Origin of the sequence: Bacteroides sp. L008 (assembly GCF_040812255.1) — a bacterium.
GTDB lineage: Bacteria > Bacteroidota > Bacteroidia > Bacteroidales > Bacteroidaceae > Bacteroides > Bacteroides vicugnae.
Genome location: NZ_JBFNXO010000001.1, coordinates 4,726,104 through 4,783,774, shown reverse-complemented (window position 1 = coordinate 4,783,774; position 57,671 = coordinate 4,726,104). Strand labels below are relative to the sequence as shown.

37 protein-coding genes (2 of these 37 cut by a window edge) are annotated in these 57,671 nt (G+C 40.9%); 19 read left to right on the top strand and 18 right to left on the bottom strand.

What is annotated here, in order from left to right; all coding sequences use genetic code 11:
- From AB3G73_RS18495 to AB3G73_RS18430, 14 genes are all read right to left on the bottom strand, one after another.
- Positions 1–1,364, bottom strand: partial view of a glycosyl hydrolase 115 family protein gene (locus AB3G73_RS18495; RefSeq protein WP_367745344.1) — the start only. The gene continues 1,543 nt to the left of window position 1, outside the view; 1,364 of the gene's 2,907 nt are visible here — the first part of the coding sequence; its start codon is at positions 1,362–1,364; its stop codon lies beyond the left edge, outside the window.
- A 128-nt stretch (positions 1,365–1,492) separates the two neighbouring features.
- The gene (locus AB3G73_RS18490; RefSeq protein WP_367745343.1) at positions 1,493–3,235 is read right to left on the bottom strand and encodes a RagB/SusD family nutrient uptake outer membrane protein; all 1,743 of its coding nucleotides are present in this window, start codon (positions 3,233–3,235) and stop codon (positions 1,493–1,495) included.
- Positions 3,236–3,250: 15 nt separating this feature from the next.
- Entirely contained in the window at positions 3,251–6,322 is a 3,072-nt protein-coding gene (locus tag AB3G73_RS18485) for a SusC/RagA family TonB-linked outer membrane protein (RefSeq protein ID WP_367745342.1), read from the bottom strand.
- A gap of 485 nt (positions 6,323–6,807) precedes the next feature.
- Positions 6,808–8,445 (bottom strand): ribulokinase, encoded by a 1,638-nt coding sequence (locus AB3G73_RS18480; protein WP_367745341.1) that lies wholly within the window; start codon positions 8,443–8,445, stop codon positions 6,808–6,810.
- A gap of 11 nt (positions 8,446–8,456) precedes the next feature.
- A complete protein-coding gene (gene fucP, locus AB3G73_RS18475) occupies positions 8,457–9,887 on the bottom strand; it encodes an L-fucose:H+ symporter permease (protein WP_367745340.1) in 1,431 nt (476 codons plus the stop codon).
- 23 nt (positions 9,888–9,910) lie between these two features.
- Positions 9,911–11,134: a DUF6786 family protein gene (locus AB3G73_RS18470; RefSeq protein WP_367745339.1), complete on the bottom strand. Its 1,224-nt coding sequence runs from the start codon at positions 11,132–11,134 to the stop codon at positions 9,911–9,913.
- A gap of 9 nt (positions 11,135–11,143) precedes the next feature.
- A complete protein-coding gene (locus AB3G73_RS18465) occupies positions 11,144–12,931 on the bottom strand; it encodes an L-fucose isomerase (RefSeq protein WP_367745338.1) in 1,788 nt (595 codons plus the stop codon).
- Between the two features lie 71 nt (positions 12,932–13,002).
- The gene (locus AB3G73_RS18460) at positions 13,003–14,007 is read right to left on the bottom strand and encodes a LacI family DNA-binding transcriptional regulator (RefSeq protein ID WP_367745337.1); all 1,005 of its coding nucleotides are present in this window, start codon (positions 14,005–14,007) and stop codon (positions 13,003–13,005) included.
- Positions 14,008–14,418: 411 nt separating this feature from the next.
- On the bottom strand, positions 14,419–16,227 hold the full coding sequence (locus tag AB3G73_RS18455; protein WP_367745336.1) for a glycoside hydrolase family 2 protein: 1,809 nt from the start codon (positions 16,225–16,227) through the stop codon (positions 14,419–14,421).
- A gap of 39 nt (positions 16,228–16,266) precedes the next feature.
- Positions 16,267–17,343: a metallophosphoesterase gene (locus AB3G73_RS18450; RefSeq protein ID WP_367745335.1), complete on the bottom strand. Its 1,077-nt coding sequence runs from the start codon at positions 17,341–17,343 to the stop codon at positions 16,267–16,269.
- A gap of 3 nt (positions 17,344–17,346) precedes the next feature.
- Positions 17,347–18,432 (bottom strand): family 43 glycosylhydrolase, encoded by a 1,086-nt coding sequence (locus AB3G73_RS18445; protein ID WP_367745334.1) that lies wholly within the window; start codon positions 18,430–18,432, stop codon positions 17,347–17,349.
- Between the two features lie 26 nt (positions 18,433–18,458).
- Positions 18,459–20,288 carry a RagB/SusD family nutrient uptake outer membrane protein gene (locus tag AB3G73_RS18440; protein ID WP_367745333.1) on the bottom strand — a complete coding sequence of 610 codons (1,830 nt, stop codon included), beginning with the start codon at positions 20,286–20,288 and terminating at the stop codon, positions 18,459–18,461.
- Between the two features lie 23 nt (positions 20,289–20,311).
- Complete coding sequence (locus AB3G73_RS18435; RefSeq protein ID WP_367745332.1) at positions 20,312–23,812, bottom strand: TonB-dependent receptor; 3,501 nt, start codon at positions 23,810–23,812, stop codon at positions 20,312–20,314.
- A gap of 57 nt (positions 23,813–23,869) precedes the next feature.
- Positions 23,870–25,594 (bottom strand): hypothetical protein, encoded by a 1,725-nt coding sequence (locus AB3G73_RS18430; protein ID WP_367745331.1) that lies wholly within the window; start codon positions 25,592–25,594, stop codon positions 23,870–23,872.
- 406 nt (positions 25,595–26,000) lie between these two features.
- Between AB3G73_RS18430 and AB3G73_RS18425 the strand changes: the two genes are divergently transcribed.
- The 3 genes from AB3G73_RS18425 (at position 26,001) to AB3G73_RS18415 (ending at position 28,134) form a co-directional block, all read left to right on the top strand.
- Positions 26,001–26,516, top strand: a complete 516-nt coding sequence (locus tag AB3G73_RS18425; protein ID WP_367745330.1) for an RNA polymerase sigma-70 factor — start codon at positions 26,001–26,003, stop codon at positions 26,514–26,516.
- Between the two features lie 182 nt (positions 26,517–26,698).
- Positions 26,699–27,691, top strand: coding sequence for a FecR family protein (locus AB3G73_RS18420; protein ID WP_367745329.1), 993 nt, complete (start codon positions 26,699–26,701; stop codon positions 27,689–27,691).
- Positions 27,692–27,723: 32 nt separating this feature from the next.
- Positions 27,724–28,134, top strand: a complete 411-nt coding sequence (locus AB3G73_RS18415) for a PaaI family thioesterase (protein ID WP_367745328.1) — start codon at positions 27,724–27,726, stop codon at positions 28,132–28,134.
- A 13-nt stretch (positions 28,135–28,147) separates the two neighbouring features.
- Here the strand turns inward: AB3G73_RS18415 and AB3G73_RS18410 are convergent, their stop codons facing one another.
- Both AB3G73_RS18410 and AB3G73_RS18405 read right to left on the bottom strand, forming a co-directional pair.
- Entirely contained in the window at positions 28,148–29,023 is an 876-nt protein-coding gene (locus tag AB3G73_RS18410; protein ID WP_195648954.1) for a DUF3108 domain-containing protein, read from the bottom strand.
- A complete protein-coding gene (locus tag AB3G73_RS18405; RefSeq protein WP_148364235.1) occupies positions 28,968–30,884 on the bottom strand; it encodes an Ig-like domain-containing protein in 1,917 nt (638 codons plus the stop codon). The genes AB3G73_RS18410 and AB3G73_RS18405 overlap by 56 nt, the downstream gene beginning before the upstream one ends.
- Positions 30,885–31,221: 337 nt before the next feature.
- Between AB3G73_RS18405 and AB3G73_RS18400 the strand changes: the two genes are divergently transcribed.
- The 3 genes from AB3G73_RS18400 to AB3G73_RS18390 all read left to right on the top strand — a co-directional run bounded on the left by AB3G73_RS18400 (position 31,222) and on the right by AB3G73_RS18390 (position 33,780).
- The gene (locus AB3G73_RS18400) at positions 31,222–31,833 is read left to right on the top strand and encodes a DNA-binding protein (RefSeq protein ID WP_367745327.1); all 612 of its coding nucleotides are present in this window, start codon (positions 31,222–31,224) and stop codon (positions 31,831–31,833) included.
- Positions 31,834–31,985: 152 nt separating this feature from the next.
- On the top strand, positions 31,986–32,618 hold the full coding sequence (locus AB3G73_RS18395) for an ApaLI family restriction endonuclease (protein ID WP_234131670.1): 633 nt from the start codon (positions 31,986–31,988) through the stop codon (positions 32,616–32,618).
- Complete coding sequence (locus tag AB3G73_RS18390) at positions 32,590–33,780, top strand: site-specific DNA-methyltransferase (protein ID WP_234131671.1); 1,191 nt, start codon at positions 32,590–32,592, stop codon at positions 33,778–33,780. Before AB3G73_RS18395 ends, AB3G73_RS18390 begins: the two co-directional genes overlap by 29 nt.
- A gap of 314 nt (positions 33,781–34,094) precedes the next feature.
- Here the strand turns inward: AB3G73_RS18390 and AB3G73_RS18385 are convergent, their stop codons facing one another.
- Entirely contained in the window at positions 34,095–35,168 is a 1,074-nt protein-coding gene (locus AB3G73_RS18385; protein ID WP_367745326.1) for an IS110 family transposase, read from the bottom strand.
- 357 nt (positions 35,169–35,525) lie between these two features.
- Here AB3G73_RS18385 and AB3G73_RS18380 point away from each other — a divergent pair, with 357 nt between their 5' ends.
- The 6 genes from AB3G73_RS18380 to lpxA all read left to right on the top strand — a co-directional run bounded on the left by AB3G73_RS18380 (position 35,526) and on the right by lpxA (position 46,309).
- Entirely contained in the window at positions 35,526–35,870 is a 345-nt protein-coding gene (locus tag AB3G73_RS18380; protein ID WP_234131672.1) for a hypothetical protein, read from the top strand.
- A gap of 337 nt (positions 35,871–36,207) precedes the next feature.
- The gene (locus AB3G73_RS18375) at positions 36,208–39,315 is read left to right on the top strand and encodes a glycoside hydrolase family 2 TIM barrel-domain containing protein (RefSeq protein ID WP_367745325.1); all 3,108 of its coding nucleotides are present in this window, start codon (positions 36,208–36,210) and stop codon (positions 39,313–39,315) included.
- A 181-nt stretch (positions 39,316–39,496) separates the two neighbouring features.
- Complete coding sequence (locus tag AB3G73_RS18370; protein ID WP_195648963.1) at positions 39,497–40,672, top strand: efflux RND transporter periplasmic adaptor subunit; 1,176 nt, start codon at positions 39,497–39,499, stop codon at positions 40,670–40,672.
- 16 nt (positions 40,673–40,688) lie between these two features.
- A complete protein-coding gene (locus AB3G73_RS18365) occupies positions 40,689–44,117 on the top strand; it encodes an efflux RND transporter permease subunit (RefSeq protein ID WP_074558191.1) in 3,429 nt (1,142 codons plus the stop codon).
- A gap of 11 nt (positions 44,118–44,128) precedes the next feature.
- Positions 44,129–45,520 carry an efflux transporter outer membrane subunit gene (locus AB3G73_RS18360; RefSeq protein ID WP_148365496.1) on the top strand — a complete coding sequence of 464 codons (1,392 nt, stop codon included), beginning with the start codon at positions 44,129–44,131 and terminating at the stop codon, positions 45,518–45,520.
- A gap of 18 nt (positions 45,521–45,538) precedes the next feature.
- Entirely contained in the window at positions 45,539–46,309 is a 771-nt protein-coding gene (lpxA, locus tag AB3G73_RS18355) for an acyl-ACP--UDP-N-acetylglucosamine O-acyltransferase (protein ID WP_148365495.1), read from the top strand.
- Positions 46,310–46,441: 132 nt separating this feature from the next.
- On the opposite strand, the gene AB3G73_RS18350 is transcribed toward lpxA, so the two are convergent.
- Complete coding sequence (locus AB3G73_RS18350) at positions 46,442–47,083, bottom strand: carbohydrate-binding family 9-like protein (RefSeq protein ID WP_148365494.1); 642 nt, start codon at positions 47,081–47,083, stop codon at positions 46,442–46,444.
- Positions 47,084–47,270: 187 nt separating this feature from the next.
- On the opposite strand from AB3G73_RS18350, the gene AB3G73_RS18345 reads away from it, so the two are divergent.
- The 7 genes from AB3G73_RS18345 to AB3G73_RS18315 all read left to right on the top strand — a co-directional run.
- Positions 47,271–48,281, top strand: coding sequence for a LacI family DNA-binding transcriptional regulator (locus AB3G73_RS18345; protein ID WP_148365493.1), 1,011 nt, complete (start codon positions 47,271–47,273; stop codon positions 48,279–48,281).
- A 125-nt stretch (positions 48,282–48,406) separates the two neighbouring features.
- Positions 48,407–51,043 (top strand): family 78 glycoside hydrolase catalytic domain, encoded by a 2,637-nt coding sequence (locus tag AB3G73_RS18340; protein ID WP_367745324.1) that lies wholly within the window; start codon positions 48,407–48,409, stop codon positions 51,041–51,043.
- Positions 51,044–51,168: 125 nt separating this feature from the next.
- Complete coding sequence (locus AB3G73_RS18335) at positions 51,169–53,571, top strand: sugar-binding domain-containing protein (protein WP_342989191.1); 2,403 nt, start codon at positions 51,169–51,171, stop codon at positions 53,569–53,571.
- A gap of 5 nt (positions 53,572–53,576) precedes the next feature.
- Entirely contained in the window at positions 53,577–54,545 is a 969-nt protein-coding gene (locus AB3G73_RS18330; protein ID WP_367745323.1) for an ROK family protein, read from the top strand.
- A gap of 5 nt (positions 54,546–54,550) precedes the next feature.
- On the top strand, positions 54,551–55,129 hold the full coding sequence (locus AB3G73_RS18325; protein ID WP_367745322.1) for an SIS domain-containing protein: 579 nt from the start codon (positions 54,551–54,553) through the stop codon (positions 55,127–55,129).
- Between the two features lie 22 nt (positions 55,130–55,151).
- On the top strand, positions 55,152–56,753 hold the full coding sequence (locus tag AB3G73_RS18320; RefSeq protein WP_367745321.1) for a hypothetical protein: 1,602 nt from the start codon (positions 55,152–55,154) through the stop codon (positions 56,751–56,753).
- Between the two features lie 48 nt (positions 56,754–56,801).
- A protein-coding gene (locus tag AB3G73_RS18315; RefSeq protein WP_148365487.1) for a sugar MFS transporter crosses the window boundary here: on the top strand, positions 56,802–57,671 show its 5' portion. The gene runs 285 nt beyond the window's last position; 870 of the gene's 1,155 nt are visible here — the first part of the coding sequence; its start codon is at positions 56,802–56,804; its stop codon lies beyond the right edge, outside the window.

Below are 57,671 nucleotides of genomic sequence, written 5' to 3'. Positions count from 1 at the left end.
CAATAACGATCAGCACCTGTATCATAGGCTTTACGCATTTCCTCAAAGATTAAGGTATTAGGAGTTGTATTAATCCACAAATAATCGTGAGGAGCACCGCAATAGGAGATATGATAGTAAACGCCTGCCCCTCCTTTTCGCGCACGTTCTTCTTTATTGCTTAATCTCTTTATATAACCGAAATTATCATCCGGCCATACCAAGGTCACATCTTCCGGGACTTTTAATCCTTTTTCATATATATCCAACACCTCCTTATAGGGCATAAATAATTGAGGAATAGAATCAATAGGCTTATCAATATGTTTTGCCAGAATATTACGTTGATCAGTAAGTACCTCCTCAATAAGTGAAACCTCCCTATCTTTAGGTACACCGACAAGACCGGAATCGTGAATTCCACGCATAGCAAGAGTGTAAAAATTTTCATAAGGTCCATTCTCTGAAATTCGTTTATCTAAGACCTTATTAATCATCCCCTTATTAGTCATATAGTTCCAATCCCCCATTGTCTTCTTATCCCACTCTGTCACATTATTAAACAACAATGGTTCACAATGAGCAGAAGTCATAACAATCGCATAATTATCTGCAACAATCTTATTTTCAGGATACTTATTGAATGCTCCTGAACTAGGGTGCATTGCCGGAGATAACATATTACCTTTCATTCGGAGAATGAGCTCACAGACTTTAGCATACGTCTTTGGACCTATATCACCAAGTTCTGGATCATAGGTTTTCTTTGCCCACGGAGTAATGCCCCATCCTTCATCATTAATAAATAATCCCCTATACTTCACACTTGGAGCCTTTGATATGTATTCCGAAGTCTGCAAGAATAAAGACTTGGATTTTTTAACAGGTATATCAGACCACCAATATAATGGAGAGACACCCATTGCCTCAGAAATCGCAAACACACCGTATGCAGTACCTCTACGATCACAACCTGCTATCACTAATGCACGGTCAATATTCGCTTCTGGTTTCTCAAGTACTTTAACCACATATTGCTCCCAACCATTTTTGATATCCTTCACATCAATCAGCCCTCTTTGGACAAAACCATCAATAGTTGCGTTTTTACCTAAAGTACCAATAATAATTACATTTTTACCTTTAACAGACTTGGATATATTAACTTTTCCTTTCCTACCTGTAACAAGGTGAATATCATCTGCAAATATGTTAGCCACTCGCTTTACGACCTCATGATCAGCATTTGAAACAAAAATATTACTAACCTTTCCATTGGTGCACAAAGGAAAATCTACTCCATCGGTAACCTTATCACAGACCTTTATCTGTGCATTTGCAATAGCAATACAAAAAATAAAAACAAATAGAAATACCTTTCTCATACAGTTTATTTACTTATTAAATAGTCATGAATCCACTTGAAAAAGTGTTTTAAGCTACACATCAGTCTAATTATCATCTCAGAATAAAATAAAATGTAGAGCCTCACTTTTCCAAGTGGATTATTTAATTAATTATATCCGGGGTTCTGTTCAAGAATAGCGTCAGTATTCGCCTCTATAGCAGATTGCGGAATAGGCCAAATATTATAATGTTTCTGCATTCCTACACCATCACCATTCGTCTTAGGATCCGCATAATATGGATTACATTTCATAACCCTATCATAAAGCGTCTGTGTTCGCATCAATGTAAGGCGACGCTTTTCTTCAATACCAAGCTCACGCATACGCTCATCAAGAATATAATCCATATCAATTTCTGATTCATCTGCCGATTTTGCATGCGCCCTATCTCTAACTTCATTTATATCTTTTGCTGCCAGATCTTTTTTATCCAAATTCATATATCCCTCAGCCCTCAACAAGTAAGTTTCAGCAAGACGGAACATATATTGGTCTGTATAAGTAACCCCCGCGTCGCCTTTCAAAGAGAGATTAGCTTTATTGGAATATAAGGCATCCGGATGATTACCAGGAGTAGTACATTTAGACTGATACGCATATAGATAACGTCCAGGAATAGTTGTGCTATTTCCTTGGCCAACGATGACCTCCACTCCTTCCGGCAAATGATCAACATCAAGTTCTGTTATCCCTAAATTAATAACCTCACTTCTGTGAACCGGAAACTTACGTACAAAATTATGATTTGCATTTCTCATATCGCCGTCAAAATCATCTTCCCAAACAGTATTAGAGAAATATTTAGTGGATATACCCCAACCGATACCACGACCTCCCGTGTAATCAGAAACAGGCCAATTGAACGGGGTATATGTTTTTCCATTCTTCTTAATTCGTACATCACGAACCATAGGAGCAATATTTCTCTCTAATCTATAGTTAAATTTCTCTTGCAATTTAGTAGAGCTACTACCCCCACCCGGAGTATCTATCTCAAACTGAATAACCCAAATTCCTTCAGTATTTCCAGCACCTCTATTTTGATTATTTCTACGAAACAAATCCCAATAAACATCTTTATCTGCTTCTGACTTTCTAGAGCCGAAACGATCTTTCATTAATCCCAATGCAGGATTCTCAATCACTAAAGTAGCAGCATCAACAGCATCCTGATCTCTACCAAGCGCAAGATAAAGTTCTGAAAGAAGATGATAAGCTGCTGGAGAAGAAACTTCACCATCTCTTACTTGAGTAATATCCGGTAACTTTTCAGCAGCAAATTTCACATCTTGCATAGCTTGTGTTAAGGTCTCTTCACGGGTAGAACGCACATAATCAGTCTTTGCCTGTTTGACTTCATGGAGTTCAAGAGGTACTCCACCATATAAATATCCTAAAGTTCTATAACCAAAACCACGGAAAAAACGAGCCTTAGCTTCAAACAAGGTCTTCTTGTCCTCAGGTAATGAAGATATCTCAAGCCTATCAATAATAGTATTCGCCCCAGCAATCATTTTATAAATTAAATTCCAATGAACACTAGGACTTACCGCTGTGGGATGATAAGCTCCAAGCATATTACTATGCCGGATTTGCGTACCAGGTTCTCCATCAAAAATCAGATCCGTTCCATATAAATAATCAAATGGGCGCCATTCATCATAACCATACATATCTTCCCGCACCAAACTATATAAATCATTTACAGACATATCAAAATCTGCTTCAGTCTCATAAGAGTTTTCAGCACTCATGAAGTCTTCGGGAACTTCTCGTAAGAATTTGCTCTCATTACAACCGAACAATATTCCACTTAACACACAACATAAAGCTATATATTTTTTCATAATTGTACTTCTAATTTATAGTGTAACATTTAAACCGAATGTAAAACTCTTAAGCACCGGACGGCCGTTATAATCTTGACCTGCTTCCGGATCCCATCCTTTCCAATTCGTAAAAGTCAAAAGATTCTTTCCCGTTACATAAAGATTCACATTCTCAATACCAACTGATTTTGTCCAGTTTTTAGGAAGATTATATCCTAAAGTAATATCTTGCAAACGAACAAAGTTACGCTGTTGATAACGAGTCGGATTGATAGTCGGTGCTTGACTGTATCGCGCATAAGTTGCATTAGGATTACTCGGTGACCAATAGTCTGCTCCCATTTCACTTATTCTGTTGTATAAACGATGATTAACATCTCCTCTGTTCAAAGAACCCGAGTTAGCCTGCATATATCCATCTTTACCTCCTTGTACTGAATTTATGAAGAAGCTAAAAGTAAGATCTTTATAACGGAATTTATTCATTATACCAAAACGGTAGGCAGGATCCTTTTTTCCAAGAATTATACGGTCATCAACTGTAATTCCTTCTTTACCATCAGTATCTACAATCCTATAATTTCCTGGGTGATAACCTGTAGGAATCTCGTCATTAAGCTGCCATATACCATCTATCTGATAGTTATAAATAGCAGAGATCGGTTCTCCTATAAAAAGGTTACTTGACGTTAAATCATCCTCTTTTCCGTCCCCATCAGCGTCTTTACCGAATAGAGTAATAATTTTATTTCTATTAGCAGATATATTAAATGTTGTACTCCATTCAAAATCTCGAGTAGTAAAATTATGAGAAGTAATGATAAATTCCACACCTTTATTCCTTATTTTACCAATATTCGAACTAACAGAGCCAAAACCGGTAATAGTAGGAATGGTCATATCATAAAGCAAATCACGGGTGGTAGTTTGATAGAGCTCCAATGAACCATTAATTCTGTTATTTAATATAGAAAAGTCAAGCCCCAAATTTATACCGGCTGTCTTTTCCCATTTCAAATCACCATTTCCCATGGTTGTTACTCTTTGAGCATTTTCAGTCTCCCCTCCATCACCAAATACATAACCGGGATCAACATTTGTTTTAGATAATGATTTATAACGAGATGTCTGGTTACCACTGATACCCCAACCTCCACGTAATTTCAAATTATTAATCCAACCAATCTTAAACCACTCTTCTTCTGACATTACCCAACCTAAAGCAACAGATGGGAATATTGCTGTTTTGTTATTCTCTCCAAAACCAGAAAAGCCATCCCGACGCACTGTAGCAGTTAACAAATAACGATCTTTAAATTTATAATTCACACGAGCCATTTGATACAACAAAGCTTCACTCCATGCATTCGACTCAACAAACTGATCTGTTCCTGACTCCAATGCATCAAAGCCAAGTGATAAACGCAAGAATTTTTTCGCTGAAGCAGAAGTATAACTTTCCTTACGTTCACTGGCACCATAAAGTAAAGTCGCTGCAATACTATGTTCACCAAACACAGCACTATAATTCAATATATTATCAAAAGTCCAGTCATAATAAGTGGTATGATGTTTATAAGCCTCTCCTTTCATACTTGCCCCATACTCATTTGACTGATGATGCTCGTCAATACGATAATTATTACCATAATTGAAACGGTAGGTCAACCCTTTTATCGGTAATTGAACCTCTGCATAGACATTAGCAAAGAAATAATTGTGTCTTTCTTTATCATTAACATCCGATTGCATAAAAGGATTAGTCGCCACAGTATTAAATGGATATAGAACAAGGTCACCTTCTTCATCATATGGTTCAATCATCGGACTCTGTTGTATTAAATTCAGCGGAGTCGGAGAAGCACCATCTTGTTTTACAAAAGAAGCAAATGACTGAACTCCCATTTTCAACCATTTATATGGTTTTACATCCAAATTTACACGGATACTATTTCTTGAAAAATCATCATTGATCAGATATCCCTGCTGTTCCGTATTAGAAAATGAGATTAAATAAGACATTGCATCAGAACCACCGGACACGCTTAAACGGTTCTCAAAAACCGAAGCCGTTTGTGTACCTTCATCCCACCAACTGTAATCTTTTGCAGAAATTCCATCAGGCTGAGAACTATCAAGCATTGTTGGAGCTGGAAGATAATCCGCAAGATTGAAATCAGGATTAGGTGTTGTATAATCCGGACCTATATAAGCTTTGTCATAATAGAATTCCCTTGTAAAGTCTAAAAATTCTTGACGGTTCATTGGCCGAAGATCTTTTGTCGGGCTAGAAATTGTATAAGACGAAGAAAAATCAACTTTTGTACCTCCCGTCTTTCCTCTCTTAGTAGTAATCAATAATACTCCGTTAGCAGCCTGAGCACCATAGACCGCAGTAGCACTTGCGTCTTTCAAGACATCAATAGACTCAATATCGTTTGGATTGATAGAAGATAAGGAATTATTATATATAATACCATCCAAAACAATTAATACACTCTCGCTTCCGGACAATGTATTCTTACCACGTATTTGTATACTAGGAGAAGAACCTGCCGCAGTCACCTGCCCGACATTCAGTCCAGGCACAGTACCTTGTAACGACTGTAATATATTCGTATTTGGAGATTTCTCAAAGTCTTTGATGTTAGCACTAATCACCGCCCCTGTTAAATCGGATTTCTTCATAGAACCATATCCGATAACGACAACCTCATCAAGCATTTCATTATCTGAATGCATACGTAAGTTTAAAAAATGTTGATCTTTAATGGTAATAACCTGCTTCTTATATCCCACATAAGATATTTCTAATATGGTTCCATTCGAAACAGATATAGTAAAATTTCCACTTACATCCGTTATTGTACCATCCTGAGTCCCCTTCGCTGCAATAGTAACCCCGATCAACTCTTCACCAGTAGCATCATCAACTACTTTTCCTGATATTTTTCGCTTATTCTGCTGAATACCCGATGAAGAACCTTTACCGACTTCCATCATTGAAGTAGCTTCTTCGTCAAGAAACCTCATCTCTGATTTTGCATCTGCCGGTATCATCCCCAAACACAAACAACAAACAAATAAAAATTTATATACTTTCATAGTAAAGAAGTAATTAAATTAAACAAACAAATATTAGCATATGTTACTATACTTAACATTACAAATAATCTTTGCAATTTTGCGTATAAATACATTCATACATTTTACAGATAAACAATATATTTACAATAATATTAAAATGAACTATTTTCAATACACTGAATTTCATGTAACGATTCCTCAACAAAATACTTATAGTACTTGTCGAAAGAAATAGAGAAAACAACTAAATATTGCCTACAAACATTGCAGCGACAAGAGGGCCCACTAATTAGCTACAAACGTTATCAATCTATTAAGGAAATGTAGATCATATCCGATTTAGAGTCGAAGACAATTATTCATATTGCCAAAGAACCACTGGAGTCATTGTTACATCAATCATAGCCTCCACATCAAATATAAATTTCGATAAACATATTAAAACATAAAGTTATATCAAACCTGAACTAGAACTCAGAAACAAAAATTGTCCGACTCATCATCTAGTAAGATTCAATAAATCCTGCCAATTCAATATATTTCCTGTAAAGTGCCTCATAAACGAGAGAATATCTCTCATTTGGTTTATATTCTACCTCAATATCCGAACCCATACATTTTACAGCTTCATTAATATCAGAGTATACTCCTGCCGCAACAGCAGCAAACATGGCTGCTCCTAAAGCACAAGCCTGTTCAGAACGAAGTACACGAATAGGCATATTCAACACGTCTGCCAATGTCTGCATCACGAATGGAGCCTTTTTGGTAATACCACCTATAGCATTGACAGAGTCGATATGTAATCCTTGCTCTTTCATATGTTCTACAATACGTCGAGAACCGAATGCAGTAGCCTCTACCAATGCACGAAACATTTCTGGAGCCGTACTACCTAGAGTTAATCCAGCGATGGCTCCTTTTACATTCTGATTCGCATCGGGAGTACGACGTCCATTCATCCAGTCCAAAGCGATAACACTATTTTCAGACGGTTTAATACTCTGAGCTTCTTTAGTCAATTCTACCAGCACATCATTCAATGCTTTCTGTTTCGTCTTTTCATCAGGAATATTTTTTAATGTCCATGACAACAGATTCTTAAACCAAGCATATATATCTCCAAATGCTGATTGTCCAGCCTCAAAACCTATAAATCCCGGAAGCACCGAACCGTCAACCTGTCCACAGATTCCCTTAATACAATGCCTCCCTATTTCAGTCTTTCTACCCACCATAATATCACAAGTAGATGTACCCATGATGCGGACCAGTACTCCCGGCGCTATTGATGCCCCAACAGCTCCCACATGGGCATCTAATGCCCCGACAGCCACAGAAATTCCTTCAGGCAATCCAAGTTTGTCTGCCCATTCCACAGTCAATGTACCTGCTTTCGTGTCACTAGTATAAGTCCTTGTAAACAAATGTGGCAGCATCTCTTTCAGTGCGGGACTCAGGTTTTCAAGAACCTCACCAGAAGGGAGTCCCCAACTCTCATGCCACATTGCTTTATGGCCTGCGGCACAACGACTACGAAGAATTTGTTCTGGAATAGTATTACCTGTTACTAATCCAGTCATCCAATCACAATGTTCTACCCAAGCATAAGCAGCATCTTTTATTACACTGTTTGTATTAATAATATGCAAAACCTTTGCCCATACCCATTCAGATGAATAGGTACCACCCTCATAAAGCAAATAATTAAGATTATGTTCTTTTATAAACGCATTGATCTGTGCAGCTTCATGGATAGCCGTATGATCTTTCCAAAGAATAAACATAGCATCCGGCTCTTCTTCGAACTCAGGTCGCAAAGCTAACGGCATTCCTGTGTTATCTGTTAAAGCAGGAGTACTACCAGTTGTATCAAAACATAACCCACAGATAGCAGCTACTTCTTCTTTATCCAGATTGGATAGAGCTATATGTACCGCTTCTATCATAGACTCAATATAATCCAATGGGTGCTGACGATAACGGCTATCGCGTGCATCACAATAAAGACCGGCCTTCCAACGTGTATAAAAGCTTACTCCAACAGCTACTTCGTGACCATTGAAGGCATCCACTATCAGTGCGCGGCAAGAATCAGTCCCAAAATCAAGACCAATAACATATTTCTTTTTAAATTCCATAGTCCAGACCTTTATTTAATAGCCGACTCTTGTTTTCTTGCAACAAAGAATCCATAATAAGCAATCACAGCAAAAGCAATACCTGGAACAACGTACGCTGCCATAATACTACCCGTCTGATCAGAAACAATACCCTGTATTTGAGTCAAAACGGCTGCACCAGCAATAGCCATTACCATAAACGAGCCGCCGATCTTCGTATCATTACCCAGTCCGGTAAGACCAAAACCATAAATAGTCGGGAACATCAATGACATACAACCGGAAATACCCATCAAACAATAGACCCCAAAACTACCCTTCCCTAACATAGTGCCCAAACAGAAGATAACAGCAAGAAGAGCAAGCCCAATCAACAGTTTATAAGCTCTCACATATTTCATCATTGCAGTACAAACAAATCTCATAATTACAAAGAGAATAAGTGACATGATATAGTAAGTAGCTCCAGCCTGCTCTGCTGTACGCGGTAATAGATCATCTAACCCAAGCCATTCACATCCGTCATAAAATGCTGCAGCCACAGGTTCAATACCACGCAACGCATTAACCACAGCATCAGCAGAAGCAGAATCCCCTAACGAAGCCAATACACCATCAAAATCCAGCTGTACCATAGCATAACGAATCACAAATGACCACACAGCTATTTGTGCACCTATATTAAAAAACTGTGCAACTACGCCCCATACATAATTCTTATTTTTTATCAAACGGCGAAGGGTAGCTCCAAACTCCACCTTTTCCCCTTTTTCACTAAGATTGGGCATTTTAGTGAATCGAATAACAAGCAGAAGTGCCAACATTAGCAAACCAAGCACCACATAAGCTGTAGTAACAGCATTCAACTCCTGCCCCTGAATGGCAGCTAATTCCTCCACCGGAAGCTGTGCCCGTTCGGTCGCTGTCATTCCATTCAATTGTGAAAGAATAAAAATCTGACTGATTACCACCCCTGTAATTGCCCCAAATGGATTGAATGCCTGTGACAAGTTCAAGCGCCTCGTTGCAGTACTTTCAGGACCAATTGATAATACATAAGAATTTGCAGATGTCTCCAAAACTGAAAGCCCCGCAAAAAGAACAAAGATTGCCAGCAAATACATAAAGAAGCTGAAATCAATATTTACTCCCGAACTAAGCATCGCCGGATAAAACAATAAAGCACCAAGCGCATATAAACCAAGTCCAAGCATTACACCAGATTTATAAGTATATTTCTTGATAAATAAAGCACCAGGAACAGCACAGCATCCATATCCCAATAAATAACATACGACCTGTATCCAAGCTGTTTTTGAGTCACTCATACTCATAATACGCTTGAAAGCTGCCAGCATAGTATCTGTAAGATTATTCGGCACAGCCCAGGCAAAGAAAAGCGTAGTTAGCAGAATGAATGGAAACAGGAGTCCTCTTGGTATTATTTTATTTGATTCCATACAAGTTATTTTATATAGTTATCCTATTGAAACTTTGTTTTTATTACATCTAAGTCCGCTCCAAATAAATTCTTTACAATAGGAGCTAGCTGTTTATCCTCACCTTGTATATGAACCACTTTCTGTATATGAACCAATGATGCACCTGGAACCAACTCTGCACCAGGAGAAGATGTTTCAATCTCATAGAAAGGTCCCATAATAGAGCCGTCTTCTACCGGGCCATCATTATAAGAATTGATTACATCACCAGCAAATGGATCCTCCTGATCTCCCCACTGTCCATTGACATAAGTTGAAGGAGTTTCCGGAAGATTACACCATAAGATAGTAAGCACCCCTTTCGATGAATCATAACTTCCACACAAACTCGTTGCACGTGAAGCAGGCAAACCTAATTTAGAACGATAAAGTCCGTCAATCTTAAAATAAATAATTCCATTCTCCTTTATCAACCTTTCTTCAGGAATTTTGCCAAAATACTCATCATTCACAATTACCCCTTCTGCATCTTGTTTATAAGGAATGAATACGGTAGTAGTTGACGTCGGATTAAAACAGCCAAGCATCCATACTGATATTAGCCCTTTTTCTTTTGTCCATGCCTTATTTCCTGTATTGGTAATCTTATTTTCACTTTTATAGGCCACAACTTTCATATCGTTCGTAAGTTGGATATTAAAATCTGCAGCTACTTCATCCATACTCATCAACGATACAGTACGATCAATATTTATGTCAAAAGTAGTACCTGAAGCATTTACTAAACGTGTATCTTTCACAAAACGAATACTGTTATTGTTTTGTGATTTAATATTGAAAGACTCTGTGTCAAGTACTGCAGGAACCACCCAATTATCATAAACCTGTTCTTGTCCTTCCTTAAAATAAAGTGAGAACGGACCGCCTTCAGGTCCGAGCCAGAAACGTTCTTCACCGCCTACCGGGTTAAACTGTGTACTCGGTTTTCCTTCACTTATAAAGCGGTAATTAATCCAGCCATAGCTATCCCCCTCATCGCCGGAAGCAGAAGTAGTCATAACACGACCTTGCCATGCCGGTATAACCATAACTTTAGCATTTCCGTCAGCAGATACTAATTCAGTATATTCAATGCCATATTTTTTTAAGAATTCAGCATCGTAAGCATAACTTCCCATCTTTATTTCATTTTGTCCGCTGCATGATACAAGTATTGTAGTTGTACCTATCAGCAAAGTTTTCTTTAGTTTGGTTGACTTCAACATAACACTCACTTATTTATAGAGAGGCCCATAATTCTTGCAAGCCCTATAATCACTTCCTTCCGTATCTTCACCAAAAGCAACCCATGCACTAGGACGGAAAATGTTTTCCTCAGAAACGTTATGCATACATACCGGAATACGAAGCATAGAAGCTAAAGTAATCAAATCAGCGCCGATATGCCCATAACTGATAGCACCATGATTGGCTCCCCAATTATTCATAACAGTATATACATCACGGAAATATCCTTTACCTGTCAGACGCGGAGCAAAAAAAGTAGAAGGCCAGGTACGATCAGTACGTTCATTAATCGCATTAAAGACATCCTCATCCAGATTTACAGCCCATCCTTCAGCAATCTGCAATACCGGCCCCTGTCCTTTCACCAAATTCAGACGGCACATGGTTACAGGCATTTCACCACGAGTCAAAAACTGAGAAGAGTAACCACCCCCACGCATATATTCACGACTTGCCGGATACCATTTAGTTGCTACAAGGCAAGCTTCCATTTCTTCTTCCGTTATCTCCCAGAAAGGTTTCATAACCGGCTTGCCTTCACGGGTTTGACAGCCTGTTCCATCAAGAGTACAAGAGCCTGAGTTTATAAGATGAATAAAACCATTCTCCGCTTTACCCTCCAGCTTCTTCCCCGTCACACGTTCTACAGCATTTGGACTCCAATACGTACGTACATCTGCAAATATTTGTGCAGTATTGGTTAATAGATGATTAAATAACATGGAAGCACAATTCAACGTATCGTTTTCTGTAGCAAAAGTAAATGCCTCACGAATACCATTCCAATCAAAAGAAGTATTCAGAATGGCTTCTGAAAAATCCCCATCAGGTTTATAATCTGTCCATTGGCGTTGTCCCTGAAAACCTGCTGCAATTGCATTATGTCCCATAGCCTCTTCCTTGAATCCCATTTCAGCTAGTTTAGGATTACCGATCATCATATCACGGAAGATAAGAGTCATTTTCACTACATATTCCCAACGTGCATCTTTTTCTTCACGCGAATACACCAAGTGATCCGGATTAAAGTCAATCCCCTCATTGCTCTTACAATATTTCTCTGTCCATGCCATAGCACGTTCAAATTCTTCATGATCATAGATACCCAACTGTACACGACGTTCAATCTCACTAGCATCCACATATTCATTACGCATACCCAAGTATTCTTGAAAAAAATCCGGATTAGGGATGGAACCTGCGATACCCATAGAAACACTACCTATTGAAAGATAAGACTTTCCTTTCATCGTAGCTACAGCTATACCTGCACGAGCAAAACGTAACAATTTTTCCTGCACATCTTCCGGTATCTCCGTATTCGTCACCTCCTGCACATCACGTCCATAAATACCAAAGGTTGGTAACCCTTTCTGTGTATGTCCAGCTAACGCAGAAGCCAAATAAACTGCTCCCGGACGTTCCGTACCATTAAAGCCCCAAATAGCCTTTGGCATTTCTCCATCCATATCAATAGTCTCAAATCCATAACACCAACAAGGAGTTACAGAAAGTACCACACCAACTCCATTATTACGGAATTTTTCCGCTGCCATAGCTGCTTCAGCTACTCCACCGATAGTAGTATCTGCTATAACACACTCTATTGGAGTACCATCACTATGACGAAGCACAGAAGAATAAAGCTCAGCTACTTTATGAGCCATAGCCATCGTCATATCTTCCAATGACTCACGAATACCGCCACGACGGCCGTCAATTATAGGCCGGATACCAATTTTCGGCTTTCCACCAATTAATCTTGAATTTCTCATGGTTTAACAAATTATCTCAGGTTAATATATCAAATTAACTAAATCGTTTAAGCAGTTTAAGTAAAAAAAAATCAAGCAAGCATTTCAACAAGCTCTCCTTCGGCAAGTACAGACTGCACAGTATTCCCATTATCCATACTATCTATTAATATTTCAAGTGATTTTTGTGCTAATATATCTATTGGTTGTCGAATATAAGAAATAGGTACATTGAAAAAATCAAATACCGGATTACCATCAAACCCAGCTAAACCTATTTTTTCAATCACATCCTTATCCATATCTTTTATCGTATACAAACAAGATAATGAAATCATGTTAGTAGCAAATAAGAAAGCGTCCGCACCACTATCAATCATTTTAGGAAGTAAACGATCCGCTGATTTCTTTGGCGTATTCTGTTTCAAGAAAGCCACATTTATCAAATTTCTCTTACCAACATCACTCATAGCCTTTTTATAACCACGAACACGCTCCTTCATATGAATAAGATCAACATCATAGGCTACCATACATGGGGCATTATATCCCACATCTAAAAGATGTTTGGTTAAAACATAGGAAGCATTAAAATTATTCAGGGCAACGTAACTTACATTGATTTCAGAAAAATAACGGTCGAATAAAACAAGAGGAATATTATTATGAACAAGAGAAGATATAATTTTCTCAGAGCCCTCACAAGGAACAATTATCAATCCGTCTACACCTTTATTAATAAGACTACCAACAACACGGTCCATTTTATCCTTGTTTTCATCCGAGCTTCCAAAAAGCACTGTATAATTTCGCTTAGCAGCCTCATCTTCGAGCACACGTGCCAATTGAGAAAAAAACGGGTTGGAAATATCAGAAACCACCAATCCAATCGTTTCTGTTTTGCCGCTCCGGAGACTCTTTGCGGCAAGATTAGGCTGATAGTTCATTTCATTAGCTATTTTCAATATCCGCTGAGCAGTTTCTTCCCCCACCCGGTATTCCTTCTTCTTACCATTCAGTACGAAGGAAACCAGTGCTGTTGAAACTCCAGCAGCTTCAGCAATATCTTTTAGCGATATTTTTTTTAGTGATGACATATATTTGCATTATGTTTTTGCTATAAAATAGCATTATACTTTCAGGTTATATCTTGAATTAGCAACACCTATCGTGTTCTCACGGTGCAAATATAAATATAAAAATTAGATTTACAAATTATTTTGCTAATTCGTTATAACATTAAAAGAAAAAAAAGAAGTCGGCACTTCTTACAGAATTAATTTCCTCCTTCTTTTATTCAATCAAGGCCTTTTATTACACTGATATCATCTATTTATATCGCTAAGATGAACAAAGTTCTATACTATATATATTCAAAACAGAATCCAGATACTTTCTTTGCATCTGGATTCTATATTCTTATCTATACAATATGGTGAACAGGGGTTATAATCCGAGCAACAACAGATGAGTTATCCATTTTTTAGCTAAGTAGTTAATCCGATTTCTTACTCTAAACTTTTGCAAATCTCCGCATTCACCCTCTTCAAATTCTGTTCATCCAACTTAATTACTTTACGATCGTATGTTATTAATCCGTTTACTTCTATTTCAACGTCCATAGTCTGCGTATAAACAGCAGCCGAAAATCCACGCGCAATCATTTCCTTCAGCATATCAGCATACTTCAGATACTCATCAGTAGCTTCTTTAGAAGTGCCAAACTGAATATATCCCCAATTACGATTTGGTTCCCAAAGATGATTCTTCAGCACCAAGCCAATCCCTCCATACTCTCCGAGTACAGTTGCACGCTGTGCGTCATATAAATACATCTCCGGACCGGGATAATTATGCAAATCAAGCATATCACCACAGGTATAATGATTACCTCCACTAGCAGGATTCACTAAACGGGAAGGATCATATTGCTTTGTCCATTCTGCTATTTCAGGGGTTTTAAATTGCCCCCAAGCCTCATTGAAAGGTACCCATGTGCCAATACAAGGATAAGAGTAAAGGCAGTCGATAATTTCTTTCCATTCTTTACGATAAATAGCCTCTGATTCAGCAGACCGTTTGAATTCTGTTCCCTCAAAATACTTCCGATTCTGCCACTCGGGATTCTTATCGCCACTCGGCATGTCCTGCCACACAATAACCCCTAAACGATCACAATGAGTATACCAACGGGCAGGTTCTACCTTTATATGCTTACGAATCATATTATACCCAAAATCCTTTGTCTTTTGAATATCATATACTAAGGCCTCATCCGAAGGAGCCGTATACAAGCCATCCGGCCACCAGCCTTGATCTAAAGGACCAAATTGAAACAAGTCCTTATTATTCAATTGCAGACGCACAATTCCATTCTTATCACGCTTCGTTGAATATTTACGCATGGCGGCATAGCTCTTAACCTGATCTATCAATTTATTTCCAGAATACAGGTTAATTTCCAGATCATATAAAAACGGAGAATCCGGAGACCACCACTTTACATCAGACGGCATAACAACCTCAACCGGGACACCATTTAGGGAACTTCCGGCAGCTACCATCTGTCCCCCTTCCAGCACCTTCACTTCTAATCTATCTGAAAATTTCTGCTGTTCTGTCATAATCTCTACCATCAGCTTATTCATATCAATATCAGGAGTAGTCTTGATATTGACAATCGACTGAATTGGTACAGGTTCCAGCCAAACGGTCTGCCAAATACCACTGACAGGAGTATACCAGATACCTCCCGGCTTACCAACTTGTTTCCCTCTCGGTTGAGGACCTTTATCAGTCGGATCCCACACTTTCACGACTAATTCATTTTCTCCATTCTGCAAAGCAGGAGTGATATCAAAAGAAAATGGAGTAAACCCTCCTGTATGTTGGCCTACCTTTACCTGATTCACCCAAACATCCGCTTTCCAGTCAACAGCCCCAAAATGCAATAAAATCTTATAGCCTTTCCATTTAGAGGGAAGCGAAAATTTACGTTGATACCAAAGTTCATTCTTCTCACCAAGACTTTTCCCTACTCCGGACAAGCTGGATTCTACAGCAAAAGGAACTAAAATCTGACCATCATAACCTTGCGGCATAGTTTGGCCTACCGGAGTAATAGCATAGTTCCATATCCCATTCAGGTTCATCCAGTCAGTACGTTCCATAATAGGACGGGGATATTCGGGCAATACCTTCTCAACATCCGTTTTCGCTGCCCATTCCGTCATAATTCGTCCGTCAACCGGTTTCCACTGTGCAAACGAATAAATACTATTAACAAGTATCACTAAAGCACATATAATTCTTTTCATCAATATTATCTCTATTAGGAGTTCTTCCACTAAGTTTAATTATTCCAATATAATATCAAACTGATCGTAAGGTGCAGTACGATGCGCCAAATGCCTGGTTAATTTTGAAATTCCAAACAAAGGAGAGTAAGTACGTACTTTGATCGTTTTACCATCCGGCATAAATTCCAGAATGCGAAGCCAGCCATCTCCTCCATTCCCTTCCGGGCCACCACCTACATATTGCACATTGAATGTCATTTGCGAGACATCTTTCCCGACACTATTCTTATCCACCCGATAAGCCACATTATTCTCATATTCACCAGTACCTCTTCCTACATGTCCGCAAAGTACCAGACGAATATTAGCAGAAGGATAAATAAGTTTTTCCCAGATAGACTGCCCCGAGTTTTGTGGAGAAATCTTATACCCATCTTTCGTAATACGCTTATTACCTATATCAAGATAAGAATGAGTGATAAAAATCACCTTATGATTCTTGTACTCCTGCTTATTTACCAAATCTTTCGCCCATTGGAGAACTTCGTCACGAGGTACAAACTCTACTGCTATGACTAAAATCTTCCCCCATCCCGGCTCATCAAACTCAAAAGCCGAGTTCTCTAAAGACGCCCTGCCTTCACGATTAGGGAATTCACTGATACAGATATTCCGCCAGGTAGAATTACGTTCAAAAGGAATATAATCTGGAAAATAAGTACGACCGTTTTCTGCAGCTTTGTATCCATAATCATGATTACCTGCGGCAATGATATAAGGTACCTTGTTATCCAATCTTTTCAAAGCATGAGATGCCGCCTCCCACATTTCACGACTGGTTTGGTTTAGCATCTTACGGTTTAATACATTATTGTCATTTTGTTCCACCAAATCGCCTGTACAAAGGACAGCTTTAATTTTAAGCGGCTCTATATTGTCTGCAATCCATGCGGTACAAAGATCAAAAAGCGGCTGGTTAATATCATACTTGGTATACCCCTGTGGATCACCAAGCAAAATCATAGAAAAGGATTCCGGATCGACCAACTTCTGGGGATCAGCCCGATGCTGCGCCGAGACAGCAGTAGCAGAAGCGCACAATATCCCGACCAATAAATAGTTGAATAGTTTCATAAGTTACTCTTTTTCTTCTTCGTTTTTAAATACAGGTGCACGAGATACGGATGCTGGTGTGCCATTAGTAATATAAGGCCAGCCATCACTGCTCCATTGTATGCGGTCACACATCAATTGACGCCCATTATCTATTTTCGCTTTCTGCCAGGCATGATAGAAGAACCAATCGTTGCCCTCGTCATCCGTGATAATTTCAGAATTGTGTCCGGTTCCGGCAAACAGGTTATTACCCTGCAAAATTACTTCATTATAACTACTATTTTCTTTCATTACAGTTCCGTTTTTACCCACATAAGGACCTTCGATATTTTTAGAACGTCCCACCACTACACGGTATGTACTTCTTTCCTCCTCACAACAGCTACCCGTAGAGCCAAACAAATAATAATAATTCCCGCGTTTATGAACCATGATACCCTCTATTGAAGGTCCCGCTATCTTTTCGGAAACAGCACCTTTAATGGATAGCCCGTCAGCGCTTAACTCTACATAACGGATACCTCCTTCATAACCTTTAGAAGTACTATTATAACTTCCCCAGAAAAGATACTTCTTACCATCATCTTCAAAATAACAAGGGTCGATACACTGCATAGTACCGGAATTGTAGTCAAGAAGTTTTCCGTGATCCGTAAAAGGCCCTACAGGAGAGTCGCTGACCGCTACCCCGATACAACTATTCTTAGGCAAATCCCAGTGCCCGAGAGTATAATAAAGCACATATTTGCCGTTGATATAGTTAATGTCCGGAGCCCACAAGCGAGTGTCCGGCTGCCAGTTCGGTTTTTGCAGAAAAGCTGCCCCAGCATAAGTCCACTGTGTCATATTAGTGGATTTGTAGATTGGAATATAGATATTATCCTGTTGGGTAACGTACAGATAAAAGTTCCCGTCTGCCGCATGGATTATAGTCGGATCAGGCAACTGTTTACCGACTATAGGATTGGAGAATGAAACAGGATTAGGGGTGCTTCCCCCACCCCCATTTCCGTTACCGTTACCCGGACCATCCGGTTGTTCGTCAGAACCACCGGAACATGCCATGATACACAATACTGTTGCAATTAAAAAAGATAATTTTTTCATATATACTTTATTTGTTAAAACTAGAATTAATTTATCCAACCTTCATTCTGTTCCAAATTCGAGTTCATTTCCATCTCCTTGGCAGGTATAGGCCAGCTCCAACACTGGTCGCCTAACCAATACCAAGTATAAGTCGTTTCACCCCACATTTGCATCAGGCCGTTACGATTATTATCAAACTTCTTATCCTTCCATGTTCCCCAACGCAATTCATGGAAATACATAGAATCTTCGCCACCGATTTCCCAATAATACTCATTCCGGATACGTTCACGCAAATCGCTCTGCCCATTGACTTTCGTAGCAGGATAAGCTGCATTATTCAATTCGACATGCCCTGCACGACGTCTTACTTCATTAACACATCTGATTGCTTCACTTTCATGGGTACTTCCCCATTCATTTAGCGCTTCGGCTTTCAGCAGCAATACTTCCGCATAACGTATTAATGGAATATCCAATCCATAAGTATCACGTTCAGTCTGTTCCAGTCCTTCAGGCACAAACTTTCTCCATAGATAGTAAAACTTATCGTTTGTATCAGTACGGATATCAAATGGCTCTGCACTGTCGGAGCCACGATAAGGCCAACGCAATGTATAAGTATGAGCTATTCCCGAAGAAGCGCCATTATATTGTGCGTAAGGGGTAATGATAGCCATTTGCAGACGTGGGTCACGACTTTCATACGCCTTTTTGATACGTGCTTCATTGCCACTATCCAGATATTTGTTCATATCTGCCCCATAGGCAGTCATACGTTCCTTTTCTGCCGCGGATAGCCCGTCACGTAGAAAAAACACCACACGCTCTTTTTCTTTCATCGTACTATACCCCGGCAAGTAATTATCCCAATTAAATTTTTCTCCGGTCGCCGTCTCAAAGGACTCCACAAAATGCGGATTAGGCAAATAGTTATTCCACATAGAACCTGCCGTACAACGGTTGCCGTAAGTGATGTTCCTTGTATTGGAGTAGCCGTATTGCTTGATGCATTGCACAGAGAATATCATTTCTTCACATTGCTCATTTGCTATCTTCAGCAACTGCTTATAACTGGTAGCACCGGACTTAGTATATAACCCAAAACCACAGTCCGCCACAGAACTAAAATCATTAACGGCCGCCTCCCAGTTCTTCTGCCACATATATACTTGTCCGCGTAATGCATAAGCAGCTCCTTTAGTTACCCGTCCATAGTTAGAATCACCCGAATTATATTTGTCCGGTAGACTGGACTCATTCACACAATCTGTCAGATCCTGGAGTACGGCTGCCCAAACATCCGCTTCTGAAGAACGGGCTTTGTTACCGTTTTCGGGACTCGTGATAGCATTCATATATAACGGCACTCCTTTATATAAGATGTTCAAGCGCATATAAGCAAATGCACGCAAGAATTTACATTCAGCGATAGCCCGTTGTTTCTCTTCGACCGACATATCAGGAACCTGACCAATATTATCTATCACATCATTAGCACGATAGATAAAAGTATAAAAACGTTTATAAATATCACTGAACAGACCACTTGAGGGAGTAGCCGCTCCTGTACAATTAGGCATTCGCTTGATCCAGTTCTTGTCCGTATCCATCACAGAGGAATAAGCATCCCATGGAATCCGGTGCGAATCCAGAATGCCGGAGTTAGGACAATATTGATCCAGAAAGACATTATATACGCCGATAACAGCCTGTTCGGCCAAAGTTGCTTTCGTCCAGATACTACTACCGCTTATGTTATTGGTAGGAGTAGTATCTAAAAAGTCCGCACCACATCCAGCCATAGAGAAAGACAGCAAGGCAATAGATGCACATCTTACTAATTTCCGAAATATTTTTATTTTGTTTTCCATCATAAAATCGTTTTAGAATAAGTTTAGAAAGTGATATTTACACCGAATGCATATTGTCTCATAGTAGAATATCCCACTGCGGTACGCATTTCCGGGTCCATTCCTTCATACTCGGTAATGGTAAATAGATTCTCACCGGAAGCAAAGAAACGGATATTCTGCGCATATACTCTTTTCGACAGAACAGCAGGCAATGTATATCCGATAGTCAGGTTCTTCAGTTTTATATAATCCCCTTTTTGCAAATGTACTGATGACTGTGTCATACCACTTTGGTCGTTACCGGAGTTATTTGTCAAGCGAGGATTCTTTGAACTCAAGTTCGTACGCGGATCATTGGGATTTTTGGGATCAAAGAAATAATGATCGTTTGCTATTGCCTCGCCGATAGCATACCCTTTGATAGTAGCACTACTATTCAATGCCAAGCGATAATAGTAAATCTTGAAACCTGCTGCACCTGACCAGTTCATAGAGAAATCGAAACCTTTCCAATTAACGCTTGCCTGCAGACCGAAGTTATACTTGGGCACATTAGAACAGCCTTGAAATTCATTATCGGCGTCATTTCCATATACACCGTCGCCATTTAAGTCTGCATAGATGTAATCGCCATACCAAATGCCACTCTTACTGACGTTCTGACGCGGATAGAACTTGTACCCTGCCCCTACCATGGCATTCAGCCATTTCATGTCGTCTACCGTACGGATCATTCCGTCTTTCGGACCACCGTTGATATTGACAGTTCCATCTGCATTAAAACTGTTTCCACTACCTTTATATGGTTGCAACATATAGTATTCATTAATCATTTTACCTTCTATTACACGAGTAGATCCTCCGGTAGAAACATCGCCGATATTGGTTTGATAAACGCGGTTCCCATTTTCATCTGTCACCCAGCCACGCTGCAATTCTCCTTTGTATTTACTGACTTTATTCTGGTTATAGGCAAAGTTACCGGATACACGGTATTCTACTTTACCGATACGGTCTTGCCAGTTCAGGGTCATCTCAATACCACGGTTAGTCACTTCCGCAATATTCTGACGAGGGCCACTGGCTGTCCCGAGAGACATATACATATCAGGGCGATATAAAATTCCATCCGTTACTTTATTATAAAATTCAGCCTCGAACGTCAGACGGTTTCTTAAAGTTGCAAAGTCAATACCAATATTGGTGATAGCAGTACTTTCCCATTCCAACAGATTATTGGAAATAGAGGTAACCGCCAATCCGTTATTCAGACTACCGCCAAATGCATATTTAGCAGAGTTGTACACAGCCTGCCATTCATAATTGCCAATCGCATTATTTCCTAATTTACCCCAAGAAGCACGTAGCTTCAAGTTATCGATAGGAAGTCCTTTCATAAATGTCTCCTCACTAATTCTCCATCCGGCAGAGAAAGAAGGAAAAAGTCCCCAACGATTATCCGGAGCAAAACGGGAAGAACCGTCATAACGCATATTTACCTCAAATAGATAACGACTGTCAAAAGCATAATTAATGCGACCGAAATAAGAACGGGATGTATATTCTTCCCCCGTACCGCTAATAGAAGAAGGAGTAGTAGCTGAACTTGGGTCACCCACAGACGAGTCTATTAATCCGAGTTTGGCGGTATCCGTAGTTCGTTTGACAAAACGCTCTTCTTCAAAGCCCAATAACATACCGATATCATGTTTATGGAAAGTCTGGTTATAGTTGAGCAAGTGCGTCAATTTCCAATGGTTCTCACGGACATACGCCATACGAGTATACAAATCAGCAGGATCTTTGGGGGCAGCTATCCACTGATCTGTACTAAAACTATATTTTCCATAATCCGTATTCACGGACATCGATTCATAACGGTAATCCTTATAGTTCAGATTAACATCGTATGAAAAGTGTTTCAAAAACTTTACGTTGGCATAAAAAGTAGTGAAGAACTGTGTGTTCTTGATATGCCCTTCCGTTTGTGCCATGTCCCACAGAGGATTGTGAGATTGCGGATCTTCCTCGTTTGCTTCCGGCGCGCCATATTTTCCGTCATAATATGGATATACGCCCGGTATCATCTTTTGAGTATTAATATTGGTGAGTGAACCGGTATCGCTTTTCTTCTGGTCAGTGTGATACCCCCATACGCGAGTGCCAATACGTAACCACTTAGTAATATCCGAATAAACATTGGCACGCAAAAAATAGCGTTGGTATCCGGTATCCTTGATTAATCCCGGATTGTCGGTATAAGATATAGAAAGATTATATCCGGTACGTCCCTCTTGCCCAGTGACGGAAAGCGAATGTTTCATCATCCAGTCGTTACTATATATCTCATCGTACCAATCCGTATTGGGATAAGCTACATAATTAGGATAGCCAGAAGCTGAAATGCCATTCGGATCTTTTTCCGCTTCGCGCCATTGATTGATAGTAATGTCGCTGAAAGGAGCAGATTCTCCGATATTAGTAGCGGCTTCGTTCATCAATTCCATATACTTGGCGTAGTTAGATACCGTTTTTATCAGTTTGGTAGGTTGATTCAGTGAAAAAGTAGCATTGTAGGACACGCTGACCTTTCCTTTTTGTCCGGTTTTGGTAGTAACCAAAATAACCCCATTTGCCCCCCGGTTACCATAAATAGCACATGAAGCCGCATCTTTCAGGATGGAAATAGAGGCAATATCATTGGGATCTACATTATTCAGGCTTTGCTCCATTCCGTCCACCAATACAAGTGGCGAAGAACTGTTCAGAGTACCCACCCCCCGAATATTGAAAGAAAAACCTTCATTATATGGAGTCCCGGAACTTTGCATCACCTGCAAACCGGCTGTCATACCGCTCAACGCCTGCGAAGCACTGACCAAAGGACGTGAAAGTGATTCCTTTTCCAAATTTACCGTAGCAACCGAACCGGTCAGGTTAACCTTCTTTTGCGTGCCATAACCAACCACTACTACTTCTGAAAGCATTTTCACATTCTCTCCCATTACAATATTGAATGTCGTCTTGCCGGCCGACAATGAGATTTCCTGTGTGTCAAAACCGATATAAGACACTTGCAATTTCTTAGCGTCTTCCGGTATTTCCAGTTCAAATTTCCCTTCCATATTACTCACCGTACCAATATTAGTACCAGGAATTGATACCGATACTCCAATTAACAATTCATCATTGACATCGCTGATGACACCATTGATACGCCGTTTCTTATCCGATTTCTGAACGACAGGCCGGGTGATGATAATATGATCATCTTTTATTTTATAAATCAACTCCTGTCCTTTCAGAATCTGATCCAGCGCTTTGCTTATTGGTTGATTATCTACCTTCACGGTTACCTTACGGGTCAGGTCCACATCATTTTTCTCATATACTAAGGATACATTTCCTTTGACCTCCAACTCCCGAAATGCTTTGCGCACCGTTACATCCTGCAAATGTAAGGTCACCTGCTGCGCATGAACCGACAGTGGAAGAACTGCAGCTAATAGCACGAAGAACATGCATTTGATGATTTTACTCATTGATTTAAGTTTTTATGTGTATATCTTTTGTTACTAACTCATTGTCTTACAATGTTCTTATTTAAACATTATCCAGGATTGCGAACTAGCTTCATTATCCGCATTTTTCACATTGCCGTTCGTTTCCCAGTCGTATCTACCGGCTACCTTTCCTAAAGGTACCCCTCTACTATCATCTCGAATGACAACAGGACTATGATAGTTCTCACCAAACACAATGGCATCTGTACAACCCACTTCCTGCAAGGCCACGGCCACTTCCCGTAAAGAAGAGCCATCACTAAAGACATTCCAAGCTGCTTTTACTGAGTTATAAGAATTCGTAAAACGATTACTTACAAAAATGACCAAGTCTCCTTCTTCCGTGATACCGACAGCCCGGCGTCCTACAGGCTTACCATCAAAAGTCCAAATGTTTACTGGATTAGCCGCCCATGAATTAGTTCCTGACAATGCTCCATCCATTCCTCTGTTACGGGTCGAAGTATTTCTTCCTTCATTGGTGGCAAATGTCTTATAAAGCTCTGCATTTTCTCCGGCAATCATGATCTGCCCTTTTTGCAATGGATAAGAATATCCGCTGACAGCACTGACTGGCGACCACTGTACTCCATTGGCGGCTTGTTTGCCGGCTCCACCGCTAGTGAACTTATACAAGTTATTATCTATCACTTCCGCATAGGAAATCTCCGCCTTTCCATCAGCCGTAATTCCTAAAGTTCCCGGACAATATTTCAAAGAAGTAGCTAAGTTATAGCCGAGACGCGGCGCGGATAACAGCCCACTATCATTCCATCCGAGACTATAAAATATCGGTACCCAGAATTGCCCGGACAATCCCGGAACAAACAGTGAATAATCCATATTATCATTCATGATAGCTGTTGTACGATGTTGAGCAGTGGGTTCAGCCCATGTTACATTGTCTTTATTCATATCCCAGCTAACCTTCATGTTTATTTTACCGGCAGGAATAGTAATCAGCCACCCCGTATTACCGCTCCTTCCATGCAAGTTTTTATTCTCATAGACAATCATAAAATCAGGAATACAAATACTGCTGTATTGATTCTTTAAATCAGCAGTAATATTTTCCCAGTTTACCCCTGCGTCAATAATTCCATTTACAGCACTCAACTGGTACTTTTTAGTCATGTTGTTTGTATTGTCTTTTACAGTAATAGTAAGTGTGCTGCTTAAGTCAACAATCAGGTTCCCATTTTCATCTTTTTGACTGGCGGGATCCGTAGAGATGACTTCTGCGTTATCTGCCAAAATAGGCATCAAGACTACGTTTGCAAATGTAGTGTTTTGTTTGAAACGTAACGAAGCGACACCATTCATAAAACTGCCACTAACCTGCTCTGTATTACAAGTAGCCGTTACACCTCGAAGTAACTGGGTAGAAGTGCTGAAAATGGTATATTCGATATCATCTGCTCCATCATTCACTTTAATACGGGTAATACCGCTGCTTAAATCCAGTACAGCGTCAGTAGTGAGCGGATCAATAGGTTTTGCCCATTCATCCGCCAGTTTGAGTTTCACATTCACCGCACTTTGGTCGTCCAAAATGCGAAAATCTAAGGCTATGACTCTACTGTTCTGGTCAATAAGACCATTTATCCAATTCCCTGTGCCATCTTCTGCCTGTATGGCTACCAATGGCTCTTTTACGTACCCCGGGTCTTCGGATAAGACAACACCTTTTAGTTCATCTTCTCCGCATGACGTGAATATAAACACAAGGAATGTGCTTAATAGAAAATGTAGTTTCTTCATACAATATTATTTAAATAAGAAATAGCTTATTTTCTGTTATTCCTGAAAGCAATCTTTATCCTGTATGACTAAACTAAAACAGCTGTTTGTATACCTTATAACTTCAAAAAAGAGTATCGCGCTATGCTCTTTTACAATTCTTCTTTTTACCATTCATAGAGATTCAGGTTAAAATATGCTTTATTGGCCTATTCATTAATATGACAGCCAGATTAATAAAAAGTATAGTGAGAAATGATTTTTTTATTCGTTCAGCCCTCCAACTCATCTTTTTATTAGTGAGTTTGGTCATCTTACATTTTTTCAATACCTTGCCCCCGAATTATCCATCGGAGAAACAAAACGTGTGAGTATTCACCTTAATATATTAACTAATAAATCAAATATACGATTTCTGAAAGACATAATGGAAAAGAACCTGGAAACAGAGATTATCGAGGCCCTGAAATCGGGTAAAGAGGAGGCATTCCGATACATCTATAAAACTTACTATATAGATCTTTGCCGGATAGCGAGAGGGTATTTGACAGACTCTTATCTATCAGAATCTATAGTAGAAGATTTGGTGTATAGCCTATGGGAAAACCGCTCTAAAATAGCAATTAACACCTCATTGAAGAACTACCTTTTCAGAAGTGTAGCCAACAAGTGTATCAATTATCTTCAGCTTGAATATGTGAGAAGGGAAACGGCCTGCTCGTCAGAAGACCTGGTCATTTACAGCGACTTATGGTCTTTGGGCGAAAATCCGGTTGAGCATTTAGAGGGTAAGGAGCTGCATGCTATTATCCAGAAAACGATTGATGGATTATCTCCGGAAACCCGAAAGGTGTTTTTATTGAGTCGTTTTGAAAACAAAAGACAAGAAGAGATTGCCGAAATCATGGGAATCACTATTCATACAGTGAAATATCACATGTGAAGTGCACTGGATAAGCTGAAAGAAACTGCAAAATCTTATCTTGCCCTAATTGTAATGTTTATTACGAATATATTTAATTAATATTAAAAAGCAAAGTTATTCACTATACTTCTCCTATTGACAGACTGTCCTGATGATAGCGCAGGTAGGTAATTTTCAATAGATATTAAGTTTAAGATGGTATGAAAGAAGAATTTGACAGACTGATATATGATTTCCTCTCGGGAAGTATTACCAAAGAGGAGTTGCATAAGTTGAACGAATGGGTATACTCCGATCCGGAGAATCAGGAATATTTTGAACAGCAGAAACGAATCTGGCTTCTGTCTGCCGAGTATGAAAATGCATCTGTACACGAAGAACGTGCCTATAACAGGTTTGCGGAACGAATCCGTAAACATAAGAGTGCTCCGGCAGGAAAGGTAAGAAGAGCCTTATTTGTGAAGTATGCAGGTTACGCAGCGGCAATCATTATATTACTGTTTACCACTCCTTTTATAATTTATAATTTTACAACACCTGATGATTCTTTGATTTCCGAAGTATACGCTCCAAGAAAATCGAAATTAAAAATGAAGCTTCCTGACGGTTCTATAGTATGGTTAAACGCAGATTCCAAGCTTTCTTACTCCGAGAGTTTTAGCCGAAAGAATCGCAATGTCCGGCTGGAAGGCGAAGGGTATTTTGAGGTAGAGTATGGAGAGCATCCATTTGTTGTACAAACAGACTCTGCACAGATCAAGGTACTGGGTACTAAGTTTAACGTAAAAAATTATGGTGATGAGAAGTATATAAAGGTATCACTCCTAGAAGGTGCCATTGCCTTATCGTGCATCAACCAAGAGTTTATAATGAAGCCTAATCAAACGATGACAGTTAATAAGTTTGACCAAACTTATAAGCTGACCGAGAGTGCTGATTATGCTGAACAGTGGATCAACTGCAAAGTTTTTTGGGATGAGATTCCTATGTCGATCATTTCTAAAGAGTTGGAGCGCCAGTTTGATGTGACATTCGCATTTGAGTCAGAGCAACTCAAGAATTTAATTTTCCATGGAAGTTTTATTATAGAAACAAATAAATTAGAGAAAATATTGGATATTATGTCTGAAACAAATAAATTTAGCTACTCAATTGAAAAAGATAAGGTATATATCCATTCATTGAAAAAATAAGAAACGATTAAAGAATCTTCAAAAATAATATCATGACCGCACAAGAGTTTTTTAAGAACGATCTGTTTGCCGAAAACGCAGGAGTAGTACTGCTGGAAGTACGCAAAGGATACAGTAAAGCCAAGTTAGAAATAAAACCCGAACATCTGAATGCAGGCGCCCGTACACAAGGAGGAGCCATTTTCACATTAGCGGACCTGGCACTGGCCGCAGCAGCCAACTCGCACGGTACACTAGCTTTCTCTCTCTCGTCCAGCATCACTTTTCTACGCGCAAGCGGACCTGGCGACATCCTTTTTGCCGAAGCACGCGAACGCTACATCGGTCGAAGTACAGGCTGCTATCAGGTAGATGTAACGAACCAGAACGGAGATTTGATTGCCACTTTTGAATCCAGCGTATTCCGGAAAGACCAGAAAGTGCTTTTCGAAGTTCAGGAATAAAAAATCTCTTTATCTATTTAACGACAGAAGTCAGCGGATGCCGGTTGCCGGTCACATTATTCAAGAATGCTTTTGCCGAACCGAAATTCAGGAATAAGTCCAGACGGACAGGAAGATGGTTCAAATCGTCCGTTACGAAGAAAGTAATCACTTCCTTCTCTTTCCCTTTCTTATCATATTCAACTAATGAGAAAATCAGGCAACGGTAAGTCACTCCATTTTCTGCTTTTACATTTTCTTTACCGCGATAAATAAGCGTCTGTTCTTCCACTTTACGTCCCGTAGCCATCGGAAATTTAATCTTGTCTCCCACCTTATAATCAGCAGGGTCGTAAGAACGTGCCTGTCCTAAGATGCTTAACATATCGTATATACAACGGCTATCGCTAGCTTCAGATTCATCAAACGCTCCATCCCGGTAAGTACGCTTCTGATTTACCAGACAAAGACCGTTCTTATAAGAAAACCAAGCCTCATCGACCGTGTAACGTTTTCCCTCTTCGGCACCTTTACGGAAATAGCGCGGCTCCAGTTTTTCTCCAATCACACAAGTCAGCGTATCGCGCATCTTGAAAAAGAAATCCGCCCGTTTACTGCCCAAAGCAAGCAGGTTAATCCGGTAGGCTGGTTGTGAATGATAAGTAGTCGCATTCGTCGTCAAACTGGCAAGTCCGGCTTTCACCCAGACAAACTTCCAGTTAAAATATAAATCATACATTACGTGTTCGCCGGATTGAAACGCATCATTCTTCGCTTCACATTGGGCACTGGCAGGGAGGGCGAAAGCTCCCATCAGTAAGGCCACTAATCCGATAATAAAATTGCGTCGAACACTAACGACGGCGGTTCTGACTATTTCGTTCCCGATCCTTTTTCTTCTTGTCTTCATCTGGTTTTTGTTTTTTAAGTTCATCCAGCTTTTGCTTATCCAGCGGAACTGCATGAATATCCCAACTTTGTTCTAGATCCCAGTTGGCTTTCGGCTCTAAAATCTGATTATAATAATACACCTCTTCGGGCTGCACCCCTTTTTCAAAATTACCGGTATCCCATTCACCGTTTCCATTCCGGTCGTTAATCAACCGGGCGGAGTACTTACCGGGATTTAAGTAATAAAAGTCGACATAACCTCCCTCCTCTACTCTTCTTCGGCGTACCACTTTATCCTGCGCATCCAACAGTTCAACGAAAGCATTAGGTTCCGCTCCCGTCACCACAAACGTGATTTTGGCATATTCTTCCAAACTACGCACCTTGAACCCTTGTTTTATTTTGTCTGTAAACAGTCCGTATATACCATGGAACGCAGTCGAATCTACCGAAAATTCATATTCCAGCGTCGGCTCCCAATCATAATACAGATTAAACCTCTTTAGATTCACAGAGTCCTGTTCAAAGTCGAATGGTATATCTTTCCAAAGCGTATCTACCTTTTGCCGCAGATGGATGGCCGCAGTATCAAAACTGGCTATCGGTTCTTCAAAACTCAAAGAGATAGAACCATATACATCCATTGACGAAGGAGCCCCGACATTTACCGGCAAGAATTTTGTCGGTTCGGGTTCATCCTCTTCACCTTTCTTTTTCTTCTTTTTCTTTTTGTCCTTATCCGGCTCCTCTTTCTTATATTTTTGCTTCGAAACGAGGTTGAGCGTATCTGTACGGGGCACTAACTGATTCAATGTATCCGTATAAAGATAAGTCAGGCTCATAGCCAGCGTATCTTGTTTAAAGAGCAGGGAGTCTTTTACCCAATAATGGATGGTGTCATTCCGCTGATTCTTTTCGATAACAAAAGCATCCTTTTCATCGAAGTTCAAGCCTTTCAATACAGGCAAAGTATCGGCTTTACCGGCAAAGTAGAACGTGAATTTCTGCGGAACCAATCTTTCCGACTTGATAAGATATTGCGAATAGTTGAGTTCTTTAAAGGCACGGAGGATGACATCATCCGGCAAATAATGCATATATTTCTTCTCAACAATCGTGTCGTAAGTCAATGAATCGACCCAAGCCGTATCCATGCGGACACGTTCTTCCATACGAGGGATAATCAACGAATCGTGGAAAGCAATCATCTCGCTCTTCTGATTAAAAGTAAAGTTCTGGTCGGCATCCATCAAACCGTAGATACGATACTTACCGGGAGCTATACCCCGGATAGAGAAACGGCCACGGCTGTCTGTACGTGCCACACGGTCGAAAGGCAATTTATTGAAAGCCGAATCGTTCAGGTTGGAATGCAGTCCGACGAGCATACCTTTAATCGGTTCCAGATTAGAAGCATCGAGCATTGTTCCCGACACCTCCATCGTATCGATCTCCGTACCGGTAGAGAACGTAAATGCAAAATTCCCTAGCGGATTACCTTCATTATTATCGACAATCGCATCCGAGAAGTCAATCGTGTAGGTAGTATTGGGCTTCAAAGAGTCGAGCAGGTTCACTTGTATTCTCTTGCCGGAAGCCTTTATCTCCGGTTGCTGTATCTGGGGAGGAGAAACAACGACTTTCTCGGTTGCTTTCTCCAACTTAATAAACTCATCAAATACCAAAGAAATTTTAGTCCTTTCATTATTCAGAGCACCCGCAGCAGGAGTACTACCGATGAAACGGGGTGGCGTCTCATCATAAGGGCCTCCGTCCGGCCGTCCAATACTGGCGCAGGAATATAACATAGCTCCCAGCGTTACTACCGGAAGCACCTTGCGAACTATTTGCTTTATCTTTTGATTCTCAAATTGTAACATGCTGCAAAAATAAGGGTTCTTATTCAATAAACACCACACTTTCTAGCTAATTTATTAAAAAAGGAAAGGGTGGCATAAGGTAATAAACAATATTTGCGACGTTTTTATTTCTTTCTTACTAATATAATTAGTTTTATTACCTAAAAAGATTACCTTTGTTGCCTGATATCTTTTCGTATAACTATAGTTATTCGAAAAGATAACTATAGTCTCCCTTGCGTATGACTATAGTTATACGAAAGAAAGACTATAGTCATACGAAGTAAGAATAGCTAATAAAACAAATCCTCACAGGCAATCGGATAAATAAAAGTACCGGTATAAAACAATTCTGATTATGAGTATACATTACGACCTTTACAACACGCCCGACATTCAGAAGAAAGGCGAAGAACAGCCACTTCATCCCCGTGTTGTTTTCAACGGAACAATCGATCAGGAAGAATTCCTGGATCGTGTTCACAAATTCACCGGAATAAGCCGTAGCTTATTGGTTGGTGCCATGCAGTCTTTTCAAAATGAATTAAGAGACCTGCTTGCAAATGGATGGATTGTGGAGCTAGGTGATATCGGATATTTTTCCGTCTCTCTGCAAGGACCTCCAGCGATGAAAAAGAAAGATGTGCACGCCCAATCCATCAGCCTGAAAAACATCAATTTCCGGGCAGGCAAACAGTTCAAAAAAGAAATAGGCCAGCAAATGAGACCAGAGCGCGGCAAATCGTTCACCCGTCCTACCGGAAAAGGGCACAGTGAAAAAGAGTGTCTGGCTATCATCAACGAACACCTCCAACGATTTCCCTGTTTGACCCGTGCAGATTATTGCCGATTGACAGGGCATGACAAGCAACGGGCACTCAATGAACTAAATACCTTTATCGAGCGCGGATTGTTGATACGCTACGGAGCTGGAAAACTGGTGGTTTATGCAAAAAAAACAGAAGGATGAATTACAATTATTCTGTTTATATACCCATGAAAAAAGAAAGTCTTAAATAACAAAAAAGTCTTTGCGGTTTGCTTTTTTTTGTACTTTTGCATATTGAGGGAGTATCAGCCAAACTTAGAAAGCTCCCTTATCTAATTTTTAATCGTATTTATATGGCAATAAAAGATAAAATTAAGAAGCTGGCAGACAAATATACTAAGACTCTTCATTCCCAAATCGCTCAGAGAAAAAAGGAAATGAAGGATGATGATACGTCACACTATTTGATTTATCGTGTTCTCGGTATTTCTAACGAAGAAGGCCAACTTATCGACGAATATCAAAATACAGGTCGTTTCTTGTACAAGTATGCCGGCTCTTTTTTGGAAGAAGCCACAACGCTTTGTTTTACCGAAGTTTATCCAGAAGGATGCAAGACTAAGATCCCTAATACTTTAGGCCAAAAGCCTAAAACTTTTGAGATAGATTTTCTTAATGGTACAGATGCCATTGAAATCAAGTGGAGAGACGCAACAACTGATGGCGACCATATAACAAAAGAACACACTAGAGTAAAGGTTATCACTGGAGCAGGTTTTACACCCATCCGTGTTATGTTCTACTATCCTCAAAGAGCCCAAGCTATTAAGATTCAAGAAACACTCGAGACTCTTTACAGTGGAGTTAACGGTGAATACTATGCAGGAGATTATGCATGGGAGTTTGTTAAACGATACACAGGAATCGACTTAAAACAAGTTTTAGAAGAAATTGCCTATGAGAGAACTGCAAGCAACAATGATTAATACAATTTTGCTTGGTGATTGCCGAGAAATACTAAAAGGAATCGCCACCCAAAGTATTAACATGGTTTATCTTGACCCTCCTTTTTTTACTCAAAAAAAGCATAAGCTTACTGATTCATCTCGCGATAAAATATACTCTTTTGACGATAAATACAAATCGTTGGATGAATACTTAAGCCTGATAAAAGAGGCTTTAATTGAGTGTAAGCGAGTTTTGCGAGATGATGGCTCATTGTTACTTCATTGTGACAAAACGGCTTCTCATCATCTACGTTTCGTTTTAGATGAAATTTTTGGCGAAGATAACTTTGTTAATGAAATTGTTTGGACTTACAAGAGATGGTCAAATTCTAAAAGCGGACTTCAAAACGCTCATCAAATAATTTTCTTTTACTCAAAATGTGAGAATTTTAAATTTAATAAGCTGTATACGGATTATTCTGCTACAACAAACATTGACCAAATTCTTCAAGAGAGAGAAAGAGACCTATTTGGGAAAGCCGTTTATAAGAGAAATGCAGATGGAGAAATCGTAAAACCAACAAGCAAGAAAGGTGTCCCTTTATCTGATGTATGGGAAATTCCGTTTCTCAATCCCAAAGCCAAAGAGCGCTGTGGATATCCTACCCAAAAGCCAGTTGCACTTCTTAAAAAGATTATTGAAGTCACAACTGATGAGAGTGATATTGTGTTGGATCCTTTTTGTGGAAGCGGAACGACTTGTGTAGCTGCGAAATCAATGGGACGAAACTACATCGGGATAGATATTTCCGAAGATGCTGTAAGTTTATCCAAGCAGCGTCTTTGTAAAATGATTATTACAGAGTCTCAGTTATTAAAAAAAGGTGAGAGAAGTTATATTGAGAAGACTGAATTTGAATTGGAGATATTAAAAAACATCAATGCGGTCCCTGTTCAGCGTAATTCAACTGTTGATGGTTTTTTAAAAGAAAGTCTGACTCCTATTATAATTCAAAGAGAGTTTGATTCTGCAAACTTTCTACTAGCAAAAATAAACAAACTATATAATAAACAAAAGTGTTTAGAGGTGATTATTGTTCAGACTGAAGCTGGTGATTTACTGGATAAGATAGAAAATAGCCCTTGCAAAATAAGAGTAATAAAAACACTGCAAGCACAGATGATTCAGAACTATCTATGAAATTATAAAACAAGATTACTTGCTTTATAGATATTTATTGCTACTTTTGTTGCGGTTTCCTTTCATACGTAGAGAGGAACATGTTATTGAGAACGGTTATTTATTGCATTCAACCATAAATTCGGCAAAAATTTACCGCGAATGGCAATAAGTGATGTCAGGTCTCGCGCACACTTCTGCATATAATTTGTTTATATACCCAATGGGCGTGGGACTATCACTTATGTCGCGGAGGGTCTTTGCCGAGCCTATGGTTGGCATACAGTGGTAGTTTTCCACGTATTCTATGCTAATATCCTAATATCTAATTCTGTTTAACAATAAATTAACTTCTCGTTCTTTTTCTCCTTCATTACTTCTCGTTCTTCATAATATTTATATGTATTTTGATCATATGGTACTTTCTTCCTGACTAGTGCGACTATGATCCGTATGAGTTTGTTCTTTACATTGTTTAAAGCCACTTGTGGTTTCTTCCCTTTGTTGATCAATCGTTGATAGTAATCTCTGATTTCAGGATTATATATCTTGGCTATATGCGCCGCTTGTCCCAATAATGATTTGATAAGTTTATTTGCAAAATGGCTTGTATGAGCAGGTGTATTTACGCTAGTTCCTGATTGTTTTCCGAAGGGTGCGACTCCATAATAGCATGCAATCTTTCTGGGGTCATATCCGAATTTCTTGAAGTTGTTTGTGTAGACCAACATGCAGGTTGCGTTTTGTCTGGCTACGCCTTTGATTGATGTTATAATCGCATAATTTTCTTTCAGTTCCTCATCAGCCTCTATAATGTTATCAATCATCTTATCGCATTCGGCAATTGCTTTGTTTATCTCGTCGATCAGGTGTTTACTCTTGCGGTTGATGAAGGATATTGCTTTTGATTTGTTTGATTGTGATTTGTCCTCTTTGCGTAATTCCATTGCCACTCTCTGCCCCACTAGCTTATGCCGGTACAGGAAGACCTCCCGTAGTTGTGCCAGGGATTCATTTAATGGTTCAAAGGGTACAGCCTTGTCCTGTTGTCTCCATGCATATTCAGCAATGATTGCAGAGTCCGCCTTATCGTTTTTCACACGTTGAATTCCACTGCTGTGTTTTATGTTATAAGCGTTCTCAATCCATATGTCATATCCTTTTACGTAAAGCCATTTGCTCAGTCCTATACTGCATGACCCCGTGTCTTCACCACAGAATAACCATTCACTGGAAATAGTATCCCAAGCGTTGGTTTTAACCCAATTACAGAGCTTGCGGTAGCCTGTATTGTTGTTTGGGAAACATCCGTACTCACGGGAACCTATTTCGTTCATGCCACACGCGAGAATTATCGTCGCGTCAAGTTTCTCTTTTGAAAAATCAATTCCAATAAATAATTTTTTCATATTTTTGCTGTGTTTATTTTAAGACTGGTAAAAGCTGTTTGAACTCTAAACTCTAAATAGGCTCGCAACCTTGATATTCTATCGGAGCTTTGCAGCTTGGCGGAGAGAGCCCGTTACGTGGGGTAGCCTCAAGTGCTTTCTCTTTTATGGTATCCTCTTCCCGCCTATCAGTCTTTATCTTAATACGACAAAGATAATAAGACTGATATTTTTCTGGTAAGATGCGGAGGTAATTATCCGTCGCGCTTGACTTTTTTAAAATAAATTTCCGACCTCTTATCTATTGACTGCAAACTTAGAGCTCTCTTTTTTTAACCGCGCACCACAGGGAAATGATGCGACAAACATAACAAAGATATGTACGACGACCTGAAAGAAAACATTATTCTATTAATGCAGCACCCTATCGCGCGCCGCCCCATCTCCAACTTATCAGATGAAGAACGAGAAAAAGCATCCGACCTGCTGAACTATCTTTCAACTTTATCCGTTGACGAAAACTATACCTTATTAGATTACATCCAAATGGCACGTCTTGAATATGCACTTGGAGAACTTGAGTATAGAACAACAAATGATGCCGAAAAAGTGATCCGCCATTTTAGAACCGCCCTCCAATACTTGGAGAAAGGAGGGTTCGACTTAAGTATCATTAAGTGGACAGAGTTAGTCAGTCTGCGAACCAAAGAAGATATGGAATAATCCAGATTCATAACCCTTACCTATATATAATAGGAGATAGCAAACAGAAAGATTGCTTGTGAAAGTAACCCTTCCGGCCTATCTTCGAAGAGAATGCCTTCCCTACCCCTGATACCCCAATATCTCAATCGGCATCCTCTTCTTTCATTTCACCATTCCATCTTTTCCACATATACAGACCTATACATTCGTCTTTTACACACCAGAGTCAGTAAAATACTCTATTTTCTAGCTAATTTATTAAAAACGAATCCTAATTGAATGATAATTAGCCCTACACTGAATAAAATATTCCCTATCTTTGACTCCCGAAATTCAAACCTAATACAAAAAACCCATGAAGAAACAACTACTCTCTTGCTGCTTGGCTGCATTGGGACTGACAGCAATTCAAGCACAAAGCTTCAATGAGTGGAAAGACCCGGAAGTGAATTCCGTAAACCGCTCCGCCATGCACGCTAATTACTTTGCTTACGCATCGGCTGATGAAGCTAAAGCCGGCATCAAAGAAAATTCAACGAATTTCATGACCCTGAACGGTCCTTGGAAATTCAACTGGGTGAGACATGCAGATGCACGCCCGACTGACTTCTATCAAACTAATTTCAACGACAAAGGTTGGGACGACCTTCAGGTGCCCGGCGTTTGGGAATTGAACGGTTACGGTGATCCTATCTACGTCAACGTAGGATATGCATGGAGAAGCCAATTCAAAAACAATCCTCCGCAGGTGCCGACAGAAAACAATCATGTAGGCTCTTACCGCAAAGAAATCATCCTTCCCGCCGACTGGAAAGGCAAAGAGATTTTTGCACATTTCGGCTCGGTAACTTCCAATATGTACCTTTGGGTGAACGGACGCTACGTAGGATATAGCGAAGACAGTAAACTGGAAGCTGAATTCAACCTGACCAACTATCTGAAACCGGGTAAAAACGTGATCGCTTTCCAAGTATTCCGCTGGTGCGACGGCAGTTATCTGGAAGATCAGGACTTCTTCCGCTACTCCGGCGTAGGACGTGACTGTTATCTCTACGCACGCGACAAAAAATACATTCAGGACATTCGTATCACTCCCGATCTGGACAGCCAATATAAAGACGGTATGCTGAATATAGCCGTTGACCTGAAAGGAAGCGGCACAGTAGCTTTAAACTTGACAGATACTCAAGGCAACAGTGTAGCGACTGCCAACTTGAAGGGTTCGGGCAAATTAAATACAACCTTGTCTGTCTCTAATCCGGCTAAATGGACTGCCGAGACACCTAACCTCTACACGCTGACCGCTACACTGAAAAACGGCAATAATGTAGTAGAAGTAATCCCCGTTAAAGTAGGTTTCCGCAAGATTGAGCTGAAAGGCGGACAGATACTCGTAAACGGACAACCGGTACTCTTCAAAGGAGCCGACCGTCACGAAATAGACCCGGACGGTGGTTATGTCGTTTCTCTCGAACGTATGCTACAGGATATCAAAGTGATGAAAGAACTGAACATCAACGCTGTGCGTACCTGCCATTATCCGGACGACAACCGTTGGTATGACCTTTGTGACCAATATGGTCTGTATGTAGTGGCCGAGGCCAATGTAGAATCTCACGGAATGGGTTACGGCGATCAGACACTGGCAAAGAACCCGAGTTATGCCAAAGCTCACATGGAACGTAACCAACGCAATGTACAACGCGGATACAACCATCCGTCTATCATCTTCTGGTCACTGGGTAACGAAGCCGGCATGGGACCGAACTTTGAGAAATGCTACACTTGGATCAAGAACGAAGACAAGACGCGTGCCGTACAATACGAACAGGCAGGAACCAGCGAATTCACCGATATTTTCTGCCCAATGTATTATGACTACAACGCTTGTATCAAATATAGTGAAGGTAATATCCAGAAACCGTTAATCCAATGCGAATATGCACACGCAATGGGTAATTCGGAAGGCGGATTCAAAGAATACTGGGACATCATCCGTAAATATCCGAAATATCAGGGTGGATTTATTTGGGACTTCGTAGATCAATCCTGCCACTGGAAAAATAAAGACGGAGTGAGTATCTATGGTTATGGCGGCGATTTCAACAAATACGACGCTTCGGACAACAACTTCAACGACAACGGCCTAATCAGCCCCGACCGCGTGCCTAATCCACATGCTTATGAAGTTGCTTATTTCTATCAGGATATATGGACTACTCCTGCGGATCTTGCCAAAGGTGAAATCAATATTTTCAATGAGAACTTCTTCCGCGACCTCTCTGCATACTATATGGAATGGCAATTACTGGCAAACGGGGAAGTAGTGCAAACAGGCATCGTGCCCGACCTGAAAGTTGCGCCCCAACAAACCGTCAAAGTGCAAATTCCGTTTGACGTGAAGAATATCTGCCCTTGCAAGGAATTATTGCTCAATATGAGCTACAAACTGAAAGCTGCCGAAACACTGCTGCCGGCAGGAACGACTATCGCTTACGACCAGTTAAGCATCCGCGACTACAAAGCACCGGAACTGAAACTGGAAAACCAACAGGCTTCCAACGTTCCGGTTATCGTACCCGATATTTTGGATAACGACCGCAATTACCTGATCGTGAAAGGTGAGAACTTCTCCATGGATTTCAACAAACAAGACGGTTACCTCTGCCGTTACGACGTCAACGGTATGCAAATGATGGAAGACGGCAGCGCACTGACTCCTAACTTCTGGCGTGCACCGACCGACAATGATTTCGGAGCCGGACTGCAACACAAATACGCTGCATGGAAGAATCCGGAACTGAAACTGACCTCTCTGAAACACGCGATTGAAAACGATCAGGCAGTGGTTCGTGCTGAATATGACATGAAGTCGATAGGTGGAACATTGTCGCTGACTTATACCATTAATAATAAAGGTGCAGTGAAGGTTACTCAAAAGATGGTGGCAGACAAGAGCAAGAAGGTTTCTGAAATGTTCCGCTTCGGTATGCAAATGCGTATGCCTGTCAACTTCAACGAGGTAGAATACTACGGCCGTGGTCCGGGAGAGAACTATGCCGACCGTAACCACGGAGCCATGTTGGGCAAATACCGCCAAACGGTAGAAGAACAATTCTATCCTTACATCCGCCCGCAGGAAACCGGAACAAAAACGGACATCCGTTGGTGGAGACTTCTGAATATCAGCGGCAACGGACTACAATTCGTATCGGATGCTCCTTTCTCTGCTTCTGCACTGAATTATACCATCGAATCATTGGATGACGGTGACGGTAAAGACCAGCGTCACTCACCGGAAGTAGAAAAGGCGGACTTCACCAATTTCTGTATCGACAAGGCGCAAGCTGGTCTTGCCTGTGTCAACAGTTGGGGAGCTATACCACTGGAAAAATACCGTCTTCCTTACCAAGATTATGAGTTAAGTTTTATTATGACTCCTGTATATCATAAACTAAAGTAAAAAACATAGTTAAAAAACACGGTATCAGAGAACAAGAATACCGAATTTAAAGTACTTTTGCAGCCGGAAACTAATTTGCCTAAATTAGTTTCCGGCTTTTCTTCCTTAAAACCCTTGACTATATGAATGAACAGCACACTGGGAACAAACGCATTAAATTAAAAAACAGATATTTATAAGTATGAAAAGTAGAATTGTTTTATTTGCATTTTGCGTAGCCCTCTTGTCTAGTTGTGGCAATAAGGGCAATGGAACAGGAAAGGTTCCTGAATATGCAGTACAAGAGTTACAAAAGACGACTGCCCATTTAACAACTGCCTATCCGGCTACAATCAAAGGTAAACAAGACGTAGAAATCCGTCCGCAGGTATCGGGTTTCATCACGAAACTATGCGTGGATGAAGGAGCAACTGTCCGTAAGGGACAAGTATTGTTCATTGTTGATCCTACACAATACGAAGCTGCAGTGCGCACAGCAAAAGCTGCCGTTGCTACAGCCGAAGCTGCTGTCAGCACTCAACAAATGACGGTAGACAATAAGCGTGAGCTTAACAAGAAGAACATCATCAGTGACTACGACTTGTCAATGGCAGAAAATACGCTGGCGCAATCACAGGCACAACTGGCACAAGCAAAAGCACAGCTTACCACTGCACAGCAGAATCTCTCTTTCACCCAAGTGAAGAGTCCTTCTGACGGTGTAATCAACGATATTCCGTATCGTCTGGGAGCATTGGTAAGCCCTTCCATCTCTACTCCGATGACTACTGTTTCTGAAATTGATGAAGTATATGTATATTTCTCCATGACAGAAAAAGAGCTGTTGGCCATGACTAAAACCGGAGGTACTATCAAAGAAGAAATCAGCAAAATTCCAGCTATCAAATTGCAGCTGATCGACGGTACAGAGTACAGCATCGAGGGTAAAGTAGACGCAATTACAGGAGTGATCGACCAGTCAACCGGTTCGGTAAGTATGCGTGCCCTTTTCCCGAACAAAGAACACATCTTACGCAGTGGCGGAACAGCAAACGTACTGATTCCTTACACGATGGAAAATGTGATTACGATACCGCAATCAGCAACAGTAGAAATTCAGGATAAGAAGTTCGTTTACGTTTTGCAACCGGATAACACGGTGAAATATACAGAAATCAAGATCTTCAATCTAGACAACGGAAAAGAATATCTCGTAACTTCAGGTCTGAATCCTGGAGATAAAATTGTAATCGAAGGCGTGCAGAGTCTGAAAGATGGCCAGAGCATACAGCCTATCACACCTGCTCAAAAAGAAGCGAACTATCAACAGCATTTGAAAGACCAGCACGATGGTAATTTAGCTACAGCTTTCAATTAATAATTTAGATAATCGTATGAAGTTAGATAAATTTATTAACCGTCCGGTACTATCAACGGTTATTTCTATTTTGATAGTCATTCTGGGTGCTATCGGACTGGCAACACTGCCAATCACCCAGTATCCGGACATTGCGCCTCCTACCGTATCGGTAAGGGCCACTTATACGGGTGCCAGCGCGTCGACCGTATTGAATTCCGTGATTGCCCCGCTAGAGGAACAAATCAATGGTGTGGAAAATATGATGTATATGACCTCCAACGCATCCAACACCGGTGCAGGTGATATATCCATCTATTTTAAACAGGGAACAGACCCGGATATGGCTGCCGTTAACGTGCAGAACCGTGTTTCTATGGCACAGGGATTACTGCCTGCCGAAGTAACCAAAGTCGGTGTGACAACTCAGAAACGCCAGACTTCCATGCTAGTGGTGTTCTCTCTTTACGACGAAAGTGATACATATACAGAATCATTTATCGAAAACTATGCTAAGATCAACCTGATTCCGCAAGTTCAGCGTGTACCGGGTGTGGGTGATGCCTCTGTGATGGGACAGGACTACTCTATGCGTATCTGGCTACGTCCGGACGTAATGGCGCAATACAAGCTGGTTCCGGGCGACGTATCCGCAGCCTTGGCAGAACAGAACGTGGAAGCTGCTCCGGGACAATTCGGTGAACGCAGCAACCAGACTTTCCAATATACCATCCGCTACAAAGGACGTCTGCAACAACCGGAGGAATTCGAAAATATCGTCATCAAATCTTTGCCCGACGGTGAAGTGCTTCGCCTGAACGATATTGCAGAAATCCAACTGGACCGTTTGGGATACAACTTTACCAACCGTGTAAACGGACATAAGGCTGTAACCTGTATCGTTTATCAGATGGCAGGAACAAATGCGACACAAACCATCAGCGACATTCAGGTGTTGCTGGATGAAGCGTCCAAATCACTGCCTGCCGGTTTGAAGATAAACGTATCCATGAATGCCAACGACTTCTTGTTCGCTTCTATCCATGAGGTATTGAAAACATTGATCGAGGCATTTATCCTGGTATTTATCGTAGTATATATCTTCCTGCAGGACTTACGTTCTACATTGATTCCGACCATCGCCATCCCGGTAGCTCTTATCGGTACATTCTTTATCCTGTCCTTAGTAGGATTCAGTTTGAACTTGCTGACGTTATGTGCGCTTGTACTCGCCATCGCCATTGTGGTCGATGACGCCATTGTGGTCGTCGAGGGTGTACACGCCAAGCTAGACCAAGGCTATACTTCCGCCCGTCTGGCTTCCATCGACGCAATGAACGAATTGGGCGGTGCTATCGTATCCATTACACTGGTCATGATGGCCGTATTTATCCCGGTAAGTTTCATGGGTGGAACGGCGGGAACATTCTATCGCCAATTTGGTATGACTATGGCCATCGCCATCGGTCTGTCCGCTCTGAACGCTTTGACATTAAGCCCCGCCTTGTGTGCCGTTCTTCTGAAACCGCACAAGCAGGAAGGTTCCGAAGAAGTTCCTCCATTGAAGGAGCGTATGAAAACAGCCTACAAGACGGCTCATACAACAATGATAAACAGATATACCGAAGCAATCGGAAAGATGTTGCATCCGGGAATCACACTCACATTCACACTTGTTGCCATTCTCGGTATGATTTTCGGATTCTTCAGTATCAATCCGGTGATTACCGCCATCCTCATACTTCTTAGTATTTTGGCACTAATCGGAATGAGCACGAATAAATTCAAGAACAGATTCAACGATACCTATGAATCTATCCTGAAACGATATAAAAAGCACGTACTGTTCTTCATCCAGAAGAAATGGTTGTCCATGGGGTTGGTCGTTGCTTCTATTGTATTGCTTATGTTCTTCATGAACACCACTCCGACAGGTATGGTGCCCAACGAAGATACCGGTACACTGATGGGAGCTGTGACTTTGCCGCCGGGCACGTCACAAGACCGCTCGGAAGAGATTCTGGCACGTGTAGACAGCCTGATTGCCGCTGATCCGGCCGTATCTTCGCGCACATTGATTTCCGGTTTCAGTTTCATCGGTGGACAGGGACCGTCCTACGGTTCTTTCATCATCAAACTGAAAGATTGGGATGAACGTTCGATGATACAAAACTCTGACGTTGTGGTGGGGTCCTTATATATGCGTGCACAGAAGATCATCAAGGAAGCACAGGTGTTGTTCTTTGCTCCGCCGATGATCCCGGGTTATTCAGCATCTACGGATATTGAGGTGAATATGCAGGATAAGACGGGCGGTGACTTGAACAAGTTCTTCGATGTAGTCAACGACTATACCGCCGCACTGGAAGCCCGCCCTGAAATCAATTCTGCCAAAACAACGTTCAACCCGAACTTCCCGCAATATATGATTGATATTGACGCGGCAGCTTGTAAGAAGGCAGGCATCAGCCCGAGCGACATCCTTACCACTATGCAAGGATATTATGGTGGTCTGTATGCATCCAACTTCAACCGTTTTGGTAAGATGTATCGTGTAATGATTCAGTCGGACCCGTTATCACGTAAGAATCTGGAATCTTTGAAGAATATCAAGGTTCGTAACAGTGCCGGTGAAATGGCTCCTATCTCTCAATTCATTACGATTGATAAAGTGTATGGCCCGGATATCATCAGCCGCTTCAACCTTTACACTTCCATGAAAGTGATGGTGGCTCCTGCCAGTGGTTATACATCCGGACAGGCATTGGCTGCGCTGGCAGAAGTAGCCAAGCAGAATCTTCCGACCGGTTACACCTACGAGTTGGGTGGTATGGCGCGTGAAGAAGCTCAGAGCAGTGGAAGCGCTACCGGATTGATTTTCATCCTCTGCTTCGTATTCGTTTATCTGTTGCTGAGTGCACAATACGAAAGTTACATACTTCCGTTAGCCGTATTATTGTCCGTTCCGTTCGGTCTGCTAGGCAGCTTCCTGTTTGTGAACGGAGTAAGTGCTATCGGTAATATCTCGATGTTGAAGATGATTCTGGGGACAATGTCCAACAATATCTATATGCAGATTGCGTTGATCATGTTGATGGGTCTGTTGGCGAAAAATGCCATCCTGATTGTAGAGTTCGCCCTTGACCGCCGCAAGATGGGTATGAGTATCACATGGGCAGCCGTATTGGGCGCCGGTGCCCGTCTCCGCCCGATCCTGATGACATCATTGGCAATGGTAGTCGGATTGCTTCCGTTGATGTTTGCCTTTGGTGTAGGTGCTCACGGTAACCGTACACTGGGTACTGCTTCTATCGGTGGTATGTTGATCGGTATGATTTGCCAGATTTTCATCGTTCCTGCCTTGTTCGTAATCTTCCAATATCTGCAAGAGAAAGTAAAACCGATGGAATGGGAAGATATTGACAATACAGATGCTGTAACAGAGATTGAACAATACGCTAAATAATGAAATTCGATATGAAGAAACAGATTCTATATATGTTGTGTGCAACTGCTCTCTTGAGCAGCTGCCACATCTATAAGTCGTATGACAGACCCGAAGATATCACCACTTCCGGCCTGTATCGCGATCCGGTAGCGAATAATGATACACTGGTTTCGGATACAGCCAACTTCGGTAATCTGCCGTGGAGAGAAGTCTTCACCGACCCGCAACTCCAGTCTCTCATCGAAGCGGGACTGAAACAAAACACTGACCTCTTGTCGGCCGCTCAGAATGTGAAAGCAGCAGAAGCATCCCTGATGTCTGCACGTCTGGCTTATGCTCCGTCACTGGGGTTATCACCGCAAGGAACAATCAGTAGTTTTGATAAAAACGCAGCAACAAAAACGTACTCATTGCCCGTTACAGCTAGCTGGCAGATCGACTTGTTCGGTCAGTTGCTCAACTCCAAACGAAATGCACAAGTTACTCTGAAGCAAGTGAAAGCTTACCGTCAGGCTGTGCAGACACAGGTTGTCTCCAACATCGCCAATATGTATTATACATTAATGATGTTAGACCGCCAGCTGGAAATAACCAAAGCCACAGCTGAAATTCTGAAACAGAATGCCGAAACAATGGAAGCGATGAAAAACTCTGCTATGTACAATATCAATTCGGCCGGTGTAGAACAGAGCAAGGCTGCTTACGCGCAGGTACTTGCCACTATTCCGGACATTGAACAAAGCATACGTGAGACGGAAAATGCCCTGTCTACTTTCTTGGGCGAAGCTCCGCACGCCATCAAACGTGGCGTATTGGAGGCACAAGTACTTCCGACGGAACTTTCCGCAGGTGTACCTATCCAGTTGCTATCCAACCGTCCGGACGTAAAAGCTGCTGAAATGTCATTGGCAAGCTGCTATTACAATACTAATTCGGCACGTGCCGCATTCTATCCGCAAATCACGCTTAGCGGCTCTGCCGGATGGACCAACAGTGCCGGTAGCGCAATTATCAATCCGGGAAAGCTGTTGGCTTCCGCCATTGGTTCACTTACGCAGCCTCTATTCTACCGGGGACAGAACATTGCCCGGCTGAAAGCAGCGAAAGCACAGGAGGAACAAGCTAAACTATCCTTCCAACAAACACTTCTGAATGCCGGAAGTGAGGTCAGCAATGCGCTAAGTTTATACCAAAAGACCAGTGAAAAAGTAGAATCACGCCAAATGCAGGTAGAATCTGCAAAGAAAGCTTCGGAAGATACAAAAGAATTGTTTAACTTAGGGACCTCAACCTATCTGGAAGTACTGTCAGCACAACAGTCTTACCTGAGTGCACAAATCTCTCAGGTTTCCGATTGCTTTGATCAGATGCAGGCCGTAGTAAGCCTTTACCAGGCATTGGGTGGTGGAAGAGAAGAATAACTTTAAACATATACTATTATGATTAGTCCGTTAGCTTATGTAGACCCTGAAGCAAAGTTAGGCAAGAACGTAACAGTCCAGCCTTTTGCCTACATTGAAAAGAATGTGGAAATCGGAGATGACTGTGTCATCATGTCCTACGCCAGTATCCTGAAAGGTACTAGAATGGGAAAAGGAAACAAGGTACATCAGAACGCTGTTTTGGGAGCGGAACCGCAAGATTTCCACTATACAGGAGAAGACAGTAGCCTGATTATCGGTGACAACAACGATATTCGTGAGAATGTAGTAATCAGCCGCGCTACGTTTGCCGGTAATGCTACCAAAATTGGAAACGGAAACTACCTGATGGATAAAGTACATCTCTGCCATGATGTACAAATCAGCAATAACTGTGTAGTAGGTATAGGTACTACCATCGCAGGAGAATGTACGTTAGATGACTGCGTTATTCTAAGCGGTAATGTAACCCTGCACCAATATTGTCACATAGGTAGCTGGACACTGGTACAAAGTGGGTGCCGTATATCCAAGGATGTACCTCCCTATGTTATTATGTCCGGAAATCCTGTAGCATATCACGGTGTGAACGCTGTAGTTCTTTCCCAACATCACAATACATCAGAAAGAATCCTCCGCCACATCGCCAATGCATACCGTTTGATTTATCAGGGTAATTTCAGTGTTCAGGATGCTGTACAAAAGATTGTCGATCAGGTTCCTATGAGTGAAGAGATTGAGAACATTGTAAATTTCGTAAAGAGCTCGGAAAGAGGGATTGTGAAATAGACAAAAGAACTTACTATAAAGAAAGGGTGATGCTCAAAGAAAAGCGTCACCCTTCTTATTTATAGATGGATGACGCTTTTATAGGTAGATGATGCTCTGGTGATTTATCTTTCAATCCAGAGATTCAATTCATTATTCAAATTCCAAAGTACCGAAGAAATCAGGACGGTGAAAATCCGGCTGTTGAATCTCTATCGGATTCCATGAAAGGAAATGAGGAGTCTGCAATTCATCTCCACACTTATAGAAATTAGCTTTTATCTCCTTTTCATCAAGCGAATCGATCTGATGCTTAAAGAACACAGAATACGGAATAATAAGAGCCACTTCCCAATCCGTTTCACCGATACGTTCTGCAAAAGGCTGATTACCCAAACTAGACCAGCGTTGTACAAGAGCAGTCACTTCTTTCGGTGCATGTTCCCGGTTGTTACGGACAGGACCTGCACCCACCAAGATCGTTCCGATGCAATTGCATTCTATATTATAATAGATCCCGTCACCTGCTGGTATAGAAAAGAATTCCACGCAGGAGTCAGTCCATACAGAACCATTATCCTCCCCGTACTTGGCACGCACACTCTCCTCTTTCACTTTAAAATGTAGTAAAATTGAGTTCTGTGTGTGAGCAATTCGAAAATTCACTTTAGGTTTGTAAGGATATTCAGCCCAATTGACACACTGGATCGGCTGAAAATCTATTTTCTCTTCATCGAATAATTTAGGAAGCGAACAAGCCTCCACGTTAGCCGCACTAATTTTCTTTACTTTCATATATCTTTCGTTTGAATGATACAAATATAGTTACTTTCTTTGGTTTACACCTTATTTCCATGTTATTTTTAAACTGCAAATTATCCTATCATATTGCAATTATTAGTTAAATATATATCAAATATTATATAATGAGATATTTTTTTATATATTTGCCGTCACTTAACCGATTAAACAAATACTATTTATGAAAACATCCCTTAAAGACATAGCAGAAACCTTAAAATTATCCAAGACTACAGTCTCTTGGGTACTTTCTGGTAAAGGGGATGAAAAAGGCATTAGTCTCGCTACACAGGAAAAAGTCTTTCAATGTGCCAAGCAACTGAATTACCAACCAAACTTATTGGCCAGAAGTCTGAATACAGGCATATCAGGCACTATCGGACTAATTATACCAGACATTACAGACTCCTTCTATTCCAAAGTTGCCCGTTCTATAGAAATGGAAGCAGAAGCACAAGGCTATTCATTAATGATTTGTAGTTCTGAATCAGAAATAGAAAGAGAAAACAGGATGATTCGATTGTTCAAAGCGAAACAAGTGGACGGGATTATAGTAGCCCCCACAAAAGTTTCCAAAATTGAAATACAGAATCTAGTCAAAGAAGGCTATCCTCTAGTCTTATTCGACCGCTACTTTCCCGAAATGCAGACAAACTATATCATTATTGACAACGAAGGAAGCAGCTACGAACTGGTTAAAAGAATGATTGACAATGGAGCATCCAAGATAGCTATTATCACGACTAATCCCCATCTCCGCACAATGAATATGAGGCGGGAAGGATATGCCAGAGCTTTAATCGAGGCCAATCTACCCGTTGATCCTGATTTATACGGAGAAGTGACTTTTGTGGATTATGAAGAGAATGTTTTCAAGGCACTGGATCAGATCTTCGGCAAAGTACCTGATGTAGATGGTTTCTTTTTCACAACACACATTCTAGCTTTGGAAGCATTCCGCTACTTTTATGAAAAAGGAATCAATATAAATAATGGATATGAACTAGCTTGTATTCATGGAGTATCCGCATTCCGTGTCTTAGCCCCCAATATGAACATTGCAAGGATGCCAATAGAAGAGATTGGGAAAAATGCAGTAAGGATTCTACTTGGCGATATTAAGTATCGCCTTGAAAATTCCAATGGCAAGAAAGAAGTAGAAACACTTGTCCTGCCGTGTTCATTACCTTAATCGTCATTTTATATTTTTTCCCTGATTACTTAACCGGTTTAGTGAAAATAAATAATGATATTAAATTAACAGATGTAACAAAAGAGAAAAACACTCCTTGATTATTAACAAAAAGAAACAGGATTATGAAGTTCCAAACTAAAAATGAAAAATACATGCTGGCTCTATTAGGACTACTAGTATGGGCATGTAACAGCAACAATATTGATATTGAAAATATGCGATGTGAATACCAAGTCGCTCCGCTCGGTATTGATTCACCAGCCCCGCGTTTTACCTGGAATTACACAACCAATAATAAAGATGGAAAAGAGTTTTCTCAAGACAGTTATCAGCTATATATAGCCACTCGGGAACAAGACTTGGGAAAACCATCCGATAATAGCTGGCAATCTGACACAATTTACTCTAATACTCCTCATGCGATCTATCAAGGATCAGAAAAACTAAAATCCAGAACTCGTTATTATTGGCAAGTAATAGCATGGGATAAAACAAAGAGACATAAGATTACCTCTCCGATATCCAGTTTTGAAACAGCTCAACTCAATCAAAGTGACTGGACAGGAGCATGGATTACTGATAATCATGATAAAGATTATATGCCAGCACCCATGTTGCGCAAGTCATTTATCGCTCAAGATGAGATACAGCAAGCAAGATTATATGTAAGTGCCGCTGCATACTATAAAATGACATTGAATGGTGAATCAGTAACATCTTCACATCTCAATCCGGGTTTCACTCATTATGATAAAAGAAATCTGTATAACACATACGATGTAACTCCCCTACTGCTTAAAGGAGAAAACGTACTATCTGCAGTGCTTGGAAACGGATTTTATAATGAAGCAGCTCCTGTAGCAACATGGAGCTATGAGCAAGCCCGCTGGCGTAACCGCTCAAGAATGATCTGCGAAATGGAGATATTATATAAAAATGGAGAAAAGCAAACTATCCACTCAGATTCTACTTGGAAAGCGACTACCGGTCCTTATATACAAAACAATATTTATAGTGGCGATACGTATGATGCGCGTCTTGCAATTGCCGGATGGAATAAACCGGGTTTTGATGACTCTAAATGGACAAATGCAATTCAGGTAGCTGCCCCTTCTCCCCTACTAGTATCACAAAACATGCCTGCCATTGAAACGGAACAATTTATCACTCCAATCAATATGCGTTCTTTTGGTGATACAGTCTATGTATACGATTTTGGAGTTAATATGTCAGGCGTCTGTACTCTTTCTGTTAATGGCGAGAAAGGCACTAAAGTCAGTATGCAACACGGCGAATTGCTAAAAAATAACGGACGCTTGGAAATGCGCAACTTAGATATTTACTACAAACCACTACCTGGCCTCGCTTTTCAAACAGACACTTATATATTGGACGGAGAACAAGGTACATTCATTCCAGATTTTACATATCATGGATTTCAATATGTAGAAGTTCGTTCAGACCGTCCTGTGAAACTTACCAAAGAGAGCTTAACCGCACAATTCATACATACGGCTGTTCCTCCTGTTGGCAAATTCAGTTGTTCAAATGAACTATTAAATAAAATATGGAAAGCTGCTAATCAATCATACTTATCAAATCTGATGAGTATCCCGACTGACTGTCCCCAACGAGAGAAAAATGGATGGACTGCCGATGCACACATAACAATGGATTTAGGATTATTAAACTTCGATGGCATTACTTTCTATGAAAAATGGCTGGATGATATGATTGATAATCAAAATGAAGAAGGACGTATATCGGGAATCATTCCGAGTTCCGGATGGGGCTATGATGACTGGATAGGTCCTGTATGGGATGCTGCCATGTTTATCGTACCTATGGCAATTTACCACTATTATGGAGATACAAGAAGCATCGAAAAACTATGGCCTGTATGTACTAAATACCTTAATTACCTTGCAGGACGCGAAGATGTGGAAGGAACTGTAACTTACGGAATTGGTGACTGGGTATTCCATAAGACACAAACCCCTACAGAATTCACCACTACCTGTTATTATTATTTAGACAATCTGTATATGGCTAAATTTGCAGAGCTCATAGGAAAAGATGGCAGTAGTTATACAAAGAAAGCAGAAGAATTGAAATTGCTTATCAATCACAAATACTTCGATACATCCAAAGCTATTTATGCCAATGGATCGCAAGCGGCACAAGGAGTCGCCTTATACCTTGGAATCGTTCCTAAAGAATACGAACAGCAGGTTGCAGATAATCTTTCTACAATGATAAAAGCCAATAATAATCTGCTCGATTTTGGAGTTTTAGGCAGTAAAACAGTCCTGCGGATGCTTTCCAAATATGGATATGCTGACTTAGCATACCAGATGGCCACACAAGAAGAAGCTCCATCTTGGGGTAACTGGATAAAACAAGGTTTCACTACACTGGCAGAAACATGGATACTTTCACCGGAGTTTAGAGACGCCTCTGTAAATCACATGTTTCTTGGAGACATTAATGCATGGATGTACAATGTATTGGCAGGCATTAATTATGATGAACAGGAACCCGGATTCAAACATATTCTTATCCAACCTCATTTCGTAAAAGGTCTTGACTGGGTAAAAGCCGAATATAAATCTGTAAATGGAATCATCCGTTCTGAATGGGAACGTAAAGAAGAACAGGTGATTCTCAAAGTCACGATCCCAGTCAATACGAATGCAACAATAGAATGTAATGGTAGAAAGATAGATTTAGGGTCAGGAGAACATCAACTCACGTTTTAATGGAAATAAAAGAAAGGAGGTTTTAATACAGATATACACAAAGAAGTAAAAATGAGACCGTTATGTAATACTATAAAAATACAGCACTAGTTACTTTGTCACACCATCAATTAAATCTATTAACAATGAATAAAATCAGTACACTACTATTTTTGATATTTCTCACTTGTACAAGTGGTGTTTTTGCCGATTCCGGTAATTCCATCTCCTTAAATGGAACATGGGAACTCTCTTATTGGATGCAACCTGAAGAACCTATAACTTCGCCCAAGGACATGCAACTCGCTGAAGTAAAGCATCTACCAGCCCAAGTCCCCGGTAATGTAGAACTGGACCTAATGGCTGCCAACTTAATCAAAGATCCGATGATTGGCAGTAATGTAAATGAATTACGCAAATGGGAAGGCTATCAATGGTGTTATTCCAAATCATTCGTAGCGCCACAACTAAAATCAGGGCAACAATATCAACTCTTTTTTGCCGGAATAGACTGTCTGGCCGATATATGGCTGAATGGAAAGCACATTGGCAAAGCAGAAAATATGATGATTGAACATGCTTTTGATGTAACTAAGGAAATAAAAGCAGGAGAAAGTAATCAACTCCAAGTGATACTCCGTTCATCTGTTATCGAAGGACAAAAACATCTGTTAGGGACATTCAGTATTGGAAACTTCCCGTCTGAAGAATCCGTATTCATCAGAAAAGCTCCCCACACCTATGGATGGGACATTCTGCCACGATTAGTCAGTGCAGGTTTGTGGAGAGATGTAGAATTACGCGTATTGAATTCGGCACGTCTCACAGATGTTCACTATATGGTCGCCAATGTAGACACTGCTACCAGAAATGTACGCTTATATACTGATGTACAAGTAAAACTACCTTTCGAAAAGTTCGACAAAGTGAAAGCCGTATATACATTAAGTCGCCATGGGAAAGAAATATATAAAGGAAGCTCTGTTGTCGTTTCCCCAGCATTCCGATATATAATGGAAATCAAGAATGCTGATTTATGGTGGCCAAAAGGATATGGAGAACCGGCTTTATATGATGCAAAAGTAGAGTTAGTAGATTCTGACGGCACTATTTTATCAACAGATAATAAACGGGTAGGTCTCCGCACGATTCAACTAGAGATTACAGACATCAACCTCCCACCGGATCATCCGGGTAAGTTCTGTTTCATTGTCAATGGAGAACCTATTTTTATCCACGGAACCAATTGGGTGCCCATGGATGCACTCCATAGCCGGGATCATTCTTTCGTAGACGAATCTATCCGCATGGCTGTAGAATTAAACTGCAATATGATACGTTGTTGGGGTGGCAACGTGTATGAAGATCATCATTTCTTTGATTTATGCGATGAAAACGGCATTATGGTATGGCAGGATTTTACAATGGGATGCACTTTCTATCCTCAACGCAGCTCATTTACACAAGCATTGGAAAAAGAAGCCATTTCCGTTGTGTGCAAATTACGCAATCATCCATCACTCGTCTTATGGTCAGGAAATAATGAAGACGATTGTGCACTGCGCTGGTCTTTGCAACCATTTAATATTAATCCGAATCTGGATGTAGTGAGCCGTAAGGTCCTTCCGGCAGTTATTTATGAGTTTGATCCTACCCGCCCTTATCTTCCTAGCTCTCCTTACTACAGCCAAGCGGTATATGAAAGAGGAAGTGCTGACCAATATTTACCGGAAAACCATTTATGGGGTCCCAGAGGATATTACAAAGACAAATTCTATACGGATGCTACCTGCTGCTTTGTCAGTGAAATCGGCTATCACGGCTGCCCTAATTTAGAAAGTCTCCAGAAAATGATGACGAAAGATGCCGTATATCCCTGGACAAAAAATCATGAATGGAATGATGAATGGGTTACCAAATCTGTTCGTAGATTCCCAGAATGGGGAAAGACATTCGATCGCAATAATCTTATGATTAATCAGGTACGTTTACTTTTTGGTGAAGTTCCCTCCAAACTGGATGATTTTATATTCGCTTCTCAATCCGTACAGGCAGAAGCTATGAAATATTTTATAGAAATGTGGCGTGGAAAGAAGTTTGAGGACAAGACTGGTATTATCTGGTGGAACCTGCGGGATGGATGGCCGGTGATCTCTGATGCGATTGTTGACTACTACAATTCAAAGAAGATGGCATATTATTTCATCAAGAATGTTCAACAGGATGTTTGCGTACTAATCAATGATGCGGAAGGCGGAAATTACCCACTGATAGGAACGAATGACACACGCAACGTACAAAGTGGTAATGTAACGGTAACAGATGCATCCTCGGGACGTAAAATCTATGAGAGCACTTTCCGTATTCCAGCCAATCAAAAGGTCAGAATAGCCTCACTACCGGAAGAAAGCGGTCAGGGAATCTATCTGATCCAATACCAGATCGGTAATCAGAAATTCATGAATCATTACCTATACGGCAAGGCACCTTTCAACCTGAAAGAATACAAGCGGCTGTTACAAAAAACCGGATTATACGCTAAAAAATAATATTTATGAAAGAGAACTTGTTAGGAATTGACGTAGGAGGCACCAAATGCGCCATCATCTACGGTATCAAAGAAAACGACGAGCTACATATCATCGACAAAAAGAAATTTGATACGACCACAGTCGACGAAACAATAGCCAGAATTCTCTGTGAAACCGAAAAGATGATGAACCTTCACCAGCTAACCCCTACTAACACAAAAGCGATTGGAATCTGTTGCGGAGGTCCTCTCAACAGTGAAACAGGCATTGTGATGTCTCCCCCTAACCTACCGGGATGGGACAACATCCCCATTGTGGCAATGGTGAAAAAAAAGACGGGCATTAAAACCAGTCTACACAATGATGCCAATGCCTGTGCTTTGGCCGAATGGAAGTTCGGGGCAGGAAAAGGAACTAAGAATATGGTCTTTCTCACATTCGGTACGGGACTGGGAGCAGGATTAATATTAAATGGCAAACTGTATACAGGCACCAATGACAATGCCGGAGAACTGGGACACATCCGCCTGTCGGATTTCGGTCCGGTAGGTTACGGTAAAAAGGGCTCTTTTGAGGGATTTGCCAGCGGTGGAGGTATTGCTCAACTCTCCAAAATGTATGTGATGGAGAAATTGCAGACCGGACAGAAAGTTGAATGGTGTACCTTACAGGAACTAGATCAGCTTACTGCCCGAAAAGTGGCTGAAGAAGCTGCCAAAGGTGATAAATTAGCCCAAAGCATATATGAGACGTCTGCCATTTATCTGGGAAAAGGATTATCCATAGTAATCGACATCTTGAATCCGGAAGTCATTGTGATAGGTGGCATCTATACCCGGAATAAAAATATGATGGAACCCATCATGCAAAAGATAATCGATCAGGAGGCATTATCCTGTGCAAACAAAGTATGTAAAGTGAAACCAGCCGCTTTGGGAGAGCAGATAGGAGATTATGCAGCTCTTTCTGTAGCCGCGAACTTAACCGATTAACTATTATGAAAGAGGTTATTGAAACAACACTGGAAGAGGCTCGGCAAACGTTGGAGAGTTTTCTTGAGGAAGCAACAACAGTCGGGGTAATTTCACAGGCAGCCTCTACCTGCGCTGAAGCATTAAAAGCCGGAAATAAGATTATCAGCTGCGGTAATGGAGGTTCCTTATGTGACGCCACCCACTTTGCAGAAGAACTAACCGGACGTTACCGCAACAACCGCATCCCGCTACCGGCAATTGCAATCAATGACCCGGCTTACATGACCTGTGTGGGAAATGATTTTTCGTTCAACGAGATCTTCTCCCGCTATATAGAAGCTATGGGATGTAAAGGAGATGTATTATTGGCCATCAGCACAAGCGGACATTCCGAGAACATACTGAAAGCTGCCGTACAAGCACACAACAATGGAATGAAAGTGATAGCGCTGACTTCAAAAGGAGAGAATGAACTGTCACGACTAGCAGACATTGCAGTCTGCGCCCCACGAGCAGCACATTCTGACAGAATACAAGAAATTCACATCAAAGTTATCCACATTCTGATTCAGGCAATTGAGGCAGAATTAGGCTTTGAATAATAACCTACTAAATTTAATCAATATGGCAATGAAAATGACACATATCAGTAAAACTCTATTGAGCATTGTTTGCACACTTTGGGGAATGTCCGCCTGCTCGGATGATTATAACAAATATGACGATTGTCCGGCTTGCAACTATTATCCTGTTGCAGTAGGGAATTCAACAGGAACTCCGGTTCATGCTATCGGTGTCGAGATGGATCCGCACTTCTTCTCACAAAACATCACCCGCAATGATGGTTCAAAGGCTGAAGATTGGGAAAATATAGTTATACAACGGGTAAAGAAAATGAAAGTACAGCAATTCCGAATCATGATGCAGCCACAATGGTGGGAACCCTCCAATGACAACAACGATCCTAATGTCGCGGATATGAGCAAATTCACTTTTGATTCGGAAGAAATGCAGTCTGTATATAAAGTATTGGATCTGGCCCAGGAGAATAATATCGGAGTGACATTAGTCGTATGGGGAGCCATTACCAATATCGACTTACTATCAGGCATTAACAATGGTCAAAAGCATTTCTTGTGTGATGCACGAAGTTATAACGTTAATCCGGGTTGGATTGCCGGTATAGATAACTATGAAGAATTTGCAGAAAACTTCTCCACAATGGTGAAACACCTGATTGAAGAAAAGCATTATACCTGTATCAATCAAATTACCCCATTCAATGAGCCTGACAGTCATATACCAGGTTACGGCCGCATCATGTGGCAAGGTGATTTTGAAACCATGGGTTGGCAGGACACCTATGCCCCCATGGTGAAAGCACTGGATGCCAAGTTTAAAGCAGATGGAATACGCAGTAAGGTACACTTCAACCTTTCTGACAATACAGACGGTACACCCGGATATATCGCTGCCTGTGTTTCCGCTTTCACAAACGATGAAGCCGACCTGTATAACTCTCATGTATACAAGTTTGACTACAACACCCCTAATTCGACTCTCGTAAATTGGGAACGTCAAAATATAGCTTCTGCAGGAGGTAAAAGACATTTTGTTGGAGAATTCGGTTTCCCTGGATACGGAAGCGCCCGCCAATATGGTATAGACACATATACGCGAGGGGTACAGCTAATCCGCGTTGCTCTGAACTACCTGAATGCCGGTGCTTGCGGAGTAAGCTACTGGAGTCTGATCGATCAATATTATAACCGCAATGCCTCCTATTCGGAAATGCAGCAACTCGGTTTATGGAAATATCTAAAATCCGCTTATACCGAAGATCCTGATGTATATGCCAAAATCAAGGAAGACTACGAGGTACGTCCTCAATACTATGCATATAGTCTATTGACACGTTTTGTCCGTCAGGGCGACGAAGTATATCCATTGGATCTCGGCGACGAGTTGATAGCCGGAAGTGCTTTTCTCAACACAGAGGGAAAATGGACGTATGTACTTTCCAACGCTACAGACAAAGACAAGATGATACAGTTGGAAAATGATAAAGAAGGTGCCAATGGAGAATACAATGTCTACAAATATATGGAAGGACGCCTACCGGAAGGTGATAATCTGATAGAATCAACAGAAACGGTCAACACGCAAGAGAATAACCTAAAACTTAAATTATCTCGTTCATCAATCAGGGTATTAGTACAAAAATAGAAGTATATATACCCACCAACCAAGTAATTTATCATCAAAAGTACGCGAATGAAAAAAGAAATATCCATAGTAAAAATGCTCTCCGTCATGTTCGGATTCTTCGTTATGGGATTTGTTGACATTGTCGGAATAACCACGAGCTATGTGAAGAATGATTTCAGCCATCTCACCGATACGATGGTTAATCTCATCTCTCTATCCTGTTTCTTGTGGTTCCTGGTGCTTTCTATTCCCACCGGAATGTTAATGAATCGCATCGGACGCAAGAAAACCGTACTACTTAGCTTCGCATTCCATGTATTAGCCATGTGCCTTCCACTCGTTGCATACGACTTTACCGCCATATTAATCGCATTTGCCTTGATAGGTATCGGTAACACTCTATTGCAAGTTTCACTCAATCCATTAGTAACAGACGTCGTTGCAAACGATAAGTTGACAGGTACATTAACCCTAGGGCAATTTGTCAAAGCAGTCAGTTCATTCCTCGGCCCTATCCTGGCAGCTTGGGTGACTGGTAGTTTTTTCGGATGGAAAATGATATTCCCCATTTATGCCGGACTGTCACTGCTCGCTTTGATATGGCTATGGCTTACGCCTATACAAGAAAAACAACAGGAACGGAAGAACATTTCTTTCAAAGTCACTCTTGAATTATTCAAAGACAAATACATCCTTGCTTTCTTTATCGGTATTCTCGTGCTGGTAGGTGTAGACGTAGGTATCAATATGACTTTCCCTAAATTCCTGATGGAACGTTGCGATCTACCACTGACAGATGCAGGAATGGGAAATAGTGTGTATTTCTTCGCCCGCACTGTAGGAGCCTTTTTGGGTGGTCTCCTACTGATGAAATATTCAGAAAGTAAATTCTATATTTATAGCGTCTGGATAGCTCTCGCAGGATTGATACTGATG

What these genes read in the sequence shown, in the direction of transcription:
- AB3G73_RS18490 (WP_367745343.1), bottom strand. Translation starts at nt 3,235, where the DNA reads ATGAAAAAATATATAGCTTTATGTTGTGTGTTAAGTGGAATATTGTTC.
- AB3G73_RS18485 (WP_367745342.1), bottom strand. Translation starts at nt 6,322, where the DNA reads ATGAAAGTATATAAATTTTTATTTGTTTGTTGTTTGTGTTTGGGGATG.
- AB3G73_RS18480 (WP_367745341.1), bottom strand. Translation starts at nt 8,445, where the DNA reads ATGGAATTTAAAAAGAAATATGTTATTGGTCTTGATTTTGGGACTGAT.
- fucP (WP_367745340.1), bottom strand. Translation starts at nt 9,887, where the DNA reads ATGGAATCAAATAAAATAATACCAAGAGGACTCCTGTTTCCATTCATT.
- AB3G73_RS18470 (WP_367745339.1), bottom strand. Translation starts at nt 11,134, where the DNA reads ATGTTGAAGTCAACCAAACTAAAGAAAACTTTGCTGATAGGTACAACT.
- AB3G73_RS18465 (WP_367745338.1), bottom strand. Translation starts at nt 12,931, where the DNA reads ATGAGAAATTCAAGATTAATTGGTGGAAAGCCGAAAATTGGTATCCGG.
- AB3G73_RS18460 (WP_367745337.1), bottom strand. Translation starts at nt 14,007, where the DNA reads ATGTCATCACTAAAAAAAATATCGCTAAAAGATATTGCTGAAGCTGCT.
- AB3G73_RS18455 (WP_367745336.1), bottom strand. Translation starts at nt 16,227, where the DNA reads ATGAAAAGAATTATATGTGCTTTAGTGATACTTGTTAATAGTATTTAT.
- AB3G73_RS18450 (WP_367745335.1), bottom strand. Translation starts at nt 17,343, where the DNA reads ATGAAACTATTCAACTATTTATTGGTCGGGATATTGTGCGCTTCTGCT.
- AB3G73_RS18445 (WP_367745334.1), bottom strand. Translation starts at nt 18,432, where the DNA reads ATGAAAAAATTATCTTTTTTAATTGCAACAGTATTGTGTATCATGGCA.
- AB3G73_RS18440 (WP_367745333.1), bottom strand. Translation starts at nt 20,288, where the DNA reads ATGGAAAACAAAATAAAAATATTTCGGAAATTAGTAAGATGTGCATCT.
- AB3G73_RS18435 (WP_367745332.1), bottom strand. Translation starts at nt 23,812, where the DNA reads ATGAGTAAAATCATCAAATGCATGTTCTTCGTGCTATTAGCTGCAGTT.
- AB3G73_RS18430 (WP_367745331.1), bottom strand. Translation starts at nt 25,594, where the DNA reads ATGAAGAAACTACATTTTCTATTAAGCACATTCCTTGTGTTTATATTC.
- AB3G73_RS18425 (WP_367745330.1), top strand. Translation starts at nt 26,001, where the DNA reads ATGGAAAAGAACCTGGAAACAGAGATTATCGAGGCCCTGAAATCGGGT.
- AB3G73_RS18420 (WP_367745329.1), top strand. Translation starts at nt 26,699, where the DNA reads ATGAAAGAAGAATTTGACAGACTGATATATGATTTCCTCTCGGGAAGT.
- AB3G73_RS18415 (WP_367745328.1), top strand. Translation starts at nt 27,724, where the DNA reads ATGACCGCACAAGAGTTTTTTAAGAACGATCTGTTTGCCGAAAACGCA.
- AB3G73_RS18410 (WP_195648954.1), bottom strand. Translation starts at nt 29,023, where the DNA reads ATGAAGACAAGAAGAAAAAGGATCGGGAACGAAATAGTCAGAACCGCC.
- AB3G73_RS18405 (WP_148364235.1), bottom strand. Translation starts at nt 30,884, where the DNA reads ATGTTACAATTTGAGAATCAAAAGATAAAGCAAATAGTTCGCAAGGTG.
- AB3G73_RS18400 (WP_367745327.1), top strand. Translation starts at nt 31,222, where the DNA reads ATGAGTATACATTACGACCTTTACAACACGCCCGACATTCAGAAGAAA.
- AB3G73_RS18395 (WP_234131670.1), top strand. Translation starts at nt 31,986, where the DNA reads ATGGCAATAAAAGATAAAATTAAGAAGCTGGCAGACAAATATACTAAG.
- AB3G73_RS18390 (WP_234131671.1), top strand. Translation starts at nt 32,590, where the DNA reads ATGAGAGAACTGCAAGCAACAATGATTAATACAATTTTGCTTGGTGAT.
- AB3G73_RS18385 (WP_367745326.1), bottom strand. Translation starts at nt 35,168, where the DNA reads ATGAAAAAATTATTTATTGGAATTGATTTTTCAAAAGAGAAACTTGAC.
- AB3G73_RS18380 (WP_234131672.1), top strand. Translation starts at nt 35,526, where the DNA reads ATGTACGACGACCTGAAAGAAAACATTATTCTATTAATGCAGCACCCT.
- AB3G73_RS18375 (WP_367745325.1), top strand. Translation starts at nt 36,208, where the DNA reads ATGAAGAAACAACTACTCTCTTGCTGCTTGGCTGCATTGGGACTGACA.
- AB3G73_RS18370 (WP_195648963.1), top strand. Translation starts at nt 39,497, where the DNA reads ATGAAAAGTAGAATTGTTTTATTTGCATTTTGCGTAGCCCTCTTGTCT.
- AB3G73_RS18365 (WP_074558191.1), top strand. Translation starts at nt 40,689, where the DNA reads ATGAAGTTAGATAAATTTATTAACCGTCCGGTACTATCAACGGTTATT.
- AB3G73_RS18360 (WP_148365496.1), top strand. Translation starts at nt 44,129, where the DNA reads ATGAAGAAACAGATTCTATATATGTTGTGTGCAACTGCTCTCTTGAGC.
- lpxA (WP_148365495.1), top strand. Translation starts at nt 45,539, where the DNA reads ATGATTAGTCCGTTAGCTTATGTAGACCCTGAAGCAAAGTTAGGCAAG.
- AB3G73_RS18350 (WP_148365494.1), bottom strand. Translation starts at nt 47,083, where the DNA reads ATGAAAGTAAAGAAAATTAGTGCGGCTAACGTGGAGGCTTGTTCGCTT.
- AB3G73_RS18345 (WP_148365493.1), top strand. Translation starts at nt 47,271, where the DNA reads ATGAAAACATCCCTTAAAGACATAGCAGAAACCTTAAAATTATCCAAG.
- AB3G73_RS18340 (WP_367745324.1), top strand. Translation starts at nt 48,407, where the DNA reads ATGAAGTTCCAAACTAAAAATGAAAAATACATGCTGGCTCTATTAGGA.
- AB3G73_RS18335 (WP_342989191.1), top strand. Translation starts at nt 51,169, where the DNA reads ATGAATAAAATCAGTACACTACTATTTTTGATATTTCTCACTTGTACA.
- AB3G73_RS18330 (WP_367745323.1), top strand. Translation starts at nt 53,577, where the DNA reads ATGAAAGAGAACTTGTTAGGAATTGACGTAGGAGGCACCAAATGCGCC.
- AB3G73_RS18325 (WP_367745322.1), top strand. Translation starts at nt 54,551, where the DNA reads ATGAAAGAGGTTATTGAAACAACACTGGAAGAGGCTCGGCAAACGTTG.
- AB3G73_RS18320 (WP_367745321.1), top strand. Translation starts at nt 55,152, where the DNA reads ATGGCAATGAAAATGACACATATCAGTAAAACTCTATTGAGCATTGTT.